Here is a 55793-nt window from a genome sequence, read left to right as displayed (position 1 = left end):
CGCCGGTCAGCGGGTCAAGGCCCGTGTACCACATGCAGGTGGAAAGGGTTCCCGGTGTGGGGATAAAATCCTGCACCTGCTGAGGATGATAGCCCTTGTCCCGGATAAATTCCGCCAGCTCAATGGCGTCTTCGAGTTTCGAACCGGGATGACTGGACATGAAATACGGCACCAGATACTGCTTCTTGCCCAGTTTTTTATTCATGGCCGTGAACTTGTCCACGAACCGTTCATAGACCTTGCGGTTGCTCTTGCCCATCATGCGGGTCACCCGGTCAGTGATATGCTCCGGTGCAATCTTGAGCTGACCGCTGATATGATGCTCGCAGAGTTCCTTCAAGAACTCATCCTTAGCCAACAACAGATAGTCAAACCGCACGCCGGAACGCACAAAGACCTTCTTGACACCAGGAAGGGCCCGCAGTTCGCGCAGGAGTTTGATATAATCGCTGTGGTCGGCCACCAGATTCTTGCAGGGAATCGGTGACAGGCAGGGCTTGCCCCGGCAGGTGCCGCGCTCTAACTGGCCATCACAGCTAGTACGGCGGAAATTCGCCGTAGGGCCGCCCACATCATGGATATAGCCCTTGAATCCCTTTTGCTGCGTCAGAATCTTCGCCTCACGCACTAGGGATTCGTGGCTGCGCCGCTGGATAATCCGTCCTTCATGGGAGATAATCGCACAGAAGTTGCAGCCACCAAAACAGCCGCGCTGACTCAAGAGACTGAACTGCACCTCCGCGATGGCAGGTACACCGCCATCCTTGTCGTAAATGGGATGCCAGGTGCGCATATAGGGCAGGTCGTAAATCTCATCCATCTGCTCCTCCGAGAGGGGCTTGGCCGGTGGATTCTGCACCACACACCATTCATCATTCTGCTGGGCAAGCTTTCGCCCACGGAAAGCATCCTGTTCCAAGTATTCGAGCTTAAAGGCCTCGGCAAATTTGCGCTTGTCCGAGCTTACTTCCTGATAGGACGGCAATGGCAGATAATCCCAAACGTAATCCATATTGGGTACCTTGTAGCAAGTCCCCTGCACATCCTGAATATTGCCAATCTCCACGCCCTGCTGCAAATCAGCAGCGACTTCGAGAAGCGCCCGCTCACCCATGCCGAAAATCAGCATGTCGGCACCACTATCTACCAACATGGAACGACGCACGGCATTCGACCAATAATCATAATGCGCCATGCGGCGCAGGCTGGCCTCAATGCCACCGATGATAATGGGCACATCGGGATAAAGCTCCCGCAAGCGGTTGCAATAGACAATGGTCGCCCGCTCCGGACGAAAGCCGGACTTGCCCCCCGGCGAATATGCATCCTGATGGCGCATCTTTTTCGCCGCGGTGAACTTGTTGAGCAGGGAATCCATATTCCCTGCAGAGACAAGAAACCCCAGCCGTGGTTTTCCCAGGCGGTCAAAATTCCTGGTAGAATGCCAGTCCGGCTGGGGAATAATCCCTACTTTATAGCCATGCTTTTCGAGTAATCGGCAAAGAATGGCGGGACCGAAGCTGGGATGATCCACATAGGCATCGCCGGACACAAAGACAAAGTCCAGCTGCTCCCAGCCCCGTTCTTCCATATCCTTTTTGCTGATTGGCAAAAATTCATTCATTATTTCTTGCTGTCCTTCTTATCTGCCTGAGAAGTCTGACCGGCCTTATCCGGTGTGAACGTCTTTTCCACAACCTGGCCTATATCACCAGCCTTGCCCATATCCTGGCCATTCACTTTCATCTCTACAGCCCCGGCATTACCTGCGGTGATAACCACTTTTTCCTTACCCTTCCAGGTTTCGGTCTTGCCCGGTTCAATCGTGCCTTCATAAACAGTCTTGCCATCGGCCACTACCTGCGTCCAGCACTTGTCCGTGAACTTAGCCACGAGCTCTACCCCATCCACTTTCTTGACGGCAGGCTGCTCTTTCGACTGTTCCTTCGCTGGCTGGCTCTTAGCTGCAGGAGCCTTAGCCGTCTGCTGCGTAACGGTCTTGGTCGCAGTTTTTGGCGCATTGCTGTCATCCATGGCGAAGAGATAGTAAATACCGCCGCCCACCAGCAGCACAATCAACGCAATCAACAATGTGTTCTGACGATTGCTCGGTGTGGATACCTGGTCGCGGTACTCGCTGCCCGTAGCCAGCTTGGCCTTTACCTCAGCCTTGTTGGCCTCTTCCGCTTCCGCCAGCTGCTGTTTTACTTCTTCGGCAGCAGCCACCTCTTCCGGATGGTTTTCTTCCATAAACTGGCGCACCACTGCGTCTGCATCAATCTTTAAGAAATTGGCATAGTTACGGATGAAGCCCTTGGCATAAACTGTCCCCGGCAGCTGTCCGTACTCACCCTTTTCAATCGCTTCTATATAGAGGGCACGAATACTGGTGCCCTTGGCAATGTCCTGAATTGTTAAATTTTGACGTTCACGCTCTGCGCGTAACTTATCACCGATCATGTCTGATTTTCCTCCCCATTTATCAAAAGCGCCCTTTACAAGCACTACCAAAAAACATTATACATAAATATACAGCTTAATACAAATTTTTTTTACACGAAAAACAGCCTTCCCTCCCAGGAAGGCTGCTCTTAACGGGCACAGCCAATATTTTTTTTGTTCTGGTCATTGTCCAGCAGATTTTGCAGGGTTATGCTGTCCAGCACTTCGGTGATACTGTCGCAGACCTTCTCCCAAATGCCCCGGGTCACACAGCCGCAGGCCTTGCTGCACTTCTGCTCGGCCGCATCCACCTCTGCCAGCAGGCAGTCCACCACCGCAATAGGTCCTTCCACTGTGGTAATGATGGAGCCGATGGTGATATCCGCAGGCTTCTTCGCCAGCAGATATCCGCCTTGCGCACCACGGATGCTCTGCACAATCCCCGCCCGCCGCAAAGGCACCATGAGCTGCTCCAGATAATTTTCCGAAAGCCCCTGACTCTGGGCTACACTCTTGAGCGAAACCGGCCCCTTGCCATAACGCTGCGCTAATTCATAAAGCGCCGTCACACTGTATCTGCCCTTGGTTGAGATTTTCATAAAGCCACCTCAAAAATCCGCGTAATTTGCTAAAATTTGTCTTATCAATATAGCAGAAAAAGTAACGGCTGTCAAAGAGCGTCTTTACATACGTATTATTACGTAGTATGATCTCCCCAAGAGGTGAACTAAATCATGCCCATGACGCCCCAAAAATGATAAAGCTGCTAAAACAAAACGGCTTTCACCTGATTAAGAGTAACAACGGCTCACATCAAAAATATTACAATCCTACCACTAATATTACGGTTTCTGTTCATTGCAAAGATTTGAAAAAGGGATTAGAGCAGGCACTACTCAAACAGTCGGGTTTAAAATAAGGAGGTATCACTATGAGTAAAAAGTTTTTTACCCTGCTATATTTGAACCTGAGGACACAGGTTTTTCCGTATACGTTCCCGACATTGCAGGGTGCATGACACAGGGTGACTCCCTCGCTGAAGCCCTTGACATGGTACAAGAAGCAATCGGCCTTATGCTGGAAGACATTGAAGAAAAAGATTATCCCGCCCCTTCCAGCCCCACAGATATTGCCACCACGGGCAAGCAGTTTGTGATGATGGTATCCTTCTATAAACTGGCTTACGATAAAAAGTACAATGCCAAGGCCATCAAAAAAAACACTTTCCATGAGTCTATCCCGGATTTTGTGTAAACCTCCCAAGTGATGTAAAATAGAGACATTACTTGGGAGGTATTTTTATGAGCAGGAAAACACTCCCCCCAGAAGAACAGGCCCGCCGGGAGAAGATTCGGGCATTGCTTCAGGAAAGCAACGTTACCAGCATGGAAGACATCCAGAACTTGTTCAAGGAAACCATTGCTGAATTCATGGAGAATAGTCTTGAATCTGAGTTGGATGAATCCTTGGGTTACAGCAAGTATGACTACAAGAACAAGGATACGGACAACAGCCGTAACGGACATAGCAAGAAGAACCTCCTTACCAGTTTTGGCAATGTGGAGATTTCCGTCCCCCGTGACCGCAAGGGGGAATTTGAGCCGCAGCTCGTCAAGAAGAATCAGACCAGCATCAGCCAAGACATTGAAGAAAAGATATTTTCTATGTACGCAAAAGGCATGAGCACCAGCGACATTGAAAGCCACATACAGGACATCTATGGCTTTTCTGTCTCAGACACGACCATCAGCCGCATAACGGACAAGATTCTTCCACTGGTCAGAGAATGGTAGCAGAGGCCCCTTGAAAACCTGTATGCGGTGGTATTTATGGACGCTATTCACTACCATGTACGCAGTGAAGGACAGATTGTCAAGAAAGCCGTTTATATTGCCATAGGCATTAACCTCGATGGCCGCAAGGAAGTATTGGGCATGTGGGTAGGCGAAAACGAGAGTGCAAAATTCTGGGCTAGCATTCTGAACAGCATAAGGAACCGTGGCGTGGAAGATATACTCATTGCCTGCACGGACCTTTTCCTCCGCCATAGAAGCAGTATTTCCAAAAACAGAGATACAGAACTGCATAATCCACCAGCTTCGTAACTCCAGCAAGTATGTGAGCTACAAGGATTTAAAGGAACTGATGGCTGACTTGAAAGAGGTTTACGCTGCTCCTGATGAGAATGCTGCCACAGCAGCACTGGAACGTTTCTCCGACCGATGGGACAAGAAATCCCCCAAGATTTCCCAGTCATGGCTCGATAACTGGGCCAACCTCAGCACCTATTTCAAATATCCGGCTGAGCTTAGGCGGCTTATCTATACCACTAATACCATAGAAGGGTTCAACCGCCAGCTACGCAAGGTGACAAAAGCCAAGTCTGTATTCCCGACAGATGACAGCCTGCTGAAAATGCTCTATCTTGCCATGATGGACATAACGAAGAAATGGACAGGCCGCCGCCAGGATTGGAGCATTATTCACGCACAGCTGGCCGTCTATTTTGAAGACAGGCTTCCGGAATAAAAAAACTGCACGTTCAAGGATTTCTTGACGTGCAGAGCGAAATATGTTTGGTATTAGCAACAAGGGCTTACGGCTCTTGCCTTAATAACAATTTTACATCACGATATGGAGTTTACACAGAATTTTGGACAGCCTCCTTTCCATACCTGCTTGGCTTAATAAATTGGCTATCGAAAAAACATTAACTTCTCCAATCTTTTGCAAAATGCACTGATGCGCGAGTTGAATGTATGAAAACCCCCATGAAGGAATATAGCTTAGTCCTTCATGTTTTTTTCTCTACTACTGCACCTGTGCTTCCAACACTTTGATATGTTCAGCCACATTCTCCTTGGTTACATAAAATCCAAAATTATTACTGCCGCCATGAAACAATCGTTCGATTATCATATCTCCTACTAGTGGACGATAATGGCTTAGTTCATAATAATAGTAATTGTTAGTTGTGATATCATTCAACCCGCTGAAATCATAATAGTCAGTTAACTGTGCTAACTGATATTTGAACTCATTAAATTCTTGCAAATTCGTATCACGGTAAGTAACCGCGTTAATAGGATTGATAAAAAACACTAACTCTATATTGTTTTCGTCACAAATAGCTTTCAACTGGCGTAGTTCTTCTATTGTTGCATGTATACGATTCCCCTCATAACGAGTAGGCTTTTGAGATGCTGTATCAGTCAAATGTTTTTGCACATCTGCTTCTATTTGCTCATCTCGTTCAGGATGCAGGGGACGGCCAGTACCATATATATCATAAATACTACCTTTGCTCTCTACCTGCTTATCAGGTTTCTTTGGTTTCCTCAACAAGTATGAAACATATGTCTTCATATTGCCATCATCCGTATAAGGAATACTCAGCCACTGCTCTTTATGAATCTCGGGATTAATCCTAAAAGAAAAATCATCTAAGCCAACCAGAATTTGCTTTACTACCACACCATGTTTTACAAATAATTGCACATCTGACAACCACTCTGCCGGCAAACCTTGCGTGTAAGTCATATTGTAAAACCTTAAGCCATTACTGACTTTTTCCAAATCAATATTCCCTACTCGAGACGATCCAAAGCAGAAGGCATTGTATTTCTGAGGTTGAGAAAGAATATAGCGCATCTTTACAAAGCGTTGGTTGGGATCTATTCTTTTCTGACTAAAATCTCTATTGAACAAACCAGATGTATCAAGGGTATAGTTCCACCCCATTGTAAACGCCAAGGCAACCAACAGCATTCCCATTAGGCGATAAACATATTTTTTCATCATAACTAACTCCCCACTTAAAATTGGAAATACAGAAACTCTGAATAGTTGTTTAGTTTCCATATCGCCCAAATCAGCATAATTACTGTCGTTAATAACCATTTATTGCTCGCTGTAAATTTCTTCATCAACACCAATGGATTAGGAATAACTGTCAATACAGCTACCACCGCCACAAATTGCGCTAAATGCTTATATTGCTTTATCTCTATACCAACCATACTCTGCACATCAGTCATGCTCCCCAACACTGACATAGCCTCGTTAACATTACCAGCCCTAAAAAACACCCAACAAATCACAACACACAAAAAGGTCATACCCCAATTAAGCATCTTGGGTAAGATTATGCCAGTCTTGCGCCAGGCATGATTAATCATCAGCAGTATACCATGCAGGCCCCCCCAGATGATAAAAGTCCAGCCCGCACCATGCCAAAAACCGATTATCAGCATGGACACAAAAAGGTTACGCATTTTCTTGAATTCACCATGGCGGTTGCCGCCCAGTGGAATATAGAGATAATTTTTCACCCACAAGCCCAAGGTCATGTGCCAGCGCCGCCAAAAGTCAATAATGCTCCGTGCCTGATAGGGTGAGTTAAAGTTCACCGGCATTTTCAGATTAAAAAGCAAAGCCAAACCAATAGCCATTTCACTGTAGCCGGAGAAGTCAAAATAGAGCTGCAAGGTATAGCCCAAAGCCCCTACCCACGCTTCCACACAGGTCAGCGAATCCGCATGGCTAAAAGCTTCGTTAGCATAAATAGCCAGTTTATCGGCTATAACCACCTTTTTGAACAGGCCAAAGGTAAAAACGGTCAGCCCCAATGCGATATTTTCGTAGTTGATGCGGAAGGTCTTGTCCGCCACGAACTGAGGTATCATTTCCTTATGGTTGATAATTGGGCCCGCAATCAGATGGGGAAAGATAGTAACAAACTCACAGTAAGTTACAAAAGACTGATTTTTAGCCTCGCCCCGGTAGGCATCCACCAAGTAAGCTGTCTGGGTAAAGGTAAAGAACGATATGCCCAAGGGCAGGACTATATGAGGCAGGTCAAAGAGATTGACTCCAGCCACAGCATTGACTGTACTTAGGAAAAAATCCGTGTACTTGAAATACCCTAGCAATAGGACATTGACAATAATGCCGAAGGCCAGCCATCCCTTATGCCTATTATTTGCCTCCAACTGCCGCCCCACCAAATAGTTGAAACAAATGGAGCCGAACAACAGTGGCACATACCGAATATCCCAATAACCATAGAAAAAGAACGAAGCTAGCACCAGCCACAGTGTGGCCCACTTCTTCTTCCCCTTATGCCCCAAAAAGAAAAAGCCCGCAAAGGTCAGGGGCAAAAATAAAAACATAAACTCATAGGAATTAAATAACAAATGGAGAACTCCCTTCATGATAGTTTTGTGGATAAAACCTTCACTATCATAGCACAGTTGTCCCCCCCCCGCAAGACAGAAAGACCAGTTGGTTTAACCCAACTGGCCCTTCGTCTTGCTACTGCCTTATTCGAATTGAAAAGAAAATTTTCTTCCTGGGGTAATGTATTTGAGCATAAAAAGTTCACACTCACTGACCCTTCCCACCACATTTACGCGCTTATCGGCGGGCTGGGACTTTTTGATGATTTCCAATTCACCCATATAGCGCAGGTAATCCTTGTTGTCGATGGTGATGGCGCCGCGCCGCCGTTCCTTATTGCGTTCCGGCTCTACGGTTCCCTGCAGGAGACCCCGGCTTTCCTGTGCGCGGATGGCATCACGGGCTTCATCCTCACGTGCTGTGAAGGTATGGTTCAACAGTTCCTGCTGAATTTTATCGCCCGTGAGCAGTTGGGCTTCTACCACCACTTCATTCCCGCGCAGTTTACCGACTGTTGCCAATTCCTCCGGCAGAGGCAGGCTATCACTGAGGAATACGGAATCGACACCGAGCGCTGCCAGATGGCGGGCCGCCCTATCCGTATGCCAGAGGCGATGCGCTTCCAACGTGGGCAAGCCCTCAAAGAGAGGGCCCCGCTGTTTTCCCTGACTCGGCACGAAAGCTCCCACCTTGATGCCGTATTGTTTCAGTAGGTCATTTTTCCGACAAAGGGCCGCCTCACTAAGCCCTGTCCCACGGCGGGGATAGAAATTATGCAAAGCATCCAGATGGGAAAAATCCACACCAGCTGCCTGCAGCTCGGACAAAATCTTTTCCGTAATGGTGCTGGCGTTTAACTGCAGGCGGATGCCCAGCTCATTATGACTGAATTCCGCAATCTGCGCCACCTCATAACCATAATCGAGCCGCAGGGTGGTAATGCCCAACTGCTGAAAAGTTGACATGTCAAATTTCGGCATATCGAGCATAGAAAGTGTCCGTGGCGAAACATCGGAGATTATCTCCATGTCCTGTTTTCTCGCCGCTGCCAGAATCATGGCCAGTTCCTTTTTCAAAACCGCCACATCGGTTTCCGGAATATGCAAGGAGGTAAAGACCCGGCGGATACCGCACCTAGCCGCCTGCTCAAGAAGCTGCAGATTTTCTGTCAGCGTATTGTCCAATCCGGGATAAAGGGAAATACCGTTTTCCATCCGCTTACCTCCTGCTCTTTAAGGCCTGGGCCAGATGACCGTCAGCTTCAGCCAGTGCCGTTTTTCCTTCCGCATAATCCGCCCCGGTGAGGTGAATAAAGATTGCCAGTTTCGCGTTGCCTTTCGCTTCTGCCAGGGCCGCTATGCTTTCTTCGCGGCTGCAGCCCGTGGCTTCCATAACGATGTTTTTCGCGCGCTCCTCCAGTTTCTTGTTGGAGGTTTTGACATCCACCATCAGATTGCCATAGACCTTGCCGAGTTTAATCATCGTACCTGTGGAGAGCATATTGAGCACAAGTTTTTGCGCCGTCCCGGCTTTCATGCGGGTAGAGCCCGTCACCACCTCAGCCCCCGTCACCGGCAGCAGGGCAATGTCTGCAAATTCGGCAATCGCGGCATTGGCTGAGCACGCCAGCGCAATCGTTGCCGCACCGAGCTTACGGGCATATTGCAGACCGCCAATCACATAGGGCGTGCGGCCGGAGGCGGCAATGCCCACCAGCACATCAGCGGCGGTAAAACCTCTTTCCGCCAAATCCTGACAGGCAAGTTCGCCATTATCCTCGGCGCCTTCCTGTGCCTTGAAGATGGCCGGCGTACCACCAGCGATAACCCCCTGCACGAGTTCAGCGGCTACGCCATAGGTCGGCGGGCATTCCGACGCGTCAAGAATCCCTAAGCGCCCGGACGTGCCAGCGCCCAAATAAAAGAGCCGCCCGCCCTTAGCCAGCCTGTCGGTGATGATGTCCACCGCCTGAGCGATTTCCGGCAGGATTTTTTCGACCGCCAAGGCGACCTTTTTATCTTCCTCGTTGATAATCCGCAGCATTTCTACCGTGGGCAGTTCATCGATATGAGCGCTTGCAGGATTGCGGCGCTCGGTACTTATTTTTTGCAAGTCCAACATGGAAAAATTACGACTCCTTTTCTTCTACCGGGTCATCAAAGCCCAGCAAATACGTGGCAATAAAGCCTGCGATATAGGCGACCACTACGCCCAGCAGGTAAATGGGGATATTGTTGGTTGTTCCCGCCAGCGGCAGGCCGGAAATCCCCATAGCCGACGCCCCGACCATAAAATGTGCCTGCACCGCGCCGCCAAAAGCACCGCCAATACAAGCCCCGATAAAGGGACGGCCCAACGGCAGGGTAACGCCGTAAATCAAGGGCTCGCCTACGCCCATCAGCCCTACCGGCAGAGCCGAGGCCACGGTTTTCTTCAGGAATTTATTCTTGCTCTTTACATAGACCGCAATAGCCGCACCGACCTGACCGGCACCAGCCATAGCCAGAATCGGCAGGAGAATCGTCACGCCAAACTGAGAAATCAAATCCGCATGAATCGGCGTCAGGGCCTGATGAATCCCCATCATGACCATCGGCAGCCACATGCCGCCCAGCACAAAGCCCACAGCGGCACCGCCGGAGCCTACGGCGCCCGTAGCCGCCGCACCAATCGCCGAGGAGATTGCGCCACCCAACGGCTGCAGGACAAAAATTGCTGCAACACCCGCGAGCAGGAAAGTCAGTAGCGGAGTCAGGAACAAATCAAAAACCGTGGGAACCAGTTTGTGCAAACGCTTTTCCAGCCATGCTGCCAGAAAAGCCACCAAAATCACGGCGATAACACCGCCGCGGCCGGGAACCAGCTTACTTCCGTCAAACACCACATTGGCCAGCCCCGGATGGCTGATTAGAGCTGCCAGTGCCCCGCCTAAAATCGGCGTGCCGCCAAAAACCTTGGCTGCATTATAGCCTACAAAGAGATTCATGCCCCAGAATACGGCATTGCCCGCCACAGCCAGTAGCTGCCAGGTCGGCGAGGCCGTTATCTCTGGCCAGATTTTGGCCGATACGCCGAGTATCCCCGTGAGCAAGCCGCAAGCGATAAAGGCGGGAATCAAGGGAATAAAGATTCCGGCAATCTTTTTGAGCAGCAGTTTGCCCGGCGTGGCATTTTTCTCCCGAATCTGTTGATGAAGTTCCTTGCCATCGCCAATCTTGGGCTTGCCCTTGGTATTTTCCAATAGTTCATTGACAACCGTAGTCACCTGCGTGGCCGTTCCGGGGCCTAAGATGATTTGCAGTTCTTCCTCGGTGTCGTGGATTCCCATAACCCCCGGCACCTGCTTGACTGCCTCCAGCAGCTTCTCGTCTTTTTTGTTTAACTGCACCCTAAGTCTTGTCATGCAGTTATAGGCCTGCAAGATATTTTCCCGGCCGCCTAATACGTCATAAAGTTGTTTCCCCAGTTCATCCATTTTCATTTCTTACACTCCCCTTAAAATCTATCCGGCCAGCACTTGCGCAGATAATCCCCCATGCGCTTTTCCTGACCGTTGTCGCTTGGCTGATAGTAATGGGCATTTTGTATTTCCTTGGGCAAGTAGGCCTGCTCGGTAAAATGCCCCGGATAGTCATGCGGATAGATATACTCCGTGCCATGCCCCAGTTTTGCCGCGCCTTTGTAATGCGCGTCCCGCAAATGAGCAGGCACTGCACCGCAATTCTTGCTGCACACATCCTGCAGGGCGGCATCAATCCCCATATAGGCGGCATTGCTTTTAGGCGCAGACGCAATATAGGTCACGGCCTGTCCTAAGATAATCCGCGCCTCCGGCATGCCCACAAACTGCACTGCATTGGCCGCATTCATGGCCACGACAAGCGCCATAGGGTCGGCATTGCCCACATCTTCAGACGCGCATATCACCACGCGGCGCGCGATGAATTTCACATCTTCTCCTGCCGCGAGCATGCGCGCCAAATAATGCAGCGCCGCATCCGGGTCGCTGCCCCGCATGCTCTTGATAAACGCCGACACCGTATCGTAATGGTTATCGCCGGTTTTATCGTAACGCTGTACCCTTTGGCCCAAAATCTCCTGCACCATATCCAGCGTAATCTCACCGCCGGTAAGCGGCAGCATGGACGCCGTTCCCTCCAGAATGTTTAACGCCATGCGGGCATCGCCGCCCGCCATCTGCGCCATAGCGAGGATTACTTCATCACTTATATTTATCGGCTGGCCGCCCAGTCCTCTTTCCTTATCCGTTAGTGCCTGCCGCAGAATTTTCACGAGCTGTCCATCCGTCAGTTGATAGAGCCGCACAATCCGCACCCGCGAAAGCAGGGCATGATTGACCTCAAAAAACGGATTTTCCGTTGTCGCGCCAATCAGAATCAACCGCCCATCCTCCACATAGGGCAGGAGCACATCCTGCTGACTCTTATTAAAGCGGTGGATTTCGTCGATAAATACAATCGTGCGCTTTTGGTAAAATTTCCGCGCATCGTCAGCTTCTTTGACTATCTGCCGGATATCGCCAATGCCAGCCGCCACCGCGTTGAGTTTCTTGAATTCACTGCCGGTCATGCTGGCAATCATCTGCGCAAGCGTAGTCTTACCTGTGCCGGGCGGGCCATAGAAAATCATGGAGGATATCTGGTCTTTTTCCATCATCTGCCGCAGGAAGCGACCGCCGCCCACAGCCTCCTGCTGTCCCACGAATTCATTGAAATTACGCGGCCGCATGCGCTGTGCCAGGGGCGCAAACCGCGTGGCACTGCCACTGCCGGTACTGCTTTGGTTTTGCGCGGCCGCCGCAAATAAATCCATTTCCTCAGCCATCGTTATTCTCCTTTGCCCGTGGAACCAAAGCCGCCCTGACGTTCTGCCCCGGCTCCGGCCTGGTCATTATCCGTCGTCAGATAGCCCAGGAAAATGCCCTGCGCGACCCGCTCGCCTTTATGGATAACAAACTCATCTTTGCCCATATTGACCAAAGCCACCATAATATGACCTTCGTTGCCGGGATTGTTGTAATAATCCGCATCAATAATGCCCACACTGTTGGCCAGCATCAGATGATGCTTCACCGCCATGCTGGAACGAATATTGAGGGTCAGCACCTCCCCCGCCTGCATATAGGCTTTCAGCCCCGTGGGCACCAGCACCATGCCGCCAGCAGGAATCACGCAATCCGCCGCTGCCTCGATATCATAACCGGCGCTGGCCCCCGTCTGCCGCTGGGGCAGGTGAACATCCTTATCCTGCCAGTCACTTATCACTTCAAAACCACGTAATTTCATAGGAACTCCTTATCATAGCAAAAGAGGAGCCATTTCCATCAAGACCATGGCCCCTCTGTAAAACATCTATTCCTATTATAACGCCGTTCTTCCCGTTTTACCACAGGCAAAACTTATCCTGCACTCACATAACTTCGCTCGTCTGCGGGGATATCTTCCCAGCGCAGAACATTCACTTCACAGCCATGCGCAATGCCCCAGGCTGCCGCAATTCCTGCGGCCTCCCCCATGCTCATGCAGGTGGGCTGGATGCGGAAGGATGCTTGGGCGGCGAAGCTGCCGCTGGCACAGCGTCCCACCACCAACAGGTTGGACATTTCGTTTGTCACCAACGCACGGTAGGGAATTTCGTAATACTCTCCCTTTTTCAGCTTATCAAAGAAATCCAATTTCACATCGTGAATGTCAATGGGATATGCCGTCCGGCAAACAGCATCATTAAAACGATGTGCTTTTAGGTAATCATTTGCTTCCATGTAGTACTTCCCGCGTATCCGCCATGACTCCCGCACACCAACCATACTTGCCTCACGGCTGATATATGCCTTTTCAAAGCCGGGAATGTTCTTGATAAAGAAGCCAGCCAGACGTCGCATCATCTTCCGGCCGAAAGTCACCGCCCTGCTGTAAGAAACGGCCTCTGTGGAACTAAAGCTCAGTGCCGGCATCTCCGGGCAGTTCATGGACAATACGGTGGGTTTGCCGGTAATCGTAAAGGCTTGGATGTACACAATATCATCCTCGGTCAGTTCGCCCCTGGCAACACCATCCTGAAAGAATTGTTCATTATTTTTCCACTTCCAAAATTGCAGAAATGGACGGCCTTTCTTCCGCAGAGCGTCTTCTGCCAATTTATCAAAAGGCCCCTTCTCTTTCACACCCTTTATGATGAATTGATGATAGAGCCTGTCCATATCAATACCGCCCATTTCAAACCGCAGGCTCATGGGCTGGTTGTGACCGGTCTTTTCTGAGCCCTTTTCCACGGGAACGCCTGCAAACCGTGAAAGCATCGCATCTCCAGTACCATCGATGAACACCCGGGCCTGTATTTTGGCCAGTCCTTCAATGGTCTGAACCACAGCGGCGATAATTCTGCCGCCATCGGTCAACACTCCCACCAGAACAGTGTTATAAAGAATATTGACACCTGCCTCCTCACACATTTCATCGTAGACATAAGAAAGATATTCTGGCACATATTGTCCCCTGCCGCCACCATAATAGGTATCCGTATCTACGCCAAGAAGCGGTGGCACTCCCTGTTTTTCCATGCGCTTGTTCAAATCTGTGATGTAGGGCGTATCACTGTCATCGCAGTAAGTAGGCATGCAGGGGAAAACACATCCTTGAGTGGCCAGCCCCCCGAGTGAAATACCACGCTCCACCAGAACCACTTTTGAGCCTCGGCGTGCAGCCGTAACAGCAGCTGCTGTCCCCGCAGCGCCGCCTCCCACCACACAAACATCCGCAGCAAACAAAACCGGAAGGCCTTCGCCGCTCATTCCCATTTGACCGGCTGCGGCTTCACCGCTATGAGCCTCTGTTCCCACCAGCATTCCCATTGTCCCCACACCCATAAGTTTCATGAAATCACGGCGGGAAATAGGAATAGAAAATGATTTTTCCATAAGTATACCTCCGTCATGTCTTGTAAAAATAAGGAACTGCTGCATAAATACGAAATCATACGCAACAGCTCCTGCCATTTTACCGTTATTTTACTTGTGCTGCCATTTCCTGCATCAGCCAGTCATGAATCGCTTTGTTATCGGCCTTGCCATCAGCGGTATTCTCGTCCAGATATATGGCCTTGAATTTACCATAAATTTCCCCTTCCGAACATAGATGCTAAGTCTGTATAACACTTTATATTTGCTTTAGTTCTATGCAAATTGCCGGAGTCCTGCAAATTGTTTTTTGAATCTTGTGTATTTTTACTTCATCTCCGCTGCTAAGAAAACAAAAATGCGTTGCCAATATTCCTCCCCGGCTTCTTTCATTGCATCCCCATGACCTGCGCCTACCACTACGAATTTTTCTTTTTTGGCGTTGCAGGCGGCAAACAATTCCTCCATCATCGCTGGTGGAACCAAAGTGTCGGCATCCCCATGAATAAACAGGACGGGAACTTTTATACGCGGCATCACCTGCAGCGGTGCGGCAGCAGACACTTTGGCGCCGGTCTTAAAACCGCTGACCACATCTACGCAGGGCATGATGGGAAACTCCGGCAGGCCAAAAATAACCCCTAACTGATTGGCAAACATCTCATAGGCGCTGGTATAACCGCAGTCCTCGATAACCGCTACCAGTCCTGGCATATCCTCTCTGGCTGCGGCCGGCAGAACCGTGGCGGCCCCCATGGACACGCCATGCAGCACGATTTCTGCCTCTGGGTCGTATGCTTTGATTTGCGCGGCCCAACGCGCCACTTCTTCGCTCTCTTTTACCCCCATGGTAATGTACTGGCCTTCGGTCGCTCCGGAGGCACAGAGGTCAGGCGTTAGCACCTGATAGCCCCTTGCCAGATAAGCCTCGGCATAATCTCTGGCATAACGCTGGTCCCGGCCATAACCATGCACGAGAATGGCCCAGCGCTTCCCCGGTTTTTCCGGAAAAAAGTGGGTTGCTGCCAGATTCCTGCCATCTGCGGAGACATTATGCCACGGTTCACTTTTGGCCTTGGGCAGCGCAGGCACTTCCCTGGTCTTGTCGTGAATGCTCACACAGGCGGCGGGTGGTGCCAAGGGGTCCGTATCATTGCCGCGCTTCAGCGCATAGTCCACAAAATAAGCCCCGATGGCATATCCCACAGCCAGAATAGTGATTGCCAAGCTCAGGAAAATAATCCTTTTCTTCTTGCTCATGTCAATGCAGTCCCCCAATATATTTCCTGCAAAAAGCCCCCTTGGTCATAACGAACAAGGGGGTGCTGTTTCTTATGGAATCAGCCTTCTTCTTTTTCACTCATAAAGTTGACGGCTTTGGCCGGCGTAATGGTGGAAATGGCGTGCTTATACACCATCTGCTGCTTACCCAGCACATCCAGCACCACGGTAAAATTGTCAAAGCCCTTTACATTGCCTTTAATCTGAAAGCCATTGACCAGATGAATGGTCACGCCGATATTTTCTTTTCGCACCTGATTGAGGAACGTATCCTGTAAATTGATTGCTTTTGCTGGCATAAAAACCCCTCCATGTAATCACGATATTTATTTAATTCGCCAATTCTGGGAAAAATCCTGCTAAATCGTGGCAAACGCTTTGCAAAAGATTCTCACTTGTCATTTCGTCCGCCATATACCAATGGATGTAAGGCATCTTGCGGAACCAGGTCAGTTGGCGTTTGGCAAAGTGACGAGTGCTTTTCTGAATCAAATCCACAGCTTCCTCACGGGTCATTTCGCCCGCAAGATACGCCGCCGTTTCCTTGTAGCCAATGCCCTGCATGGCCTGCATATCACGGGTTACACCGCCTGCCAGAAGCGTCTTTACTTCCGCTTCCAAACCGGCGGCAAACATCAGCTCCACCCGCTCATTGATGCGCTGATAGAGTCCCTGCCGCTCCCGGTTCAGGCCAATGACATAGACATCATAAGCCAAATCGCCCTCGCTATATTCCTTCTGCTGGGAAATCTGCTCACCGCCAAAGTGCGCCACTTCCAAAGCACGAATCACCCGGCGCAGGTTGTTAGCGTGAATCCGCTCTGCCGCCTCCGGGTCTGCTTTCTGCAGCAGGCCATGAATATAGTCGCGGCCTTTTTCCTCCGCCAGTGCTGTCAACTCCTGCCGATAGTCACTATGGTCAGCCGTTTCATTGAATTCATAGCCCTCCAGCAAGGCCTTGATGTACAGCCCTGTCCCTCCGGCAATGATGGGGATTTTTCCCTGTGCGTTCAGCGCATGGATAAGCTGCTGCCCCTCCCGCACAAAATCCGTCACATTGAAGCTTTCCCAAGGTTCCAGATTGTCCACCAGATGATGGACGATGCCCTGCCGCTCTTCCACGGATGGCTTGGCCGAACCGATATCAAAGCCCCGGTAAAAGAGCATGGAATCACCGGAAATAATTTCTGTGTCTATTTTTTTTGCCAGTTCTATGGATAAATCCGTTTTCCCCACCGCCGTGGGGCCTAAGATTACAATTAACTTTTCTTTGCCTGTCATGCCTGCATTTCCCAAGTGCCGCCGGGCTCTACGATATGTACCTCTGCCCGGGTCATGGCCTCAGTAATCTCCTTGTAATGGCGCACATCCTGATTGATGATGGGCCAGGTGTTGTAATGAACGGGAATGATGTGCCGCGCATTTAAGAGCTGCGCCGCCATGGCCGCATCCTCAAGTCCCATGGTATAATTATCGCCCACAGGCAGGATGGCATAATCCAAATCATCCTTCTTGCCGATAAGCTGCATATCCGAGAACAGCGCCGTATCCCCGGCAAAATAAATCTTCAAACCGCCCATATAGATGACATAACCACAGGCAATACCGCCCGGTACGCCGCTGCTATGCTGCGCCAATGTCATACGCACCTTGCCAAAGGGCAAAGTCAAAGAGCCGCCCAGATTCATGGGATGCTGCTTGAGTCCTGGCACTCGCTCATCACACAGGCCTAACACCTCTGGTATCCCCACCAGTCCGGCACCTGTGCGGTCAGCAATCTCCGGTGCATCCCCCAAATGATCGCCATGAGCATGGGTAATCAGGATGAAATCTGCCTCCACATCCTCAAGCTTCACCGTTGCCTTGGGATTTCCTGTCAGGAACGGGTCACAAAGTACCTTGTACTTGCCATCATCCAACAGAAAACAAGCATGACCATAATACGTAAATTGAACCATCCTTTGCCAGCTCCTTTCCAATACACATTGTCCCATAACCAACTCCATGTTATGCTATAATTATCATTATAACATAAATCGAGGTAAAAGTTATGACGTCAAACGATATTCCCGGGATAAAGCTGCCCCAGCTTCTTATCCAAAGCCCAGCCTTCTGCCAAAAGCCCTGGCTATTGATTACCGGTGGCCGTGCTCCTGCCGCTGCCTGGCTGCAGGAACTTCCGCCTGCTGCCAAAATCTTTGCCGCTGACCACGGCCTTGATACCTGCCATGCACAAAACATACGCCCGGATTACATCCTCGGCGACGGCGACAGCGCCGCCCCTGCCACCTGGGAATGGGGCAAAAGCCTCGGCGTACCCATGGAGGAATTTCCCCCCGCGAAGGATTTAACGGACACTCAGCTGGCTCTAGCAAAAATGAAAAGCGCTCCCGCCATTCTCATCACGGGAGCTTTCGGCGGCCGCTTCGACCACCTCTATAGTCTGATGTTTTCTTGCGCCCAGCAAAAAGTGCCTTGCATTATAAGCGATGAACAGGAAACCATCGCTTTCGTCAAAAAGGATGAGGAACTGACTTTTCATTTCCAAGAACAGCCCCAGGCCATTTCCCTGCTCCCCTTTACCACTGCCTGTACCGGCGTAACTATCAACAATGTCCGCTGGCCCCTTACAAACGCCACCTTAACCCAAACCTTCCCCAACGCCGTCAGCAACGAACTTCTGCCTGACCAGTCAAAACTGACCGTCAATATCAAACAGGGCATTTTAGGTATCTATTGTCATTGGCAGTAGGTAAACAATCCTTATAGGAACTAAGCCCGGTGACTGACGATACTTTTCCGTCGCGTTTGGCAAGCTTGTCTAAGCAGAGGAAAAGCATCGTCAATCACCGGGCGCCTTAGCATATAGATATTAACGCAATCCTCAAAACTTCCTTTGCCGCAGAGCTTCATAGAGCACAATCGCCGCCGACATCCCCACGTTCAGCGATTCCGCCTGCCCATACATAGGAATATAGGTCTTTTGTGCAGCCGCCAAGAGCTCTTGCGTTACGCCATTGCCCTCATTGCCAAGCACCACCGCTGTACCTTGGGTAAAGTCCTGCTGGAAATGCGGTTTGGCCGTTTCATCCAAAGCCGTAGCCAAAAGCTGCAAGCCATTTTCCTGCACAAAATCCGTCAATTCAGCCAGCGTAACACCGCTGTATACGGGCACATGGAAAATACTGCCCATAGTGGAGCGCACGGCCTTGTCACTGTATACGTCCACCGTGCCCTTCAGCAGAATGACACCGTCCGCCCCCACCGCATCTGCCGTGCGGATAATGGTACCGGCGTTTCCCGGGTCCTGCACCCCATCCATCACCACATAGAGCGGCTTATCCCTTTCTGTCCCAGCTGGCAGGGAGGGATTTTTCTGTGCCATCACCAGCATGATACCCTGCGGCGTTTCCGTACCTGCGGCCTTGGCAAAGATATTGTCCGGCACCTCATAGAGCGGACAATTTTGACCAGTCAATTTTTCCACCAGCTCGGCTCCTCGCTTCTGCTCCAAAATTTGACTAGTCAAAAGTCCGAATTCTATCTGCCAGCCGGCATCTGCTGCCATTTCGCAGAGCCTGATCCCCTCGGCCACAAACAGGCCCGTCTTTTCCCGCTGTTTGCGCTGCTTCAACGCCGCCGCCAGTTTGACCTTTTTGTTGGCAGGGCTGTCAATCCGTTCAATCATCCATACTGCTCCTTAACGTCTTTTCTTTACGGCTTTTATTGTATCACAGCCATAGGCGCAAAAAAAGCCCCAACAGCCTGCTCAAGCCTGTCAGGGCCACGCTCAAATCTTATTCAGATTCAGATATCCGCTTTCCATAAGCCATGGAGATTGCAGTATTCAAAAACGGTCAGAGGTTCATCCCCATCGGCAATCTTAAACACGGCTTCCGGTTTGTCCTCAGAGGTCAGTCGCCGCATCATGCCGCCGTTCTTCGTCTGTACATGAATCCACTCAATGAGGTGCTCCGGCGTCATCGGATGCGCCACCGAGCCCACCGTGACTTTGAGCACACCTGCGGCCTTATCGAACTCTGCCACTGGCACATGCTTCTCCTGTGCCGCATCGGTGGTGTTGGCCGTCAGTTCCTCCATGTCCTGACCACAGCACACCAATGTGCCCTTGCCTTCCTGAATCAGGCCCACAATGTTGCCACAACGGCTGCAACGATAAAATTTACTGGCCATGCTTTTCCCTCCTGTAGTTCCTAATACACATTATCCCACTTAATTCTTATCAATTCTATGCTAAGCCATGCAAATCCTGCCACCAAAAAAATAATATGCAAGTGATTACATTGTCCGCTTCAACATGATATGATAGAGACAAAACAACAGGAGGTGTTTTCTTGTCTGTATCCCCTTTTCAATGCCAAGGCTTTCGCCCCAGCATTGACGAACACTGTACTCATCTGATTCTCGGCTCCATGCCCAGCGTGGCTTCTCTGGAAGCCCAGCAGTATTATGCCCATCCCCAGAACCGCTTCTGGCCCATGATGGCCCGCATTTTGGAACAAGCGGCACCACCGGCTGACTATCCGGAGCGTCTGGCTATGCTCCGCCGCCATCATATTGCCCTTTGGGATTCCATTGCCGTCTGCGAGCGAAAGGGCAGCCTTGATGCCGATATAAAAAATGAACAGGGCAATGACTTCACTGCCCTGCTTGCCCATTATCCTCATATCCATACCATCTGTTTCAATGGCGGCAAATCCTATCAATGCTTCAAAAAATACAACAAGCACCTGCTGAGCCGCCCCGATATCCACTTCCATCAGCTGCCCTCCACCAGCCCGGCCAACGCCCGCTGGAATATGGAAAAACTGACGGCTGCCTGGAGAATTCCCTTTCATTCATAACAACTGCGAAAGGAGTCTTTCCTATGTTCAAAAAACTATTGATGCTTTTATGCGCCCTCTTCATCGCCGCCCCCTCCATGGCCAGTGCCGGCTTTGGTACGGGTATCGGCATCACCTTCCCGGCCTCCGGCTCCAGTACCAAGACCATCGGCAACACCTATGCCGCTCTGCAGCTGGAGCAGCTTACGGAAGAACTGACCCTGCAGGAACGTCATGGCCGCCTGCTGCTGGAACTGAAAGTCAGCAACAACGGCGATACACCTTACACCATCAACCACCGCAACGGACAAATCTACGACTTTCTTATCACCGACAAGAACGGCAAAAAAATGTGGCAATGGTCAGACGGCATGGCCTTCACACAGGCACTCTGCACCACCACCATTGCCCCGCATAGCTTTGAAGTCTACAAAGCCGAACTGGATAGCAAAGACTATCGCAAAATAAAAGACGATGCCGTCCTCGTCACCGCCTATATCTTAGATACCCCCTGCAAACTCTCCGCCAAACTCCCCACCATCATCGCCAGCAACAGCACCCCTGTGCTAATCCACGGCGGCGTGATATTCGGCAGCAGATAATCTGTCAGTCAATACACATACAGCAAAAAAGTCCTGACCATTCGGCCAGGACTTTTGATTGCTGTAATATGTAATTACACGAGCTCGATGATAACCATCGGAGCTGCGTCACCGCGGCGTACGCCGAGTTTCAGGATACGGGTGTAACCGCCCTGACGGTCTGCGTATTTTGCTGCGATTTCATCGAACAGCTTTCTTACTACATCTTCATCAGCAAGGGATGCGATTGCCTTGCGACGAGCGCTCAGGTCACCGCGCTTTGCCAGCGTGATGAGCTGCTCAGCGAACTTGCGGAGCTCTTTTGCCTTTGCTTCCGTCGTTTCAATGCGTCCATATCTGAAGAAGGAAGTAAGAATGCTAGTGAACAGCGCCTTGCGGGCTGCGGAGTTACGTCCTAATTTTCTGTAGCTCATTTATTTCCCTCTTTTCAATCGTTGTTTACTCTCAGCGCTAAACCGAGTTCCTCGAGCTTCTTCTTGACTTCTTCAAGAGATTTGCGGCCGAGGTTGCGGACCTTCATCATGTCATCTTCCGTCTTTTCAGCAAGGTCAGCGACCGTGTTGATGTTAGCACGCTTCAGACAGTTGAAGGAACGTACCGAGAGGTCGAGGTCTTCGATGGTCATTTCCAAAACTTTGGAAGTATCGTCCTCTACCTCTTCGGGGAAGGTTGCCTCCTCCTCTTCGATTTCTTCCGGCAGGCCATCCATGCTCTGGAACAGCTTGAGGTGCATCACGAGGATACCGGCTGCTTTGCTGACAGCTTCTTCCGGACGCAGGGAACCATCGGTCCATACTTCGAGAATCAGCTTGTCATAGTCGGTTTCGTTACCTACACGCGTGTCCTGCACGGTGTAGTTTACACGCTGTACCGGGGAGAAAATCGAATCGATGGGGATTACCCCAATCGTGTCATCCGGCTTTTTGTTCCGTTCTGCCGGAATGTAGCCACGGCCACGGGCAACGGTCATCTCAATTTTGAGTTTGCCCGTTTCGTCAACCGTTGCAATATGGAGGTCCGGATTGAGAATCTCAATGTCGGCATCACAGATGATGTCGGCAGCCGTAACTTCCTTTTCGCCTTCCACATCAATGCGGATAACCTTCGGCTCGTTGCCCTGCATCTTGAGGCAGAGCTGCTTCAGGTTCAGAACGATATTGGTCACGTCATCCCGGACACCCGGAATCGTGGAGAACTCATGGAGCACTCCATCAATACGGATGGAGGTAATTGCAGAACCTTCCAGGGAAGACAGGAGCATACGGCGGAGGCTGTTGCCAAACGTCGTGCCGTAGCCGCGTTCGAGCGGTTCGCAGACGAACTTGCCGTAGCGGTTGTCTTCGCTGATTTCCACAATTTCAATTTTCGGTTTCTCGATGTCTATCATCTGGAATGAACCTCCTCAATAACTAATCGAACACTATGCACACAGGCACAAATATTCATTATTTGGAGTACAACTCGACGATAGCCTGCTCGTTAACAGGAACATCGATTTCTTCACGGTTCGGGAAACGCGTTACCGTACCCGTGAGGTTAGCCTGGTCAGCCTGAAGCCATGCCGGAGCGGACAGGGCATTGCTGCTTTCCTTCAGTTCTTTGAAGAAAGCATTGGACTGGCTCTTTTCGCTAACTGCGATTACATCGTTAGCATGAACCATTGCGGACGGAATGTCTACGCGCTGGCCGTTAACGGTGAAGTGACCGTGACGAACGAGCTGGCGAGCCTGACGACGCGTGTTAGCGAGGCCAAGACGATATACAACGTTGTCCAGACGGCGCTCAAGAAGACCAAGGAGGTTTTCACCAGTTACACCCTGCATCTTCTTAGCTTTATCGTAGTATCCACGGAACTGCTTTTCCAGTACGCCGTAGATGAATTTTGCTTTCTGCTTTTCTTTCAGCTGCATGCCGTATTCGGAAACCTTACGGTTCGTGCGGCGCGGCTGACGCTTGGATTCTTTGGAACGACCGATAACAGCCGGTTCAATGCCGAGTGCACGGCATCTTTTCAGGGCTGGTACTCTATCAATTGCCATACTTCTAATTGCACCTCCTATTAAACTCTTCTACGCTTCGGCGGACGGCATCCGTTGTGCGGAATCGGAGTAACATCTTTGATCATGTTTACTTCGAGGCCAGTTGCCTGCAGGGAACGGATTGCGGCTTCACGGCCGGCACCAGGACCCTTAACGTATACTTCGACCTGCTTGAGGCCATGTTCCATAGCTGCTTTTGCAGCCGTTTCTGCTGCCATCTGTGCAGCGAACGGCGTGCTCTTACGGGAGCCACGGAAACCAAGGCCGCCTGCGCTGGCCCAGGAAAGTGCATTACCGCTCTTATCGGTAAGCGTTACAATCGTATTGTTAAACGTAGAACTGATATGGGCTACGCCATATTCGACGTTCTTACGAACTTTTTTCTTCGTGCGGACTGCTTTCTTAACTGCCACCAGTTAACCCTCCTTTATTTCTTCTTGCCTGCTACGGCCTTTTTCGGGCCTTTACGGGTACGGGCGTTGTTCTTGGTGTTCTGACCACGAACGGGCAGACCAAGACGGTGGCGACGACCACGGTAGCAGCCGATATCAACGAGTCTCTTGATGTTCATCTGACGTTCACGGCGAAGGTCACCTTCTACCATAACGTTATTATCGATGGCATCACGAAGTTTTACAACTTCATCCTCCGTGAGGTCACGCGTACGGGTATCCGGGTTGATACCAGTCTCCTTCAGCAGATCCTTGGAAGTCTTCAGACCAATACCGAAGATGTACGTTAATGCAATTTCAATTCTCTTGTCACGGGGTAAATCTACACCGGCAATACGTGCCATTAATAAAGCACCTCCTTATTTCTTAATTAACCTTGTCTCTGTTTATGCTTCGGATTTTCGCAGATGACCATAACACGGCCTTTGCGCTTAATGACTTTGCATTTTTCACAAATCCGCTTTACTGACGGTTTTACCTTCATTTTCGTTGTGCCCCCTTTTCCTTATTGTCAGTCTCATTTTGCTAGTATAGCATGTTTGCTCCCCCTTGCCTAGTGGCAAAGTGAATTTTTTTATAAAAAATTTGAAATGATAACAAACACAGCAAACTATAAGCAAAAGCGGAGATGACCTTATTTGAATCGGTAGGTTATACGGCCACGCGTTAAGTCATACGGCGTGAGTTCGATAGTGACTTTGTCTCCCGGAAGGATACGGATGAAGTTCATGCGAATCTTGCCGGATACATGCGCCAGTACAACATGACCATTCTCTAGCTCAACCTGGAACATTGCATTTGGCAGTGCCTCCAGGACTTTGCCTTCTACTTCAATAACATCTTGTTTCGACATGTTTTTCTCCTCTTGCAGATGTATAAATTGGTTGGGCCAAAGTCATCTAAGGAGCTTTTGCATTTCTTAGAAATGCCATGCCCAACAACAGGTTGTTAATCAAAATTCTTTAATCATTGTAATGGGCGGCAGTTCCTGCCGCCCTTACAACAATCTCTATCGCTGCGTGAATTTCACCAACGGTTTGACTCAGCCCTTCAGAACTGCAATGAGGTCTGCGGTAACTTTGTCAATCGCCTGTCTGCCATCCACTTCCGTGTAGAGGCCTGCTTTTTGATAGTAATCAATCAGCGGGCGGGTGCTGTCTTCGTATACGGAGAGACGACTCTTCATCGTTTCTTCCGTATCGTCAGCACGCTGGAAGAGTTCGCTGCCGCACTCATCGCAAGTTCCTTCCGTCTTGGACGGGTTGAACTTCACGTGGTAGGTAGCACCGCATTTTTTGCAAATGCGGCGGCCCACAGCGCGTTCGATAAGGTCAGCTGCCGGAACATTGATGTTCAGGACACGCGTCAGGCTTAAACCGAGGTCTTCCAAAATACCTTTGAGGGCATCTGCCTGGTCAACGGTACGGGGGAAACCATCGAGGATAAAACCTTTCTTGCAGTCATCTTTGGCAAGACGCTCACGGACAATGCCGATGGTAACTTCGTCAGGAACGAGCTTACCTGCGTCCATGCAGGCTTTCGCCTGCTTGCCAAGTTCGGTGCCTTCCTTCACAGCTGCACGGAACATATCGCCCGTGGAGATGTGAGGAACACCAAACGCTTTGACCAGTTCAGCCGCCTGCGTGCCTTTACCGGCACCCGGGGGGCCCATTAACAGGATATGCATGTTTTTGCCTCCTTTATTTCATGAACCCTTCGTAGTGGCGCATAACAATCATGGCTTCAATCTGCTTCATGGTCTGAAGGGCAACGCCCACGACAATCAGCAGGGCCGTACCGCCAAAGTATACACCCTGAATATTGGTAGCGGCTGCTACCATATTCGGCAGTACTGCGATGAAGGCCAGGAAAATCGAGCCAGCAAGCGTGATACGAGTCATGACATGATCTAAATAATCTGCCGTTGGCTGTCCCGGACGGATGCCCGGGATGAAACCACCGTATTTTTTCAGATTCTCTGCCATATCCGATATCTTTACAGTAACCGCAGTATAGAAGTAGGTAAAGAAGATTATCATGCCTACATATAATGTAGTCTGTAACGGTTTACCCCACTCCAGATAACTGGCAACGGTCTTTACCCAGGGAATCTCAATAAACTGGGCAATGGTTACTGGAAACATCAGCACGGATGACGCAAAGATAATTGGGATTACGCCCGCCTGATTGACTTTCAGGGGAATGTGGCTGGAATGACCACCGTAGGTGCCACGGGCACCAACCCGTTTCGTGTAGGAAATGGGAATGCGGCGGAAGCCATTTTCTACATGTACTACGAATACCACCATAGCGATTGCAATGAGAGCAAACATAAACACGGAGAAGTAGCTGATGGTTCCAGCCTGGACGTAATGATAAATGGTGCCGATGTTTTTCGGCAGAGCTGCTACGATACCGGCGAAGATGATAAGGGAAATACCGTTACCAACACCGTTAGCCGTAATCTGCTCACCGAGCCACATCAAGAACACCGTGCCCGCCGTCAGCGTGATTGCAATAATCAGGATGTTGACGGGACTTGGATTCAAAATAGCTGCCTTCAGGCCGATGGACATGCCAATCGCCTGGAGGAAAGCCAATACTACCGTGAGGTAGCGTGTAACCTGGGTGGTCTTTTTGTGTCCTTCCTGACCTTCCTTCGACCACTGCTCCAGTGTGGGGATTACCACATTCAGCAGCTGAATGATAATCGCCGCATTGATGTATGGAGTAATGGACATTGCGAAGATGGAGAACTTACTGAAAGCACCACCAGAAAAGAGATCTAACAGACCAAAGAGGTTGCCGTTTGCGAACAACTGCTCAATCGCTGTCGGGTCAACCCCCGGAACGGGGATATGCGTCCCCATCCGGAAGATGGCAAACATAATCAAAGTAAAGGTTATTTTCTGCCTAAGCTCCGGAATTTTCCATACGTTGCCAAGGGCTGAAAGCACCTTACTTCACCTCAATCTTCTCGATCTGGCCGCCTGCAGCGGTGATTTTCTCTTCAGCGGACTTCGTGAAGCCGTTAGCACGAACCGTCAGCTTCTTCGTGAGTTCGCCGTTGCCGAGAATACGGATGCCATCCTGAACGTTCTTCAGGATACCTGCTTCAACGAGAACAACGGGATCAACCGTCGTGCCATCTTCGAAGCGGTTCAGGGATTCAACATTCACTTCAGCGAAGGTCTTAGCCCAGATATTCTTGAAGCCGCGCTTCGGGAGACGACGGTACAGAGGCATCTGGCCACCTTCGAAACCCGTGCGAACGCCACCGCCGCTGCGGGAGTTCTGGCCTTTCATACCTTTACCGGAAGTCTTACCATTGCCGGAACCAAGACCGCGACCTACACGGTTGCGAACCTTGCGGGAACCAGCTGCTGGCTGTAATTCATGTAATTTCATCTGCGTGCACCTCCTGTTCTTATCTTATTCTGCGATTTTTTCTACGGTAATCAGATGCTCAACTTTGTGGAGCTGACCGCGGATAGCCGGGTTGTCCGGCAGTTCAACAACAGAGTTGATCTTGCGCAGGCCAAGAGAACGAACAGTCTTGCGCTGCGTTTCGGGACGGCCGATAAGGCTTCTTTTAAGAGTTACTTTAATTTTTGCCATTTTCGCGCCCTCCTTAACCTAAGATTTCCTGAACCGTCTTGCCACGGAGTTCAGCAACCGTTTCAGCACGCTTGAGGGCCTTGAGGCCTTCCATCGTAGCGCGTACCATGTTGTTCGGGTTGGAAGAACCCAGGGACTTGGTCAGAATGTCATGGATGCCGGCGAGTTCCAATACGGCACGAGCCGGGCCGCCAGCGATAACACCGGTACCTTTGGCAGCCGGCTTCAGCATAACTTTACCAGCACCGAAGATGCCGAGCATCTCATGAGGAATCGTACGGCCATCGAAGAGAGCAACCTCAACGAGGTTCTTCTTTGCATCTTCAACGCCTTTGCGGATAGCTTCGGGAACTTCAGCAGCTTTGCCGAGACCTACGCCAACTTTGCCCTTCTTGTTGCCAACAACAACGAGAGCACTGAACGAGAAGCGGCGGCCGCCCTTGACGACTTTCGCAACTCGATTTATGTATACAACTTTCTCCTCGAACTCTGGAGTTTCGTTGTCCATATTTCTAGCCATTCATTTACCTCCTTCAGTATTGATGATTTAGAACTTCAGACCTGCTTCACGAGCAGCTTCAGCCAGAGCAGCCACACGGCCATGGTATACATAACCGCCACGGTCGAAAACAACTTCGCTGATACCCTTTTCGAGAGCACGCTTAGCAACTTCAGCACCGATAGCCTTAGCTGCTTCGATGTTGCCGCCGTAGTTTTCAAAGCCCTTGTCCTGAGTGCTTGCGGAAACGAGCGTTACGCCCTTTTCATCATCAATGACCTGAGCATAAATGTTTGCCAGGCTGCGATATACGTTGAGGCGCGGACGAGCTGCCGTACCTGCGATATGGTTGCGGACACGCAGATGACGTTTCTGACGTGCCTTATTTTTATCTGCTTTAACCAGCACAGAGATTCACTCCTTTCTCGAATCAGTACCTTATTTCTTGCCCTTAGCGCCGGCTTTACCTTCTTTACGACGGATATGTTCGCCAGCGTATTTGATGCCCTTGCCTTTGTACGGTTCGGGTTCACGGAAGCTGCGGATTTCAGCGGCAATCTGGCCAACAACTTCTTTGTCGATACCAGAAACCGTGATAGCGTTAGCAGAGGGGCATTCGAATTTGATGCCCTTCGGCGGTTCAACAACTACCGGATGGGAGAAACCCAGGGACAGGTTCAGCGCGGTGCCCTTGAGCTGAGCACGGTAGCCGACACCATTGATTTCGAGGTTCTTGGAGAAACCTTCCGTTACGCCGATAACCATGTTGTTAATGAGCGTACGGGAAAGACCATGGAGAGATCTGTGGGTCTTATCGTCGGAGGGACGTTCTACTTTCAGAACGTTACCTTCAACGGTTATTTTCATTTCCGAGCTAATCTGGCGGGAAAGTTCACCTTTCGGGCCTTTAACACTTACCAAATTGTCATCGCCAACAGTGACGGTTACGCCAGCTGGGATTTCAATCGGTGCATTACCAATTCTTGACATCTGTACACCTCCTGACTACTTTTCGATTACCAAACGTATGCAACAACTTCGCCGCCAAGGCCAGCTTTACGAGCCTGCTTGTCGCTCATGATGCCCTTGGAAGTGGAGATGATGGCGATACCCAAGCCGCCGAGAACGCGGGGCAGTTCGCTCTTCTTAGCGTACTGACGCAGGCCAGGCTTGGAAATACGTTTGATACCGGAAATAACCTTCTCACGGTTCGGGCCGTATTTGAGGGAAACAGAGATAACGCCCTGCTTGCCATCTTCAGTGAAGGTGTAGTCCTTGATGAAACCCTCTTCCTTCAAAACTTCAGCGATAGCCGTTTTGATTTTGGAACCCGGGATTTCAACACTTTCGTGGTATACACTGTTTGCATTGCGCAAACGAGTCAGCATATCTGCAATAGGATCAGTCATTGCCATTGAATCGATATCCTCCTTTTACTTAAATCAATCTTACCAGCTGGCTTTGGTTACGCCAGGGATAGCGCCTTTGTAGCTCTGCTCACGGAAGCAGATACGGCACATATCGAACTTACGCATATAACCATGCGGACGGCCGCAAATTTTGCAACGGTTGTAACCGCGAGTGGAGAACTTCGGTTCTTTGCTCCACTTTTCTACCATAGCTTTCTTAGCCAAGTTTCCTTACCTCCTTATGCTTTGAACGGCATACCCATGAGTTTCAGGAGCTCTCTGGCTTCTTCATCCGTCTGTGCCGTCGTAACGATAACAATGTTCATACCACGGAGCTTGTCGATCTTATCGTATTCGATCTCCGGGAAGATGAGCTGCTCTTTCAGGCCGATAGCGTAGTTACCGCGACCATCAAAAGCCTTGTCGCTTACACCGCGGAAGTCACGTACGCGCGGCAGGGCAACGTTCATGAACTTATCGAGGAACTGGTACATGCGCTGACCGCGAAGGGTTACTTTGCAGCCGATGGGCATGCCTTCACGCAGTTTCCAGGCAGCGAGGGATTTCTTTGCACGGGTCAGGAGCGGCTTCTGGCCGGAGATGATCGTCAGATCAGCTACAGCAGAGTCCAGAGCCTTGGGGTTACCAACGGCTTCGCCTACGCCCATGTTGATGATAATCTTTTCAACTTTCGGAAGCTGCATTACGTTCTTGTAACCGAACTTTTCGGTCATAGCCTTGCAGACTTCGTTCTGATATTTTTCCTGTAATCTATCCACTTATGCTCCTCCTTTCCAAATTATTTCGTCTGGTCGATAACTTCGCCGCACTTCTTGCAGGCGCGAACCATCTTGCCATTGACTTCTTTATGAGCAACGCGGGTTGCTTTGGAGCATGCCGGGCAAACCAGCATAACTTTGCAAGCGTGCATGGGCATTTCCTTTACCAGGATACCGCCCTGGGGAGCCTTCTGGTTCGGCTTCGTGTGACGCTTAACTTTGTTAACGCCTTCCACAACAACCTTACCGTGCTTGGGCATAGCAGTGATAACCTTGCCCTGCTTGCCTTTATCTTTGCCGGACAATACAACGACCGTATCGCCCTTCTTAACGTTCATCTTAACGAATGCCAAAATCGCACCTCCTCACAATTAAAGTACTTCAGGAGCCAGGGAAACGATCTTCATGAAGTCTTTATCGCGAAGTTCTCTAGCTACCGGTCCGAAGATACGCGTACCTTTCGGAGTCTTGTCTTCTTTGATGATAACTGCGGCGTTTTCATCGAAACGGATATAGGAACCGTCTGCACGACGCAGGCCTTTCACGCTGCGAACGACAACTGCCTTAACGACATCGCCCTTCTTAACCGTGCCACCCGGAGCTGCGGATTTAACTGCAGCTACGATAACATCACCAATGTTGGCATACTTGCGGTAAGAACCACCGAGAACGCGGATGCACATAATTTCTTTTGCACCAGTGTTGTCGCCAACCTGCAGGATTGTTTGCTGTTGGATCATTGTTGGACCTCCTTCTTCTTAATTTTGGCTTATTTAGCGCGTTCGATGACTTCGACAACTCTCCAACGCTTGGTCTTGGACAGCGGGCGGGTTTCCATCAGGGATACCTTATCGCCTACGTGAGCATCGTTCTTCTCATCGTGAGCATGGAACTTTACAGTTCTCTTAACCGGCTTCTTGTAGAGCTTGTGCTGCTCGAGCTCTTCTACTGCTACAACAACCGTTTTATCCATTTTGTCGGAAATTACTTTGCCGACTTTAATCTTACGTACGTTTCTTTCGCTCATTAGGGAGCCTCCTTCCTTCTGCATATCAGTGTGCGATTAGGCCTTCAGTTCGGCTTCGCGCTGGATCGTCTTAATGCGGGCGATCGTCTTCTTTACTTCTTTGATACGCATCGGGTTCTCGAGCTGGCCAGTAGCGAGCTGGAAACGGAGGTTGAACAGTTCCTCTTTGAGCGAAGTAAGTTTCTGGTTAAGCTCATCAGCGCTCATTTCACGGATTTCATTAACCTTCATTTACTTCACCGCCCTCTGCTTTTACATCTTCTTTAACAACGAACTTCGTCTTGATCGGCAGCTTGTGGCCTGCAAGACGCATAGCTTCCTGAGCAACTTCACGGGATACGCCGTCCATTTCGAACAGTACGCGGCCCGGTTTAACTACTGCTACCCAGTACTCAGGCGAACCTTTACCGGAACCCATGCGGGTTTCAGCCGGTTTTGCCGTTACCGGCTTATCCGGGAAAATCTTGATCCAAACCTGACCGCCACGTTTGATGTAACGGGTCATAGCGATACGAGCAGCCTCGATCTGACGGTTCGTGATCCATGCAGGTTCCAGAGCAACCAGACCATATTCACCATGGCTTACGGTGTTGCCGCGATGAGCTTTACCCTTCATACGGCCACGGAACTGCTTACGGTATTTAACTCTCTTTGGTAATAACATTAAGCTTCGCTCCCTTCAGCTACAGCCTGACGCTGCTTTCTTTCCGGAAGAACTTCACCCTTGAAGATCCATACTTTTACGCCGATACGGCCATAAGTCGTATGTGCTTCTGCCGTACCATAGTCGATATCAGCGCGAAGCGTGTGCAGAGGAATGCTGCCTTCACGATAAGCTTCCTTACGAGCAATTTCGGCACCGCCAAGACGGCCGCTCAGAGCAACCTTGATACCCTTGGCGCCCAGACGCATCGTACGGCCAACAGCCTGCTTCATAGCACGGCGGAAAGCAATACGGCGTTCGAGCTGCTGAGCAATGTTCTCAGCAACGAGCGTTGCATCCATATCCGGCTGCTTGATTTCAGCGATATTGATGTCAACCTTCTTTTCCGTGTACTTCTTCAGACCTTCTTTGATCTGTTCGATACCGGAACCACCGCGACCGATTACCATACCCGGTTTAGCCGTGTGAATCGTGATCTTGAGGCGGTTCTTGCTACGCTCCGTCTCAACGCGAGAAACACCAGCTGCCTGAAGGCTCTGCTTCAGATAATCGCGGATTTTAATATCTTCATGCAGGTTATCTGCAAAATCTTTGTCTGCATACCACTTAGCATCCCAAGTCTTGACGATGCCAAGACGAATACCATGCGGATTTACTTTCTGACCCAATCCGTTTCCCTCCTTCTTAGTTCTTCTCGTCTACGACGATGGTTACATGGGACGTGCGCTTCAAAATCTTGAAGGCCTGCCCACGGGAACGCGGATGGATGCGTTTCATCGTTGGGCCGTCATCAGCGAAAGCCGTCTTGATGACGAGCTTGTCAACGTCCATATCATAATTGTTCTCAGCGTTTGCAACTGCAGAACGCAGAACTTTTTCAACTACTACAGCGCCAGCTTTCGGCGTGAATTTCAGAATCGCAAAAGCCTCTGCGACGTTCTTGCCACGGATGAGATCCAGGACAACACGAACTTTGCGCGGAGTGATGCGAACGAACTTAGCTACTGCTTTAGATTCCACAAGGATTCTCCTTTCGCAAAATTACTTGAGTCCGGTCTTGCGCTCTTCACCAGCATGACCTTTGAAGGTACGGGTGGGAGCGAACTCACCGAGTTTGTGGCCAACCATGTCTTCCGTTACATAAACGGGAACATGCTTGCGGCCATCATGAACAGCAATCGTATGACCTACGAAGTCCGGGAAAATCGTGGAGCTTCTGGACCAGGTCTTTACAACTTTTTTATCGTTAGCTTCGTTGAGAGCCGTGATTTTCTTCATGAGGCTTTCTGCAACGAAAGGTCCCTTTTTAATCGATCTTGACAAAGTGTATCCTCCTTCCGTCAGGCGGCGTTAAGCTGCCTGCCCGATTCTATCATTATTTCGTGCGGCCTCTGACGATGAGACGATCGGAAGCTTTCTTGCGACGAGTCTTGGCACCCATAGCGCATTTGCCCCACTTGGTAACAGGGTTCTTGCGGCCAACAGGGCTGCGGCCTTCACCACCACCATGCGGATGGTCGTTCGGGTTCATAGCAGTACCGCGGTTCTCCGGACGAACGCCCAGCCAACGGTTACGGCCAGCCTTACCAATCGTAATGTTTTCATGCTCCAGGTTGCCAACTTCACCGATGGTAGCACGGCAGTTGATATGCACCTTGCGAAGTTCGCCAGACGGCATACGGAGGAGTGCGTAATCGCCTTCCTTTGCCATGAGCTGAGCGGAAGTACCAGCACTGCGAACCAGCTGGGCACCCTTGCCAATCTTCAGCTCTACGTTATGAATGGTCGTACCAACGGGGATGTTCTTCAAAGGCAGGGCATTACCAACCTTGATATCGGAATCCGGGCCGGATACAACTTTATCGCCGACTTTCAGACCGTTCGGAGCGAGGATGTAACGCTTTTCACCATCAACGTAGTTGAGGAGAGCGATACGAGCGCTGCGGTTCGGGTCATATTCGATGGTAGCGACGCGAGCCGGGATACCATCCTTGTTGCGTTTGAAGTCGATTACACGATACAGACGCTTGTGGCCGCCGCCCTGATGGCGAACGGTCAGTTTGCCCTGCTGGTTGCGGCCGCCTTTTTTCACCAGGCGCTCAGTCAGGGATTTTTCAGGTTTGCTTGCCGTAATTTCGTCGAAGGAAGCGACGGTCATGAAACGGCGACCTGCAGAGTAAGGTTTAAAACTCTTTACTGCCACTTAAATTTCCTCCTTGCAAGGGTTTACGCTTCGAAAAGCTCAATGCTGCTGCCTGCAGCGAGTTTAACGATAGCTTTCTTATAATCAGCGCGCTTGCCAACGTTGCGGCCCATGCGCTTCGTTTTGCCAAGTACGTTAACCGTATTGACCTTTTCAACTTTTACGTTGAAGATTTCAGCAACTGCTTTAGCAATTTCAATCTTGTTGGCTGCTTTCGCAACAACGAAGACGTATTTGCCTTCAGCCATGAGCTGAGTCGTTCTTTCCGTAATCAGCGGACGGATCAGGATATCACGTGCTTCCATTATGCGAATACCTCCTCGATACGGGTAACGGCATCCTTCGTGATGAACAGCTTGTCATGATTCAGGATATCATGAACATTGAGGCCCATCATGCTGATTGCCTTAACACCCGGAATATTGCGTGCAGACTTTTCTACGTTTTCTGCTTCATCAGCAGTGATGAGGAGAGCCTTCTTCTCAACGGAGAAATCGCTCATCATCTTAACAACCTGCTTGGTCTTGGCAGCTTCGAATTCGAGGCTGTCGAGAACTACCAGTTCGCCATTCTTCACTTTGTCGGAAAGAGCGCACTTGATAGCCAGACGACGCTGCTTGCGGGGCATGCTGAAAGCATACTTGCGCGGATGCGGACCAAATACCGTACCGCCGCCTACCCACAGCGGGCTGCGCGTGGAACCAGCACGAGCACGGCCGGTGCCCTTCTGCTTCCAAGGCTTACGACCGCCACCGCGGACGAAGCTTCTCGTCTTCGTAGCATGCGTGCCGAGACGCTGTGCTGCGAGCTGCATAACAACGGCCTGATGGAGAAGACCTGCGTTCATCTCTACGCCGAAGATATTGTCATTGAGTTCGATATCGCCAACCTGCTTGTTGGTGATGTCATAAACTGCTACTGTAGCCATAATTTAGGTTTTCCTCCTTCCAATTAGTTTTTGCCCGGTTTAACGGTGTTCTTAATCACAACGAAGCTCTTCTTCGGGCCCGGAATAGCGCCCTTGATGAGAATCAGGTTGCGGTCTGCATCTACACGGACAACCGTGAGGCGCTGAACCGTAACACGTTCGCCACCCATACGGCCAGGCAGCTTCTTGCCTTTCAGCACGCGTCCGCCAGGACCGGAAATCATCGCACCAGTGGAACCCGGTTCACGATGGGATTTGGAACCATGGCCCATGGGACCACGAGCAAAGTTGTGACGTTTGATACCGCCGGCAAAACCTTTACCCTTGGAAGTACCAGTAACATCGACTAATTCGCCTTCGCTAAATATGTCAACGCCGATGGAATCACCGACTTTGTATTCAGAAGCATCCTGAAGACGCATTTCGCGGATAAACTTAACCGGCTTAACACCAGCTTTGTCGAAATGGCCCTTCATCGGTTTGTTTACCTTATGTTCTTTTACTTCACCGAAGCCAAGCTGAACAGCATTGTAACCGTCATTTTCAACCGTCTTGTTCTGGATAACGATGTTGTTGCCAGATTCTACAACAGTAACGGGGACAACCTTGCCCTCTTCCGTGAAGATCTGAGTCATGCCCAGTTTTCTACCTAAAATTGCTTTAGACATTCATTCCACCTCCTCGGATTATAATTTGATTTCGATGTCTACACCAGCCGGAAGGTCGAGACGCATCAGCGCATCTACCGTCTTGTTCGTCGGCTGCAGGATGTCGATAAGACGCTTATGAGTTCTCATTTCGAACTGTTCGCGGGAATCCTTATTGACATGCGGGGAACGCAAAATCGTGTAGATATTTTTCTCCGTCGGGAGTGGAATCGGACCGGAAACCATAGCACCAGTCTTCTTTGCAGTATCCACAATCTTTACTGCGCTCTGATCGAGGGCTTTGTGATCATAAGCCTTCAACCGGATTCTAATCTTTTGGTTCTTAGACAATTTGTTTTCCTCCTTATCGTCCGGACTCTTGGCCCAAACATTTCTCCGTAACAGTTCCCTCGGACAACGCCGAGCCATCTGCCACGTCATCGCGTTGGGGGGTACCATATTATTTCAAACCTTTAAATAAGAGCGACGCGAGCGCCGCTCTTATCTATAGGTTTAATAACTGTAAATTAGGCTTCTACGTCAGTTACGCGGCCTGCACCAACAGTGTGGCCACCTTCGCGGATAGCGAAACGCAGACCTTTTTCGATAGCGATCGGAGTGATGAGTTCAACATCCATCTCGATGTTATCGCCAGGCATAACCATTTCCGTGCCAGCCGGCAGGGTAACTACGCCCGTAACGTCAGTCGTACGGAAGTAGAACTGCGGACGATAGTTCGTGAAGAACGGGGTATGACGGCCGCCTTCTTCCTTAGTCAGAACGTAAACCTGACCTTTGAACTTCGTGTGCGGGTTGATGGAACCCGGCTTAGCCAGAACCTGACCGCGTTCGATTTCCTTACGGTCGATACCGCGGAGCAGAGCACCGATGTTATCGCCAGCAACAGCGCTGTCGAGCATCTTACGGAACATTTCGATACCAGTTACAACCGTGGATTTCGGTTCTTCCTGGAGACCAACGATTTCAACCGTGTCGTTCAGCTTCAGTTCGCCACGTTCTACACGGCCCGTAGCAACGGTACCACGACCAGTGATCGTGAATACGTCTTCGACCGGCATCAGGAACGGCTTGTCCGTGTCACGGGTCGGAGTCGGGATGTATTCGTCAACAGCATCCATCAGCTCATAGATCTTAGCCTGCATGTCAGCATCGCCTTCCAGAGCCTTCAGAGCGGAACCAGCAACAACAGGGATGTCATCGCCAGGGAATTCGTAGCTGGAGAGCAGCTCGCGAACTTCCATTTCAACCAGTTCGAGCAGTTCAGGATCGTCAACCTGGTCAACCTTGTTCAGGAATACAACGATTGCAGGAACGCCTACCTGACGAGCGAGCAGGATGTGCTCACGAGTCTGGGGCATCGGGCCATCAGCAGCGGAAACTACCAGGATAGCACCATCCATCTGAGCAGCGCCAGTGATCATGTTCTTTACATAGTCAGCGTGGCCCGGGCAGTCAACGTGTGCATAGTGACGTTTTTCAGTCTCATACTCAACGTGTGCCGTGTTGATGGTGATACCGCGTTCACGCTCTTCCGGAGCCTTATCGATATCAGCGTAATCTTCGAATTTTGCCATGCCTTTTTCAGCCAGGCACTTCGTGATTGCAGCCGTCAGCGTCGTCTTGCCATGGTCAACGTGACCAATGGTGCCGATGTTAACATGGGGTTTAGTTCTCTCAAACTTTTCTTTAGCCATTTGTGTTTTTTCCTCCCTTATTCGCCTTTGTTTTTAGCAATAACCTTTTCGGCTATATTCTTAGGAACTTCATCATAGTAAGCTACTTCCATGCTGTAGTTCCCTCGGCCCTGAGTTTTGGAACGGAGATCCGTGGAGTAACCGAACATTTCGGAAAGGGGCACGAACCCGTTGATTACCTGAGCACCGTTGCGTGCTTCCATACCATCGATACGGCCGCGACGGGAGTTCAGGTCGCCGATGACATCGCCCATGTATTCTTCAGGAACGGTGACTTCGACTTTAACATACGGTTCAAGAAGAACCGGATTTGCCTTCTCTGCACCGCTCTTGAATGCCATGGAACCGGCAACCTTGAACGCTGCTTCAGAGGAGTCAACTTCGTGGAACGAACCATCGTAAACGATAGCTTTGATGTCCACCATCGGATAACCGGCAACAACACCAGTTTCCATAGCCTGCTTTACGCCGGCTTCGATCGGGTTGATGAATTCCTTCGGAATTGCACCACCGACAACTTTATTTTCAAAGCTGAAGCCTTCACCCGGTTCCTGCGGAATGAGTTCAAGCCAGCAATGACCGTACTGACCATGACCACCGGACTGGCGTACGAACTTACCTTCGGACTTAACCGTCTTGCGAATCGTTTCACGATAAGCAACCTGCGGTTCGCCAACCTTGCAGTCCACTTTGAATTCGCGGAGCATACGGTCAACGATAATCTGGAGGTGAAGCTCACCCATACCGGAGATGATGCACTGACCAGTTTCCTGATCGGTACGTACACGGAAGGTCGGATCTTCTTCAGCCAGTTTCTGGAGAGCTACGCCCATCTTTTCCTGGTCGTTCTTCGTAGCCGGTTCAACAGCAACGGAGATAACGGGATCCGGGAATTCCATGGATTCGAGGATGATGGGATGTGCTTCATCGCACAGCGTGTCACCAGTCGTGGTGTCTTTAAGACCAACAGCAGCAGCGATATCACCGCTGTAAACCTTTTCGATTTCCTTACGATTGTTAGCGTGCATCTGCAGGATACGGCCGATACGCTCTTTCTTGCCCTTCGTGGAGTTGAACACGTAGGAACCAGCATCGAGCACACCGGAGTAAACGCGGAAGAATGCCAGCTTACCAACATAGGGGTCGGTCATAATCTTGAAGGCCAGGGCCGAGAACGGCTCAGAGTCGCTGGACGGACGACGGTCTTCTTCACCGGAATCCGGGTTGATGCCCTTGATAGGCGGAATGTCTACCGGAGCCGGCATGTAATCAACGATGGCATCGAGCAGGGGCTGAACGCCCTTGTTGCGATAGGAAGTACCGCAGGTTACCGGAACGAGCTTGCACTCAACGGTGCCCTTACGGATGACTTTCTTAATCTCTTCTTCAGTGATTTCTTCGCCACCGAGATATTTTTCCATAAACTCGTCATCGAGTTCGGAGAGAGCTTCGAGCAGCTTTTCGCGATACTCTTCAGCTTTTTCCTTCATGTCATCAGGAATAGCAACTTCGTCAGCAACTTTGCCGAGGTCGTCTTCATAAACGATGGCTTCGTTCTTAACGAGGTCGATGATGCCCTGGAAGGTATCTTCAGCACCGATCGGCAGCTGGATAGCTACTGCATTGGCCTGGAGACGTTCATGCATCATGTTGATAACATTATAGAAATCTGCGCCCGTGATGTCCATCTTGTTGACATAAGCCATACGAGGAACATTGTAACGCTCAGCCTGACGCCATACGGTTTCAGTCTGAGGCTCAACGCCACCGCGAGCAGTCAGAACTGCTACGGTACCATCGAGTACGCGCAGGGAACGTTCAACTTCTACCGTAAAGTCCACGTGACCCGGAGTATCAATGATGTTGATACGATGGTCTTTCCAATGACAGGTGGTAGCAGCAGACGTAATCGTGATGCCGCGTTCCTGCTCCTGAACCATCCAGTCCATGGTAGCAGCACCGTCGTGAACTTCACCGATCTTGTGGTTTACACCGGTGTAGAAGAGGATACGCTCAGTAGTAGTCGTCTTACCGGCATCGATGTGAGCCATGATACCGATATTACGAGTTTTTTCAAGGGAATACTCTCTTGCCACTTTTAATATCGCTCCTTATATAATAGAAAAGATTACCAACGATAATGAGCGAATGCCTTATTGGCTTCGGCCATCTTATGCGTATCTTCCTTCTTCTTGATTGCTGCGCCAGTGTTGTTGGCAGCATCCATGAGTTCACCGGAGAGACGCTCGTCCATAGTCTTTTCGCCACGGAGACGTGCATAATTCACGATCCAGCGAATACCGAGAGTCATACGACGATCCGGACGAACTTCAACCGGAACCTGGTAGTTAGCACCACCGACGCGGCGAGCGCGAACTTCGAGAACCGGCATAACGTTCTTCAGAGCCGTCTCAAAAACTTCCAGAGGATCCTTGCCCGTCTTAGCGCGGATCGTCTCAAATGCATCATATACGACGCGTTCAGCAACGCTCTTCTTACCGGAGAGCATTACCTTGTTGATGAATTTTGTAACCGTCTTGCTGTGGTACACCGGATCCGGCAGTACGTCACGCTTAGGTACGGCACCTTTTCTTGGCATTGTTTTACCTCCTTATCATAGTCTTCATTTGCGAAGCTGTATTATTTCTTCTTAGCACGTTTCGCACCATACTTGGAGCGGCCCTGAGCACGATCCTGCACACCTGCAGTATCGAGAGAACCACGGATGATGTGGTAACGAACACCCGGCAGGTCCTTAACACGACCGCCACGGATCAGAACAACACTATGCTCCTGAAGATTATGACCAATGCCCGGAATATATGCAGTAACTTCGATGCTGTTCGTCAAACGAACACGAGCTACTTTACGCAGAGCCGAGTTCGGCTTTTTCGGCGTAGACGTGTAAACACGAGTGCAAACGCCACGTTTCTGCGGGCAATTCTTAAGTGCTGGTGCTTTGGACTTCTCCTGCATGCTCTTTCTGCTCTTACGAACTAACTGGTTGATAGTAGGCATACATGCACCTCCTTCCTTCATATTGAGAATTTATTATTTATTAAAATCGCAAGCAGAGCTTACGATTTTTAACAAATAGGCGTATTACTTAATCGCTGCCGCCGCTGCCGCACCAACTTCGATGTTGCAAGCTGTCCCCAGCTCTTTCATCGAGCTCACGCGGCTGACCGGTACATTCTGTTCCGTGCAGAGCGTTTCCAAAGGTTCGACCACCTTGGCATCTGCATCATCAGCGATAAAGACTTCCGTTGCCGCTTCGCGTTTTACCGCTTTGGCAACCTGTTTGATACCAATGACCCGCTTGGCTGTTTTCAGTGCTTCCAGTGTCATTGTTTTCACTCCCCTGTATCACTAAAATCATGCCCTCGAATCAGGCACTTCTATATATTAGCACCCACTAAAATCCCTGTCAACACTTATTTTACAAAGTTTTTCGTGTACACGTTGCCTCGCGTATCAAAATGCAAAAATTTTTTCAAACTGCCTCTCATTCACGAAAAAACACGTTGCGAACTCCTCTTATTCCGAACAAATTACGCCTATAAATTGTCCAGAATAACCTTCACCTCTTAGCATAGAAATCATTTTGATTCCAAATTCACGAAAAAAGCCCAGGAGCAGATGATACCTTTCCGTAACGTTTGACAAACTTGTCTAAGTGAAGGAAAGATATCATCTGCTCCTGGGCGTCTTATTATATAGAATGAATCTTATCGTTCTAATGCCCTATGCGCAATATCTTTACGATAGAACGCATCCTTAAAGGAAATCTTCTCTACTCCGGCATAAGCCTTAGCTACTGCCGAACGTACATCACCAGCCTTGGCCACCACGCCTAGAACGCGGCCGCCATCCGTGACAATGTTACCGTCTTTATGTGCCGTACCTGCATGGAACACCAACGCACCTGCTGCCTTGGCCTCATCCAAGCCGGTAATCGCATCACCCTTGCGGTAAGACTTGGGATAGCCGCCTGCCGCCATAACCACGCAGACTGCAGCTTCTTTTGACCAGTCAATCTGTACTTCAGCCAAATTACCATCAGCGCAGGCCAGCATGATTTCTACCAAATCGCTGTTTAAGAGCGGCAGAACAACCTGCGTTTCCGGGTCACCGAAGCGCGCGTTGAATTCCACGACCTTCGGCCCGTCAGCCGTAATCATCAGGCCAGCATAGAGACAGCCTTTATAGGTCTTGCCTTCCTGCTCCATGGCTTTGATGGTCGGCACAAGAATTTTATCATAGGTTTCCTGCACCATTTTATCCGTCATGACAGGAGCCGGGGCATAAGTGCCCATGCCGCCAGTGTTGGGGCCTTTATCACCATCATAGGCGCGCTTATGGTCCTGCGAACTGATCATAGGACAGATGGTCTTGCCATCGGTGAAGCAGAGCAATGACGCTTCTTCGCCTTCCATAAATTCCTCGATGACCACGCGCGAGCCTGCATTGCCGAATTCCTTATCTTCCATAATATCCGCAACAGCCTGCAGCGCTTCATCTTCCGTCATGGCCACGATAACGCCCTTGCCCGCAGCTAGGCCGTCCGCCTTGATAACGATTGGCGCCCCTTCTTTACGAATGTACTCCCGAGCTGCCTCTGCCTCGGTGAACACTTCGTACTTAGCTGTAGGAATGCCGTATTTCTTCATCAAATCCTTGGAAAAGGATTTGGAGCCTTCAATCTGTGCCGCCGCCTGCGTGGGGCCAAACGCCTTGATACCTGCTGCCGTGACTGCATCCACTAAGCCATTGGTCAGGGGTACTTCCGGCCCAACTACCACCAGCTCAATCGCGTGCTTTTGCGCAAAATCCACAATCGACGCATTATCCGTAATGGCAATACCTTCCACGCACATCGCCACATCAGCCATGCCCGGATTGCCCGGCAATGCATAAATCTTATCTGCCTTGGGCGACTGAGCGAGCTTCCACGCTAACGTATGCTCCCGGCCGCCACTGCCGATTACTAAAATATTCATGGTTTCGCCCCTTATTTTTCCAGCTGTTTTGCCAGATAATCCTGAATCATCGTGTCGTAGGCCGCCGTATGAGCAAAGGCCTCCTGCGCCAGTTCCATGCGGGTGCGGTCATCGACACTGCCATTTTCCTTAATCTGGGCAATTACTTCATTATATTTAGCCGGATTGGTCACAATGGTCACAAACTTAAAGTTCTTGGCCGAAGCGCGTACCATAGCCGGGCCGCCAATATCAATGTTTTCAATGGCCTCTGCCAGCGTTACATCCGGCTTGGCAATGGTTTCCTTGAACGGATAGAGATTGACCGCCACGAGGTCAATGCCCTTGATGCCATGTTTTTCCATCTGCGCCACATGTTCGGCATTGTCCCGCACCGCGAGAATACCACCGTGAATATACGGATTCAGGGTCTTTACGCGGCCATCCATGATTTCGGGGAAGCCTGTCACATCGCTGACATAGGTCACAGGAATGCCCGCTTCCTTGATGGCTTTCATCGTCCCGCCTGTAGAGATGATTTCCACACCGGCTTCATGGAGCTGGCGGGCGAACTCAACCACGCCTTCTTTATTGGATACGCTAATCAGGGCACGCTTAATCTGCATTTATCTGTTCTCCTTTACGCGTCTTACGCTAAAATCGTCACCTTACGGCCTTCAACCTTTAACTTGCCTTCACAGTACAGGCGGATACATTCCGGATAAATCCGGTGTTCCTCTTTGAGCACGCGGGCACCCAAAGTTTCCTCCGTATCATCATCAAGCACCGGCACCGCCGCCTGCATGATGATGGGGCCGGAATCCGTACCTTCATCCACGAAATGCACCGTGCAGCCGCTGACTTTCACGCCATAGGCCAGTACATCCCGATGGGCATGGGCGCCGGGGAAACTCGGCAAAAGCGCCGGATGAATATTCATGATACGTCCGGCAAAATGCCCTACAAAATACGGGGTAAGTATCCGCATAAAGCCCGCCAGCACCACAAGCGTTACACCTGCGGCTTCAAGCTTTTCAATCAAGGCCTTTTCAAAGGGCTCACGGCCATCAAACTGCTTACGGTCAACACAGACCGCCTCAATGCCGGCTTTTCTTGCCCGGTCCAGCGCATAGGCTTCCTTATCCGTCAGCACGATAGCGATTTCGGCAGGAACCTGCCCTGCTTCAATCGCATCGATGATGGACTGCAAATCTGTGCCGCGGCCGGAACAAAGAACACCTAATTTTTCCTTAGCCAACGAACACACCGCCCTGCAATGTTACATCATGGCCGCCTTTGACGACCTTACCGATTTCATAAACCGTTTCGTCAGCCGCCTGCAAATGTGCTTTGACCGCTTCGGCTTCTTCCGCAGAGACAATCAGAATCATGCCGATGCCCATGTTGAAGGTACGGTACATTTCCGGCCAATCCACATTGCCCCACTGCTGCAGGAGACGGAAGATAGCCGGCATTTCCCATTTGCTCGTGTCAATTTCCACTGCCAAATCCTCGGGCAAAGCGCGAGGGATATTCTCGTAGAAGCCGCCGCCCGTGATATGCACCATGCCGTGAATATCGAATTTTTCAATCAGCGGCAGGCAGGATTTCGGGTACAGACGGGTCGGCGTCAGGAGTTCCTCACCGATGGTCTTGCCGAGTTCTTCCATATATTCATCGCCCTTGAAGCCCTTATGGTCAAAGACAATGCGGCGCACGAGGGAATAGCCGTTGGAATGTACGCCGGAGGACGGCAAACCGAGAATCACATCGCCTTCCTTGACCTTGGCGCTGGTGATGAGCTTGCTCTTTTCCACCACGCCTACGGCAAAGCCGGCAATATCGTATTCCCCTTCGGGATAAAAGCCATTCATTTCTGCCGTCTCGCCGCCAATCAGGGCACAGCCGGATTCCTTGCAGGCGCCTGCTACACCGGTTACGACATCGGCCACCTGTTCCGGCAGGAGCTTGCCCACCGCCAGATAGTCGAGGAAGAACAGTGGTTCTGCCCCCTGCACCAAAATATCGTTGACGCACATGGCCACGGCATCCTGACCAATGGTATCGTGCTTATCGAGCATAAAGGCCAGTTTGAGTTTCGTGCCTACGCCATCCGTGCCGGACACCAACACAGGCTCCTTGTACTTGCCGCTGTTTAAGGCGAACAAGCCGCCAAAGCCGCCCAAGTCACCGAGCACTTCCGGACGGTACGTTGCCCGCACACTGTTTTTGATGAGTTCTACCGAGCGGTTGCCCGCATCGATATCTACACCGGCATCTTTATAGGTAAGTTTTTCCGTCATTATCCTCTTGTTCCTCACTTTTTGCGCTGTTCAAACACATACTTGCTGTCACCGGCCGGCTTTTCGCCATCGGCGATGGGATAGGCACTATTGAAGCAGGCATAGCACATATCGTCAGCATTGACTTCCGACACGCAGGATTTCAGCCCTTCAAGCGAAATGAAATGCAGGGAATCCGCACCGATAAACTCGCGGATTTCCTCAACGCTCTTTGTGGCAGCAATCAATTCCTTGCGCACCGAAGTATCAATCCCATAGTAGCAGGGATAGCCAATCGGTGGGCTGCTGATGCACATATGCACCTCTTTGGCGCCGGCCTGCTTGAGCATATTGACAATCTTGCCGCTGGTTGTGCCGCGAACGATACTGTCATCGACCATGATAACGGATTTCCCCGCCACCACGGAACGGATGGCATTGAGTTTGAGCTTCACGCTGGTATCGCGCTTCTTCTGGGTCGGCTGAATAAAGGTACGGCCAATATAGCGGTTTTTAATCAGCCCTTCCACAAAAGGAATCCCCGACTCATAGGCATAGCCCGTAGCTGCCGTCGTACCGGAGTCCGGCACCGAAATGACGATATCGCCCTTGAACTTTGCCTCGCGCGCGAGTACCCGGCCCATCATAAAGCGGGCATCATGGACGCTCTGACCGTCAATGACCGAATCCGGACGGGCAAAGTAAATGTATTCAAAAATACAGGAAGCCTTCTTCTCGTGCATGGCGAACGGATAAGACTTCACGCCGCTGTCGTCAATGACCACCATTTCACCCGGCGCAATATCGCGAACGAACTCGGCACCAGCCACATCGAGGCCGCAGCTTTCCGACGACAGGATATAGCTGCCTTCCTCCGTCTTGCCCAGACAAAGCGGACGGAACCCCTGCGGGTCACGGGCACCAATCAGCTTATCCTCCGTCATAATGGCGAGACAATAGGCGCCGCGAATCTTCTTCAGGCTCTCGATAATCTTTTCTTCCACGGTTTCTGCCCGGCTGCGGGCAATGAGGTTCACAAAAACTTCCGAATCAATGGACGTCTGGAAAATCGTGCCCTGTTCTTCCAATTCATGGCGGATTTCTGCCGCGTTGGTCAGATTGCCGTTATGCGCCAGCGCAATCTTGCCGCCCGAATAATTCACCATCAACGGCTGGGTGTTGCACAAAAGACTTGAGCCCGTAGTGGAATAACGTACATGGCCGATGGCAATGCACTGATTTTCCATATGGGGCACCTGATGGCGGAATACCTCATTGACAAGGCCCATGCCACGGGTAACATCCATCCAGGCGCCATCGGTAATGGCAATGCCTGCACTTTCCTGACCGCGGTGCTGCAAGGCATAAAGCCCTAAGTAGGTCAACCCCGACACATCTTCCGTGCGGGAAAACACGCCGTAAACACCGCACTCCTCTTTCCATTTCGGTTCTACATTATAGCCATTTTCATACATGGTTATATCAATCTCTCACTTTTTTCTACTAAAAAACAGTCCGGTGCCGCGCAACTTAAAGCTGCGCAGCTACACGGGCTGCTTTCTTTTCCACTTCTTCAACCATTTTTTCACGATATGCCGCAAGCTTTGCTGCAAGTTCAGCATTGCCCACCGCAAAAATCTGCACCGCAAAAATCGCTGCATTCTTGGCACCATTGATTGCCATCGTTGCCACCGGCACACCGGAAGGCATCTGCACCGTGCTCAGGAGCGCATCCATACCATTGAGTGCCGTCGCATTGATGGGCACACCAATAACCGGCAGCGTCGTATAGCTTGCTACTACGCCTGCCAAATGCGCCGCTGCGCCAGCTGCCACAATAAATACAGAAATGCCCTTATCCTTTGCAGACAGAACAAAATCGCGAACCTTGGCAGGGGTGCGATGGGCAGAAGCTACCACGACTTCGGACTCGATGTCAAACTGCTTCAGAATATCTGCCGCCGGCTTCAAAATCGGCCAGTCCGAATCACTGCCCATAATGATTGCTGCTTTCATTAAAGTTTTGCTCTCCCTTCTCTTATGATAATTATCGTTTACATCGTTACCTCATCCGTCACGCTGCGCGTGCCACCTTCCCCAACGGGGAAGGCCTTAAGATTTCTAAATCTTAGTGGGTAAACGTTTTGCCTGTCAGAACTTCGTATGCTTCCTTATACTTGGCAATGGTCTTATCAATGATTTCCTGCGGAAGCTTATAATCGCTGTCCGGATTTGCCTTGAGCCAATCACGCACAAACTGCTTGTCATAGGACGGCTGGCTCTTGCCTGCTTCGTAGCCTTCCAGCGGCCAGAAGCGGGAGCTGTCCGGCGTCAGCACTTCATCACCCAAAACGATATTGCCTTCTTCATCCACGCCGAATTCAAACTTCGTATCGGCAATGATAATGCCCTTCGTCAATGCATACTCTGCGCACTTCTTGTAGATGGCAATGGTGTAGTCGCGAATCTTTTCCGCATATTCCATGCCATGGCCGGGGAATTCTTTTTCCAAAACCTTGGCGCCCTGTTCCAGGGAGACGTTCTCATCGTGGTCGCCAAGTTCAGCCTTAGTACTCGGCGTGAAAATCGGCTCAGGAAGTTTTTCCGATTCCTGCAGGCCTTCCGGCAGTTTGATGCCGCAGATGGTGCCGTTTTCCTTGTAGCTTTCCCAGCCGCTGCCCGTGATGTAGCCGCGTACAATGCATTCCATGGGAATCATGTGCAGCTTCTTGCACTTCATGCTATTGCCCTTGAACTCCTCCTGCTGGAAAAATTCCGGCATATCCGCATTGTCTACAGACAGCATGTGGTTAGGAATGATGTCCTTCGTGAAATCAAACCAGAACTTAGACATCTGGGTCAGGACTGCGCCCTTATCCGTAATCTTGTTCTTCAGAATGTGGTCAAAAGCCGAAATACGGTCTGTTGCCACCATGATGATGCTGCCATCAGCTTCATAGACTTCACGGACTTTACCAGATTTGAAAGGTTTGTAGGTTTTCATGGATTTTATCGTCTCCCATAAAAATATAAAGTTGTTGCGGAACTGTGAAAAGTTCCCTTCCGACTATTCCATAATAACGAGATTTTTTTGACATGTCAATGACTTTTAGGACACATGTCCTTGATTTTTATTTTGCATAAAAAAATAGCTTGACATGTCAAAAATTGACATGTCAAGCCACAGATTCTTAATCAACGGTTTATCGCCATATTGTCAGATTCCTGTTTCTCCTGCTGCGGGCCGCGCTCTTTGGCTACGGCGAGCATGAGTTTGAGTCGGTTGAGCTGGTTGACTTCACTGGAGCCGGCATCGCAGTCGATGGCTGTGATGTTAGCTCCCTTGTAGGCGTTGCGCAGTTCATGCATAACCCCCTTGCCCGTAATATGGTTAGGCAGGCAGCCGAAGGGCTGCAGGCAAACCACATTGGGCACACCGGAGTCGATGAGCTTGACCATTTCGCCGGTCAGGAACCAGCCTTCACCAGCCATATTGCCCAGACTTACATGACGGGAAGCCATGGCCGCCGTTTCGTAGATGGAATGAGGCGGCTGGAAATGTCTGCTTTCCTGCAGGGCCTTCTTCATGGGACGGCGGAAGAATTCCAAGATATTGATAAACATCTTGCCAAAGACTTCTTCCTTGTAAGAGCCTGCCAAGAGATTCCGCTTGGCAATAGCATCATAAGCCGAATAGAGGAAGAAATCCACAAAGTCCGGCATGACCACTTCGGCACCTTCGTCCATCAGGACTTTTTCGATATGGTTGTTGGCCACCGGATGATACTTCACAAGGATTTCGCCCACAATGCCCACCTTCGGTTTCCAAAGTTGTTCATCAATGGGCAGGTGGTCAAACTCCTTGACCATGGCCTTGATATTTTTCCGGAAACGGAAGTAATTGCCGCGGATGATTTCTTCCTTAGCCCGTTCCATCCACTTATCAAACAGGACTTTCGTAGAACCCTTGGTGATTTCGTAAGGCATCATGCGATTGCGCACGTTCATAAGTGTATCACCGTAGACGGCCGCCTTGATGGCATCTACGAGCATGCCACGCCCCATATGGAAGGAATCTGTTTCCTCCTTGAGGCCATGAACCGCAAACACCGGCACCTGCGGGAAGCCGGCATGCTTCAATGCCTGCCGCAAAACGCTCAGATAGTTGGTGGCCCGACAGGCACCACAAGTCTGGAACAGCATGATACTCGTATGGTCGGGGTCGCAGAGTCCGTCCTTCAATGCGGAAATCAGCTGGCCGATAACCACAATGGCCGGATAGCACATATCGTTATGCACATAGCGCAGTCCTGTATCAATGGCATGCTTGTCCGGCATCGGCGGAATCACAGCATTTAAGCCATGCTTGTTGAGCACGGTCTTGAAGAGTTCAAAGTGAATTGGCGCCATCTGCGGGGCCAGCACGGTATGGGTCTTTTTGCAGTCCTCCGTAAAGTGCGGACGCTCGATATCGGGCACCGCCTGATACGCAATCGGCTTTTTGCGGGCCAGCGCCGCCATCAGGGAGCGCAGACGAATCCGCGCCGCGCCAAGGTTCGATACTTCATCGAGTTTAATCATCGTGTAGATGCGCTGATGTTTTTCCAGAATATCCTTGACCTGCTCCGTCGTCAAAGCGTCGAGGCCACAACCGAAGGAGCTGAACTGAATCAGCGTGAGGTTCGGATGTTCAGCCACGAACTGCGCCGCATGGTACAGACGGGCATGATAGCTCCACTGGTTGACTACCTGCAGACGCTGTGCCTTAACCGGCAGATGATAGACGGCATCTTCAGAGAGAACCGGCAGTTTATAGGACTGAATCATCTCGGGAATGCCGTGGTTGATTTCCGGGTCCACATGATAGGGACGCCCCACGAGCATAATCGCCTGCTGTCCGGTACGCTCAATATGTTCCAGAATCTTTCTGCCATAATCGCGCACATCTTCACGGTAACGGGCAATTTCCACATAGGCTGCCTCCACCGCGCTGGCAATTTCCTGTTTGCTGATGTTTTCCCGCTTGCCGAGCTCCTCGAACAGGCGGGCCGTCAGCCGTTTTTTATCGTTTATGGGCACAAAGGGCTGGATGAATTCCACTTCCTGCTGGCGCAGAACATCCATATTCCCACGGATATTTTCCGCATAGGACGCCACAATCGGACAGTTGAAATGATTGTCCGAAGCATGCACCTCGTCCTCCATGTTATAGGGCGCGCAGGGATAGAAAATCTTCTTGATGCCCTTTTCCACCAAGTCCATGATATGACCATGCGTAATCTTGGCCGGATAGCAAAGGGAGTCAGAAGGCACTGTAGCCATGCCCTTATAGTACATCTTCGCACTGGACTTGCCCGACAGTTCCACCCGATAGCCTAAGAAGGTCAGGAAGGTGAACCAGAAGGGATAATCCTCGTACATATTAAGTACGCGCGGAATGCCAATCGTACCGCGGCTCGGATGTTCCAAAGGACGATAGTATTTGAATACGCGATTGTATTTATAGGTGTAGATATTCGGCGTTTCTTCTTCGGTCTGCTTCTGGCCGCCAACGCCGCGTTCACAGCGGTTGCCCGTGAAATACTTGCCGCCATCCGGGAATTTCTGCATGGTAATCAGACAGCTGTTGCCGCAGCCTTTGCAGCGGTAAGAGCTGGTTTCCACATGGAATTCCTGCAGTTTATCCAGTGGCAGGATTGACGAATGCTCCTGCCCGCTTTCCTGCGCCAGAATCGCAGCGCCATAAGCGCCCATGAGGCCGGCGATATCGGGACGGATAACTTCTCTGTCCAGCAGTTTTTCCATACAGCGCAGTACCGCGTCGTTGTAGAAGGTGCCGCCCTGCACGACAATATGGTCGCCGAGTTCCCGCACATCTTTTAACTGCATGACCTTGAACAGCGCATTCTTGATGACGGAAAAGGCAATGCCCGCAGAAATATCGGCGACTTCTGCTCCTTCCTTCTGGGCCTGCTTGACCTTGGAATTCATGAATACCGTACAGCGCGTGCCCAAATCCACAGGTGCCTTGGACTTCAAGGCCTTCTGCGCAAACTGCGCGGGCGTCATGGACAGACCTTCGGCAAAGTTCTGGATAAAGGAGCCGCAGCCTGCCGAGCAAGCCTCATTCAGCGTGATATTGCCGATATTGCCGTCTTTGACGAAGAAGCACTTCATATCCTGACCGCCAATATCGAGCACAAAGGTAACTTCCGGACAGAACTCCTGCGCGGCCCGCAGATGGGCAAAGGTCTCGACCTCGCCGCCATCAGCATGCAAAGCCGCCTTAACGATGGCTTCACCATAGCCCGTGGTCATAGTGCTGGCAATATAAGCACCTTCCGGCATAGCCTTATAGAGTTCCTGCATTTCCCGCACAACCGTAGAAAGTGGGGAACCCTGATTGCTGCCGTAAGACGTATAGAGAATTTCCTTATCCCGGCCAATCGCCGTTATTTTCGTAGTGGTGGAACCAGCATCAATGCCCACGTAAACCGGGCCTTGATAGCTTGCAATATCCCCGCGCTTTACTTTGTCCTTATCGTGACGAGCCTTGAAGGCTTCATACTCCGCATCACTTTCAAACAACGTAAAATCCGCCTGTCGGGTTTCGCTAGCGGCAGCTGTTCTCGCCTCAGCAATGCCCTTTTCCAGACGAGCCACATCCATTTCCTGCGCTTCATCGGACAGAGCAGCCCCCATGGCCACAAAGTAGTTGCCGTAATCCACGTCAACCACATGGTCATCATCGAGCTTCAAGGTTTCAATAAACCGCTTGCGCAGTTCCGGCAGAAAATGCAACGGACCGCCCAAAAAGGCCACATGGCCGTCAATTGGACGTCCCTGTGCCAAATTGCCAATCGTCTGATTGACCACCGCCTGAAAGATGGACAGAGCGATATCAGCCTTTTCTGCGCCGTCATTCATGAGCGCCTGAATATCCGTCTTGGCAAACACGCCGCAGCGGGATGCAATGGTGTAAATCTGCTTGCCTTTCTCCGCCAGTTCATTAAGGCCGGAGGCATCCGTAGAAAGCAACGAAGCCATATGGTCGATAAAGGAACCGGTGCCGCCGGCACAAACGCCGTTCATGCGCTGTTCCGGTGCTTCACCGAAGTAGGTTATCTTGGCATCCTCGCCACCGAGTTCCACCACGGTATCCGTCTGCGGTATGAGATTTTTCACTGCCGCTGCGCAGGCAATAACCTCCTGCACAAAGGGCAGTCCTATACGTTGCGCAATGCCCATACCTGCCGACCCAGTAAGCGCGAAGGTAAACTTCTTCTCTCCCACCAGAGATTTTAACTGCGTCAGATTCTCCTGCAAGGCATTACCTATTTCTGAAAAATGCCGGGCATAGTTCTTGTAGAGAATGTTCTTCTCATGATCAAGCACCACCAATTTAATGGTCGTGGAGCCCACATCTATACCCACATTCAAAAGGGACTTCATAGTTTCACCACCTGAGTTGATTCCATTAAACCTCTTTTTCAGGTTCCTTTCATATTATATAAAATTCAACCATTTGGTGCAAGCTAATTTGTTACGAAATGCACTTAATCAATACTCAACACTGTACAAATATAGCCCGCAGGCAGGGGCAGTCGCACTGGCCTGATGACGGTCAAGGCTCTCCATAATCTCCACAAAGCGTTCCACGCTGATGCGCCCCAAGCCTACGTTTGCCACCGTGCCAATGATATTGCGTACCATATGATAGAGAAAGCCATTGCCATAAATGGTAAATTCGAGCATATCGCCCGGCCGTTCCTCGACCTTGGCCTCATAGATGGTGCGCACCGGACTCATTGGCGCACCGCCTGCAGCCCGAAAGGCACTGAAATCATGCGTACCCTTGATTAAATCGAGCGTCGCCTTCATTTTTGACATGTCAAGTTTGCGCCGTTCATACCAGGCATAGCGGGCCGTCAACGGGTTGGGCGTTTTCCCCTGCTGGATGCGATAAATATAGGTCTTGGCCTTGGCACTATGGCGGGCACTGAAATCCTCATCCGCCTCCCAGGCCTCCTTGACCACGATATCATCCGGCAGCAAACTGTTGACCGCCATAGGCACCCTGTCGATGGGAATACTGCCATTGGTAAAGAAATTGACCACCTGTCCATAGGCATGAACCCCTGCATCGGTGCGCCCCGAAGCTGCCAGCTCAATGGTATCCCCAAAGATAATGGCCAGCTTCTTTTCCAGCACATTTTGCACCGCGACCACTGGCGGGCTCTGGCGCTGGAAACCATGATACGCCGTGCCATCATAGGCCACCTTCAGCGCAATGTTTCGCTTACGGGCCTTCATCTCTTCTTTGTGTTCACTCTTCATAAGGTGTAGCTAACTCCTAATCCCACGCTGACCAGAGAAAAAATGGCAATCGCCACATAATCCAGCCTGCCCAGCTTCATTTCCTTCATGCGGGTACGGCCTTCGCCCCCGCGGTAACAACGTGCTTCCATCGCCAGCGCCAAATCATCTGCCCGACGAAACGCCGACAAAAAGAGCGGCACCAAAATCGGCACCATATTTTTTAGCCGCGACAAGATACTGCCCGTGACAAAATCGGCCCCGCGCGACTGCTGCGCCTTCATGATTTTATCTGTCTCACTGATAAGCGTTGGAATAAACCGCAGAGCAATGGTCATCATCATCGCGAGCTCATGCGCCGGCAGCCCCAGACGCTTGAACGGTGACAATAGGCTCTCCAGCGCATCCGTCAATTTGAGCGGGCTTGTCGTAAAGGTCAGCAACGTGCTGAGTATGATTAAAAGCATCAGGCGCACGCTGATTAACGCCCCCTGCTCCAAGCCCTCCTGCGTGATGACAAACTGCCACACGCGGCATAATTCACGCCCCGGATGACTGAACAGATGCAGCACAAAGGTAAAGAGAATAATCCACCACAGAGGCTTTAGCGAACGCAGTACCATGCGCACCGGCACATGGGAAATCAAAATCAGCAAAGCAGTTACAGCCCCCATGCCAATATAAACAGGTGCACTGGTAAAGACAAAGACTTCAATGAGCAGAACCAGCAGCAGACATATCTTCACACGGGCATCCATTCTATGCAAAAAAGAATCGCCAGGAAAATACTGACCAATCATAATATTATTTAACATGGAATACCTCCCTGAGCGATTGCAGGCCTGCCTCCGGCGTCAACGCATGTTCGTTCACCGGCAGACCGACAGCACGAAGCCTTTGCATAATCTGCATCATCTGCGGCGGTTCCAAACCAGTCTCCTGCAAAAGCTGGGCATCGGCAAAAATTTCTGCCGGCGTTCCCACCGCACGCAGACGCCCGGCCTGCATAACCACCATTTTATCGGCCAGACGTGCAATGTCTTCCATGCTATGGGACACAAAGACAATGGTCAGCTTCCATTTGCGGTGCAGTTTCAGAATGGTAGCCATCAGTTCTTCCCGGCCCCGCGGGTCAAGTCCCGCTGCCGGTTCATCCAGCACAAGATACTTGGGATGCATGGCCAAGACACCGGCGATAGCTACCCGGCGCATCTGCCCGCCGCTTAACGCAAACGGAGACACGTCCTTATACGTTTCATAGGACAAGCCCACCAGTTCCATGGCTTCCTTAACCCGCTCTTTTGTCTCTTCTTCACTAAGGCCCTGATTCTGCGGTCCAAAGGCAATATCTTTTTCTATGGTTTCCTCAAAGAGCTGCGTCTCCGCATACTGAAACACCATGCCCACCTGCTGGCGGGCATGCCATGCTTTGACCTTGTCTTCCTTGTTCTTCCCATGCAGGTTTACGCCGTCCACCAGCACTTCACCAGCAGCAGGCTTGAGCAGGCCATTCAAATGCTGTACCAAAGTGGACTTTCCCGAGCCTGTGTGCCCGGCAATAGCCGTAAAACTTCCCTGCTCAATAACCAGGGAAACATCATCTAAGGCAATGCGTTCATAAGGAGTTTTGGGCATATAGATATAGGTAACATTTTTTAACTCAATGGACATAACGAGCCTCCAGCGCGGCAGTCAAATCATCAGCACTTAAAATATCATGGGGCAGTTGCAGCCCGCCTTGACGCAACTGCCAGGCCAGTTCCACAGCCAAAGGCACCGCCAGGCCCAGCTCATGCATGCGGGGCGCATCCGCAAAAATCTCCTGCGGTTTGCCGCTTTGCACCAGCTGACCTTTCTCCATGACCAGTACCCGGTCAGCCTTGGCCGCCTCATCCATAAAATGCGTGATAACGATAAGAGTCAGCCCGCGCTCTTGATGCAGGCGTTCCACTGTGGCCATCACTTCCTTGCGCCCCTGCGGGTCCAGCATCGCTGTAGCTTCATCCAGTATCAAGCAGTTGGTATTCATAGCTAACGCACCAGCGATAGCCACCCGCTGCTTCTGACCGCCAGACAGTAAATGCGGCGCAAACTTGCGGAAGTTCTCCATGCCCACAGCTTTTAACGACTCCGTTACCTGCTGACGAATTTTAGCCGGCTCCATGCCCAGATTCTCTGGGCCGAAGGCCACATCATCTTCCACCACACCGGCAATCAGCTGATTGTCCGGATTCTGAAACACCATGCCCACCTGCCGCCGAATCTGCCAAACATCCTGCGGATTGCGCGTGTCCAAATTTTGAATCTGGCAGCTGCCCTCCGTCGGCAGCAAAAGTCCATTCAAATGTCGGGCAAGTGTGGACTTACCAGAACCATTGGCTCCCAAAATTGCCACAAACTCTCCCTGCTCGATATTAAAACTCACATCCCGCAAAGCGCAAAATTCCTGCTCTGTGCCCTGACTGTATATATGTGTCAGATTGTTTACCTCTATAAATGCCATTAGACTTCCTCTTTCACTAGAATCACAACACAAAGCTTATTATACAACAAAACTCCCCTTCGTCATAGAACTGACTTAGGGGAGTTTACGTATTATACACTCAAAACTATACAGAAGTTAATTAAAATGCACTTTCGAACACTTTAGTTGAAAGATAAGCCCTCGATTTATTAGTATTGGTCCGCTGCATGCCTTACGGCACTTCCACTCCCAACCTATCTACCTTGTCTTCTTCAAGGAATCTTACTGGATTACTCCATGAGATACTTCATCTCGGGACAGGCTTCACGCTTAGATGCTTTCAGCGTTTATCCCTTCCGGACGCAGCTACCCAGCTATGCTTCTGGCGAAACAACTGGTACACCGGCGGTCCGTCCACTCCGGTCCTCTCGTACTAGGAGCAGCTTCCCTCATGTATCTTACGCCCGCGATGGATATGGACCGAACTGTCTCACGACGTTCTGAACCCA

At 50.7% G+C, this 55793-nt stretch carries 69 protein-coding genes, 1 rRNA gene and 1 pseudogene (1 of these 71 running past the window's edge); 6 read left to right on the top strand and 65 right to left on the bottom strand.

Annotation, left to right across the window (positions count from 1 at the left end; translation table 11 throughout):
- From T320_RS07270 to T320_RS07260, 3 genes are all read right to left on the bottom strand, one after another.
- Positions 1-1624, bottom strand: the 5' portion of a protein-coding gene (locus T320_RS07270) for a YgiQ family radical SAM protein (protein ID WP_037354434.1). 260 nt of this gene lie to the left of the window's left edge; the window shows 1624 of its 1884 coding nt (coding positions 1-1624); it begins with the start codon at positions 1622-1624; the stop codon falls past the left edge of the window.
- The gene (locus tag T320_RS07265) at positions 1624-2460 is read right to left on the bottom strand and encodes a helix-turn-helix domain-containing protein (protein ID WP_037354433.1); all 837 of its coding nucleotides are present in this window, start codon (positions 2458-2460) and stop codon (positions 1624-1626) included. The genes T320_RS07270 and T320_RS07265 overlap by 1 nt, the downstream gene beginning before the upstream one ends.
- Positions 2461-2591: 131 nt before the next feature.
- Positions 2592-3041 (bottom strand): RrF2 family transcriptional regulator, encoded by a 450-nt coding sequence (locus T320_RS07260; RefSeq protein WP_037354432.1) that lies wholly within the window; start codon positions 3039-3041, stop codon positions 2592-2594.
- A 107-nt stretch (positions 3042-3148) separates the two neighbouring features.
- Here T320_RS07260 and T320_RS07255 point away from each other — a divergent pair, with 107 nt between their 5' ends.
- The 3 genes and pseudogenes from T320_RS07255 to T320_RS07245 all read left to right on the top strand — a co-directional run bounded on the left by T320_RS07255 (position 3149) and on the right by T320_RS07245 (position 4971).
- Complete coding sequence (locus T320_RS07255) at positions 3149-3361, top strand: type II toxin-antitoxin system HicA family toxin (RefSeq protein WP_156032771.1); 213 nt, start codon at positions 3149-3151, stop codon at positions 3359-3361.
- A 38-nt stretch (positions 3362-3399) separates the two neighbouring features.
- A complete protein-coding gene (locus tag T320_RS07250; RefSeq protein WP_037354498.1) occupies positions 3400-3696 on the top strand; it encodes a type II toxin-antitoxin system HicB family antitoxin in 297 nt (98 codons plus the stop codon).
- A gap of 47 nt (positions 3697-3743) precedes the next feature.
- Positions 3744-4971: pseudogene (locus T320_RS07245) on the top strand (IS256 family transposase).
- Positions 4972-5253: 282 nt separating this feature from the next.
- Here the strand turns inward: T320_RS07245 and T320_RS07240 are convergent.
- The 12 genes from T320_RS07240 to T320_RS07185 form a co-directional block, all read right to left on the bottom strand.
- Positions 5254-6342 carry a hypothetical protein gene (locus tag T320_RS07240; RefSeq protein WP_197019394.1) on the bottom strand — a complete coding sequence of 363 codons (1089 nt, stop codon included), beginning with the start codon at positions 6340-6342 and terminating at the stop codon, positions 5254-5256.
- Positions 6258-7613 (bottom strand): MBOAT family O-acyltransferase, encoded by a 1356-nt coding sequence (locus T320_RS07235; protein WP_231465862.1) that lies wholly within the window; start codon positions 7611-7613, stop codon positions 6258-6260. The genes T320_RS07240 and T320_RS07235 overlap by 85 nt, the downstream gene beginning before the upstream one ends.
- A gap of 150 nt (positions 7614-7763) precedes the next feature.
- Positions 7764-8834, bottom strand: coding sequence for a DUF871 domain-containing protein (locus T320_RS07230; protein WP_037354425.1), 1071 nt, complete (start codon positions 8832-8834; stop codon positions 7764-7766).
- A 4-nt stretch (positions 8835-8838) separates the two neighbouring features.
- The gene (gene murQ, locus T320_RS07225; protein WP_037354423.1) at positions 8839-9741 is read right to left on the bottom strand and encodes an N-acetylmuramic acid 6-phosphate etherase; all 903 of its coding nucleotides are present in this window, start codon (positions 9739-9741) and stop codon (positions 8839-8841) included.
- Between the two features lie 7 nt (positions 9742-9748).
- Entirely contained in the window at positions 9749-11101 is a 1353-nt protein-coding gene (locus T320_RS07220) for a PTS transporter subunit EIIC (RefSeq protein WP_037354421.1), read from the bottom strand.
- Positions 11102-11115: 14 nt separating this feature from the next.
- Complete coding sequence (locus T320_RS07215) at positions 11116-12465, bottom strand: replication-associated recombination protein A (protein ID WP_231465861.1); 1350 nt, start codon at positions 12463-12465, stop codon at positions 11116-11118.
- Between the two features lie 2 nt (positions 12466-12467).
- The gene (dut, locus tag T320_RS07210; RefSeq protein WP_037354419.1) at positions 12468-12926 is read right to left on the bottom strand and encodes a dUTP diphosphatase; all 459 of its coding nucleotides are present in this window, start codon (positions 12924-12926) and stop codon (positions 12468-12470) included.
- Positions 12927-13039: 113 nt separating this feature from the next.
- The gene (locus tag T320_RS07205) at positions 13040-14557 is read right to left on the bottom strand and encodes an FAD-dependent oxidoreductase (protein WP_051608654.1); all 1518 of its coding nucleotides are present in this window, start codon (positions 14555-14557) and stop codon (positions 13040-13042) included.
- 306 nt (positions 14558-14863) lie between these two features.
- Positions 14864-15796, bottom strand: coding sequence for an alpha/beta hydrolase (locus T320_RS07200; RefSeq protein WP_037354493.1), 933 nt, complete (start codon positions 15794-15796; stop codon positions 14864-14866).
- Between the two features lie 80 nt (positions 15797-15876).
- Positions 15877-16116 carry an RNA chaperone Hfq gene (gene hfq / locus T320_RS07195; protein ID WP_037354417.1) on the bottom strand — a complete coding sequence of 80 codons (240 nt, stop codon included), beginning with the start codon at positions 16114-16116 and terminating at the stop codon, positions 15877-15879.
- A gap of 31 nt (positions 16117-16147) precedes the next feature.
- Positions 16148-17098, bottom strand: coding sequence for a tRNA (adenosine(37)-N6)-dimethylallyltransferase MiaA (gene miaA, locus T320_RS07190; protein WP_037354415.1), 951 nt, complete (start codon positions 17096-17098; stop codon positions 16148-16150).
- The gene (locus T320_RS07185; protein ID WP_037354413.1) at positions 17095-17775 is read right to left on the bottom strand and encodes a metal-dependent hydrolase; all 681 of its coding nucleotides are present in this window, start codon (positions 17773-17775) and stop codon (positions 17095-17097) included. Before T320_RS07185 ends, miaA begins: the two co-directional genes overlap by 4 nt.
- 92 nt (positions 17776-17867) lie before the next feature.
- Between T320_RS07185 and T320_RS07180 the strand changes: the two genes are divergently transcribed.
- Positions 17868-18569, top strand: coding sequence for a thiamine diphosphokinase (locus T320_RS07180; protein ID WP_037354410.1), 702 nt, complete (start codon positions 17868-17870; stop codon positions 18567-18569).
- A 132-nt stretch (positions 18570-18701) separates the two neighbouring features.
- Here the strand turns inward: T320_RS07180 and T320_RS07175 are convergent, their stop codons facing one another.
- Positions 18702-19505, bottom strand: coding sequence for a TrmH family RNA methyltransferase (locus tag T320_RS07175; protein ID WP_037354407.1), 804 nt, complete (start codon positions 19503-19505; stop codon positions 18702-18704).
- A gap of 119 nt (positions 19506-19624) precedes the next feature.
- Entirely contained in the window at positions 19625-20011 is a 387-nt protein-coding gene (locus T320_RS07170) for a desulfoferrodoxin family protein (RefSeq protein ID WP_037354406.1), read from the bottom strand.
- 161 nt (positions 20012-20172) lie between these two features.
- Between T320_RS07170 and T320_RS07165 the strand changes: the two genes are divergently transcribed.
- Positions 20173-20682, top strand: a complete 510-nt coding sequence (locus tag T320_RS07165; RefSeq protein WP_037354403.1) for a DNA-deoxyinosine glycosylase — start codon at positions 20173-20175, stop codon at positions 20680-20682.
- Between the two features lie 23 nt (positions 20683-20705).
- Positions 20706-21263 carry a BsuPI-related putative proteinase inhibitor gene (locus T320_RS07160; protein ID WP_081824788.1) on the top strand — a complete coding sequence of 186 codons (558 nt, stop codon included), beginning with the start codon at positions 20706-20708 and terminating at the stop codon, positions 21261-21263.
- A gap of 74 nt (positions 21264-21337) precedes the next feature.
- On the opposite strand, the gene rplQ is transcribed toward T320_RS07160, so the two are convergent.
- From rplQ to T320_RS06920, 48 genes are all read right to left on the bottom strand, one after another.
- A complete protein-coding gene (gene rplQ, locus T320_RS07155) occupies positions 21338-21676 on the bottom strand; it encodes a 50S ribosomal protein L17 (RefSeq protein ID WP_014423862.1) in 339 nt (112 codons plus the stop codon).
- A 14-nt stretch (positions 21677-21690) separates the two neighbouring features.
- Complete coding sequence (locus T320_RS07150) at positions 21691-22650, bottom strand: DNA-directed RNA polymerase subunit alpha (protein ID WP_026760291.1); 960 nt, start codon at positions 22648-22650, stop codon at positions 21691-21693.
- A gap of 58 nt (positions 22651-22708) precedes the next feature.
- The gene (gene rpsD, locus T320_RS07145) at positions 22709-23302 is read right to left on the bottom strand and encodes a 30S ribosomal protein S4 (RefSeq protein WP_026760290.1); all 594 of its coding nucleotides are present in this window, start codon (positions 23300-23302) and stop codon (positions 22709-22711) included.
- Between the two features lie 20 nt (positions 23303-23322).
- A complete protein-coding gene (gene rpsK, locus T320_RS07140) occupies positions 23323-23715 on the bottom strand; it encodes a 30S ribosomal protein S11 (protein WP_014423859.1) in 393 nt (130 codons plus the stop codon).
- A 14-nt stretch (positions 23716-23729) separates the two neighbouring features.
- Positions 23730-24098: a 30S ribosomal protein S13 gene (rpsM, locus tag T320_RS07135; protein ID WP_026760289.1), complete on the bottom strand. Its 369-nt coding sequence runs from the start codon at positions 24096-24098 to the stop codon at positions 23730-23732.
- A gap of 26 nt (positions 24099-24124) precedes the next feature.
- The gene (gene rpmJ, locus T320_RS07130; RefSeq protein ID WP_014423857.1) at positions 24125-24238 is read right to left on the bottom strand and encodes a 50S ribosomal protein L36; all 114 of its coding nucleotides are present in this window, start codon (positions 24236-24238) and stop codon (positions 24125-24127) included.
- Positions 24239-24388: 150 nt separating this feature from the next.
- Positions 24389-24607, bottom strand: a complete 219-nt coding sequence (gene infA, locus T320_RS07125; protein WP_009645081.1) for a translation initiation factor IF-1 — start codon at positions 24605-24607, stop codon at positions 24389-24391.
- 189 nt (positions 24608-24796) lie between these two features.
- On the bottom strand, positions 24797-25441 hold the full coding sequence (locus T320_RS07120) for an adenylate kinase (RefSeq protein ID WP_026760288.1): 645 nt from the start codon (positions 25439-25441) through the stop codon (positions 24797-24799).
- A gap of 13 nt (positions 25442-25454) precedes the next feature.
- Complete coding sequence (gene secY / locus T320_RS07115; RefSeq protein WP_014423855.1) at positions 25455-26711, bottom strand: preprotein translocase subunit SecY; 1257 nt, start codon at positions 26709-26711, stop codon at positions 25455-25457.
- Between the two features lies 1 nt (position 26712).
- Positions 26713-27162, bottom strand: a complete 450-nt coding sequence (rplO, locus tag T320_RS07110; RefSeq protein ID WP_014423854.1) for a 50S ribosomal protein L15 — start codon at positions 27160-27162, stop codon at positions 26713-26715.
- A 24-nt stretch (positions 27163-27186) separates the two neighbouring features.
- Complete coding sequence (gene rpmD, locus T320_RS07105; protein ID WP_026760287.1) at positions 27187-27372, bottom strand: 50S ribosomal protein L30; 186 nt, start codon at positions 27370-27372, stop codon at positions 27187-27189.
- A 13-nt stretch (positions 27373-27385) separates the two neighbouring features.
- Positions 27386-27892 (bottom strand): 30S ribosomal protein S5, encoded by a 507-nt coding sequence (gene rpsE / locus T320_RS07100; protein WP_026760286.1) that lies wholly within the window; start codon positions 27890-27892, stop codon positions 27386-27388.
- Positions 27893-27919: 27 nt separating this feature from the next.
- Entirely contained in the window at positions 27920-28279 is a 360-nt protein-coding gene (gene rplR / locus T320_RS07095) for a 50S ribosomal protein L18 (protein ID WP_014423851.1), read from the bottom strand.
- 30 nt (positions 28280-28309) lie between these two features.
- Positions 28310-28861, bottom strand: coding sequence for a 50S ribosomal protein L6 (gene rplF, locus T320_RS07090; protein WP_037354398.1), 552 nt, complete (start codon positions 28859-28861; stop codon positions 28310-28312).
- A gap of 26 nt (positions 28862-28887) precedes the next feature.
- Positions 28888-29286: a 30S ribosomal protein S8 gene (gene rpsH / locus T320_RS07085; protein ID WP_026760284.1), complete on the bottom strand. Its 399-nt coding sequence runs from the start codon at positions 29284-29286 to the stop codon at positions 28888-28890.
- 33 nt (positions 29287-29319) lie between these two features.
- Positions 29320-29505 (bottom strand): type Z 30S ribosomal protein S14, encoded by a 186-nt coding sequence (locus T320_RS07080; RefSeq protein WP_014423848.1) that lies wholly within the window; start codon positions 29503-29505, stop codon positions 29320-29322.
- Between the two features lie 14 nt (positions 29506-29519).
- Complete coding sequence (gene rplE, locus T320_RS07075) at positions 29520-30059, bottom strand: 50S ribosomal protein L5 (RefSeq protein WP_026760283.1); 540 nt, start codon at positions 30057-30059, stop codon at positions 29520-29522.
- Between the two features lie 20 nt (positions 30060-30079).
- Positions 30080-30397 (bottom strand): 50S ribosomal protein L24, encoded by a 318-nt coding sequence (gene rplX, locus T320_RS07070; RefSeq protein ID WP_173435952.1) that lies wholly within the window; start codon positions 30395-30397, stop codon positions 30080-30082.
- A 33-nt stretch (positions 30398-30430) separates the two neighbouring features.
- Positions 30431-30799 (bottom strand): 50S ribosomal protein L14, encoded by a 369-nt coding sequence (gene rplN, locus T320_RS07065; RefSeq protein ID WP_026760282.1) that lies wholly within the window; start codon positions 30797-30799, stop codon positions 30431-30433.
- A 29-nt stretch (positions 30800-30828) separates the two neighbouring features.
- A complete protein-coding gene (rpsQ, locus tag T320_RS07060) occupies positions 30829-31086 on the bottom strand; it encodes a 30S ribosomal protein S17 (RefSeq protein ID WP_014423844.1) in 258 nt (85 codons plus the stop codon).
- A gap of 36 nt (positions 31087-31122) precedes the next feature.
- A complete protein-coding gene (gene rpmC / locus T320_RS07055; protein ID WP_014423843.1) occupies positions 31123-31317 on the bottom strand; it encodes a 50S ribosomal protein L29 in 195 nt (64 codons plus the stop codon).
- Complete coding sequence (rplP, locus tag T320_RS07050; protein ID WP_014423842.1) at positions 31307-31750, bottom strand: 50S ribosomal protein L16; 444 nt, start codon at positions 31748-31750, stop codon at positions 31307-31309. Before rplP ends, rpmC begins: the two co-directional genes overlap by 11 nt.
- On the bottom strand, positions 31750-32418 hold the full coding sequence (gene rpsC / locus T320_RS07045; RefSeq protein WP_026760281.1) for a 30S ribosomal protein S3: 669 nt from the start codon (positions 32416-32418) through the stop codon (positions 31750-31752). The genes rplP and rpsC overlap by 1 nt, the downstream gene beginning before the upstream one ends.
- A 16-nt stretch (positions 32419-32434) precedes the next feature.
- On the bottom strand, positions 32435-32770 hold the full coding sequence (rplV, locus tag T320_RS07040; protein WP_014423840.1) for a 50S ribosomal protein L22: 336 nt from the start codon (positions 32768-32770) through the stop codon (positions 32435-32437).
- A gap of 21 nt (positions 32771-32791) precedes the next feature.
- Positions 32792-33073: a 30S ribosomal protein S19 gene (gene rpsS / locus T320_RS07035; RefSeq protein WP_014423839.1), complete on the bottom strand. Its 282-nt coding sequence runs from the start codon at positions 33071-33073 to the stop codon at positions 32792-32794.
- Positions 33074-33125: 52 nt separating this feature from the next.
- Positions 33126-33953 (bottom strand): 50S ribosomal protein L2, encoded by an 828-nt coding sequence (rplB, locus tag T320_RS07030; RefSeq protein WP_014423838.1) that lies wholly within the window; start codon positions 33951-33953, stop codon positions 33126-33128.
- Between the two features lie 23 nt (positions 33954-33976).
- Positions 33977-34258, bottom strand: a complete 282-nt coding sequence (gene rplW / locus T320_RS07025; RefSeq protein WP_026760280.1) for a 50S ribosomal protein L23 — start codon at positions 34256-34258, stop codon at positions 33977-33979.
- Positions 34258-34881, bottom strand: coding sequence for a 50S ribosomal protein L4 (rplD, locus tag T320_RS07020; RefSeq protein WP_014423836.1), 624 nt, complete (start codon positions 34879-34881; stop codon positions 34258-34260). The genes rplW and rplD overlap by 1 nt, the downstream gene beginning before the upstream one ends.
- Positions 34882-34904: 23 nt before the next feature.
- A complete protein-coding gene (rplC, locus tag T320_RS07015; protein ID WP_026760279.1) occupies positions 34905-35549 on the bottom strand; it encodes a 50S ribosomal protein L3 in 645 nt (214 codons plus the stop codon).
- Between the two features lie 18 nt (positions 35550-35567).
- Complete coding sequence (gene rpsJ / locus T320_RS07010) at positions 35568-35879, bottom strand: 30S ribosomal protein S10 (RefSeq protein ID WP_014423834.1); 312 nt, start codon at positions 35877-35879, stop codon at positions 35568-35570.
- A 176-nt stretch (positions 35880-36055) separates the two neighbouring features.
- Complete coding sequence (tuf, locus tag T320_RS07005; RefSeq protein WP_026767088.1) at positions 36056-37243, bottom strand: elongation factor Tu; 1188 nt, start codon at positions 37241-37243, stop codon at positions 36056-36058.
- Between the two features lie 17 nt (positions 37244-37260).
- Positions 37261-39339, bottom strand: coding sequence for an elongation factor G (gene fusA / locus T320_RS07000; RefSeq protein WP_037354388.1), 2079 nt, complete (start codon positions 39337-39339; stop codon positions 37261-37263).
- Between the two features lie 32 nt (positions 39340-39371).
- Positions 39372-39842, bottom strand: a complete 471-nt coding sequence (rpsG, locus tag T320_RS06995) for a 30S ribosomal protein S7 (RefSeq protein WP_014423831.1) — start codon at positions 39840-39842, stop codon at positions 39372-39374.
- A 41-nt stretch (positions 39843-39883) separates the two neighbouring features.
- Positions 39884-40261 carry a 30S ribosomal protein S12 gene (gene rpsL, locus T320_RS06990; RefSeq protein WP_014423830.1) on the bottom strand — a complete coding sequence of 126 codons (378 nt, stop codon included), beginning with the start codon at positions 40259-40261 and terminating at the stop codon, positions 39884-39886.
- An 84-nt stretch (positions 40262-40345) separates the two neighbouring features.
- Positions 40346-40591, bottom strand: coding sequence for a ribosomal L7Ae/L30e/S12e/Gadd45 family protein (locus T320_RS06985; RefSeq protein ID WP_026760276.1), 246 nt, complete (start codon positions 40589-40591; stop codon positions 40346-40348).
- A gap of 380 nt (positions 40592-40971) precedes the next feature.
- Entirely contained in the window at positions 40972-42243 is a 1272-nt protein-coding gene (gene purD, locus T320_RS06980) for a phosphoribosylamine--glycine ligase (protein WP_037354488.1), read from the bottom strand.
- Positions 42244-42254: 11 nt separating this feature from the next.
- Positions 42255-42848, bottom strand: coding sequence for a hypothetical protein (locus tag T320_RS06975; RefSeq protein ID WP_051608652.1), 594 nt, complete (start codon positions 42846-42848; stop codon positions 42255-42257).
- A 23-nt stretch (positions 42849-42871) separates the two neighbouring features.
- A complete protein-coding gene (purN, locus tag T320_RS06970; protein WP_037354386.1) occupies positions 42872-43480 on the bottom strand; it encodes a phosphoribosylglycinamide formyltransferase in 609 nt (202 codons plus the stop codon).
- Positions 43473-44525: a phosphoribosylformylglycinamidine cyclo-ligase gene (gene purM / locus T320_RS06965; protein ID WP_037354384.1), complete on the bottom strand. Its 1053-nt coding sequence runs from the start codon at positions 44523-44525 to the stop codon at positions 43473-43475. The genes purN and purM overlap by 8 nt, the downstream gene beginning before the upstream one ends.
- Before the next feature lie 14 nt (positions 44526-44539).
- Entirely contained in the window at positions 44540-45979 is a 1440-nt protein-coding gene (gene purF, locus T320_RS06960; protein ID WP_026760271.1) for an amidophosphoribosyltransferase, read from the bottom strand.
- A gap of 55 nt (positions 45980-46034) precedes the next feature.
- Complete coding sequence (purE, locus tag T320_RS06955; protein ID WP_037354381.1) at positions 46035-46520, bottom strand: 5-(carboxyamino)imidazole ribonucleotide mutase; 486 nt, start codon at positions 46518-46520, stop codon at positions 46035-46037.
- A gap of 112 nt (positions 46521-46632) precedes the next feature.
- Positions 46633-47508: a phosphoribosylaminoimidazolesuccinocarboxamide synthase gene (locus tag T320_RS06950; RefSeq protein WP_037354379.1), complete on the bottom strand. Its 876-nt coding sequence runs from the start codon at positions 47506-47508 to the stop codon at positions 46633-46635.
- 191 nt (positions 47509-47699) lie between these two features.
- On the bottom strand, positions 47700-51956 hold the full coding sequence (locus T320_RS06945; protein ID WP_037354376.1) for a 2-hydroxyacyl-CoA dehydratase: 4257 nt from the start codon (positions 51954-51956) through the stop codon (positions 47700-47702).
- Positions 51957-52064: 108 nt separating this feature from the next.
- On the bottom strand, positions 52065-52841 hold the full coding sequence (gene truA / locus T320_RS06940) for a tRNA pseudouridine(38-40) synthase TruA (RefSeq protein ID WP_037354375.1): 777 nt from the start codon (positions 52839-52841) through the stop codon (positions 52065-52067).
- Positions 52838-53635 carry an energy-coupling factor transporter transmembrane component T family protein gene (locus T320_RS06935; protein ID WP_037354372.1) on the bottom strand — a complete coding sequence of 266 codons (798 nt, stop codon included), beginning with the start codon at positions 53633-53635 and terminating at the stop codon, positions 52838-52840. Before T320_RS06935 ends, truA begins: the two co-directional genes overlap by 4 nt.
- Positions 53625-54491 (bottom strand): energy-coupling factor transporter ATPase, encoded by an 867-nt coding sequence (locus T320_RS06930; protein ID WP_037354369.1) that lies wholly within the window; start codon positions 54489-54491, stop codon positions 53625-53627. The genes T320_RS06935 and T320_RS06930 overlap by 11 nt, the downstream gene beginning before the upstream one ends.
- Positions 54481-55323 (bottom strand): energy-coupling factor transporter ATPase, encoded by an 843-nt coding sequence (locus T320_RS06925; protein ID WP_037354367.1) that lies wholly within the window; start codon positions 55321-55323, stop codon positions 54481-54483. Before T320_RS06925 ends, T320_RS06930 begins: the two co-directional genes overlap by 11 nt.
- A gap of 150 nt (positions 55324-55473) precedes the next feature.
- Positions 55474-55793 (bottom strand): 23S ribosomal RNA (locus tag T320_RS06920); the annotation flags it as partial.

This window comes from Selenomonas sp. FC4001 (assembly GCF_000701565.1).
Lineage (GTDB): Bacteria > Bacillota > Negativicutes > Selenomonadales > Selenomonadaceae > Selenomonas_A > Selenomonas_A ruminantium_B.
The sequence above is the reverse complement of the archived record's forward strand: the minus strand, read 5'-3'. Positions and strand labels throughout refer to the sequence as shown.

What these genes read in the sequence shown, in the direction of transcription:
- T320_RS07260 (WP_037354432.1), bottom strand. Translation starts at nt 3,041, where the DNA reads ATGAAAATCTCAACCAAGGGCAGATACAGTGTGACGGCGCTTTATGAA.
- rplP (WP_014423842.1), bottom strand. Translation starts at nt 31,750, where the DNA reads ATGTTATTACCAAAGAGAGTTAAATACCGTAAGCAGTTCCGTGGCCGT.
- T320_RS07185 (WP_037354413.1), bottom strand. Translation starts at nt 17,775, where the DNA reads ATGGTTCAATTTACGTATTATGGTCATGCTTGTTTTCTGTTGGATGAT.
- T320_RS07220 (WP_037354421.1), bottom strand. Translation starts at nt 11,101, where the DNA reads ATGAAAATGGATGAACTGGGGAAACAACTTTATGACGTATTAGGCGGC.
- rplQ (WP_014423862.1), bottom strand. Translation starts at nt 21,676, where the DNA reads ATGAGCTACAGAAAATTAGGACGTAACTCCGCAGCCCGCAAGGCGCTG.
- T320_RS06985 (WP_026760276.1), bottom strand. Translation starts at nt 40,591, where the DNA reads ATGACACTGGAAGCACTGAAAACAGCCAAGCGGGTCATTGGTATCAAA.
- rpsD (WP_026760290.1), bottom strand. Translation starts at nt 23,302, where the DNA reads ATGGCAATTGATAGAGTACCAGCCCTGAAAAGATGCCGTGCACTCGGC.
- T320_RS07160 (WP_081824788.1), top strand. Translation starts at nt 20,706, where the DNA reads ATGTTCAAAAAACTATTGATGCTTTTATGCGCCCTCTTCATCGCCGCC.
- rpsG (WP_014423831.1), bottom strand. Translation starts at nt 39,842, where the DNA reads ATGCCAAGAAAAGGTGCCGTACCTAAGCGTGACGTACTGCCGGATCCG.
- T320_RS07175 (WP_037354407.1), bottom strand. Translation starts at nt 19,505, where the DNA reads ATGATTGAACGGATTGACAGCCCTGCCAACAAAAAGGTCAAACTGGCG.
- rplN (WP_026760282.1), bottom strand. Translation starts at nt 30,799, where the DNA reads ATGATCCAACAGCAAACAATCCTGCAGGTTGGCGACAACACTGGTGCA.
- T320_RS06945 (WP_037354376.1), bottom strand. Translation starts at nt 51,956, where the DNA reads ATGAAGTCCCTTTTGAATGTGGGTATAGATGTGGGCTCCACGACCATT.
- rpsH (WP_026760284.1), bottom strand. Translation starts at nt 29,286, where the DNA reads ATGGCAATGACTGATCCTATTGCAGATATGCTGACTCGTTTGCGCAAT.
- truA (WP_037354375.1), bottom strand. Translation starts at nt 52,841, where the DNA reads ATGAAGAGTGAACACAAAGAAGAGATGAAGGCCCGTAAGCGAAACATT.
- rpsQ (WP_014423844.1), bottom strand. Translation starts at nt 31,086, where the DNA reads ATGAGCGAAAGAAACGTACGTAAGATTAAAGTCGGCAAAGTAATTTCC.
- rplO (WP_014423854.1), bottom strand. Translation starts at nt 27,162, where the DNA reads ATGAAATTACATGAATTACAGCCAGCAGCTGGTTCCCGCAAGGTTCGC.
- T320_RS07255 (WP_156032771.1), top strand. Translation starts at nt 3,149, where the DNA reads ATGATCTCCCCAAGAGGTGAACTAAATCATGCCCATGACGCCCCAAAA.
- T320_RS07265 (WP_037354433.1), bottom strand. Translation starts at nt 2,460, where the DNA reads ATGATCGGTGATAAGTTACGCGCAGAGCGTGAACGTCAAAATTTAACA.
- T320_RS06935 (WP_037354372.1), bottom strand. Translation starts at nt 53,635, where the DNA reads ATGTTAAATAATATTATGATTGGTCAGTATTTTCCTGGCGATTCTTTT.
- T320_RS06925 (WP_037354367.1), bottom strand. Translation starts at nt 55,323, where the DNA reads ATGGCATTTATAGAGGTAAACAATCTGACACATATATACAGTCAGGGC.
- T320_RS07120 (WP_026760288.1), bottom strand. Translation starts at nt 25,441, where the DNA reads ATGCATATCCTGTTAATGGGCCCCCCGGGTGCCGGTAAAGGCACGCAG.
- T320_RS07215 (WP_231465861.1), bottom strand. Translation starts at nt 12,465, where the DNA reads ATGGCTGAGGAAATGGATTTATTTGCGGCGGCCGCGCAAAACCAAAGC.
- rpsL (WP_014423830.1), bottom strand. Translation starts at nt 40,261, where the DNA reads ATGCCTACTATCAACCAGTTAGTTCGTAAGAGCAGAAAGAGCATGCAG.
- miaA (WP_037354415.1), bottom strand. Translation starts at nt 17,098, where the DNA reads ATGACAGGCAAAGAAAAGTTAATTGTAATCTTAGGCCCCACGGCGGTG.
- T320_RS07240 (WP_197019394.1), bottom strand. Translation starts at nt 6,342, where the DNA reads ATGGTTATTAACGACAGTAATTATGCTGATTTGGGCGATATGGAAACT.
- T320_RS07235 (WP_231465862.1), bottom strand. Translation starts at nt 7,613, where the DNA reads ATGTTTTTATTTTTGCCCCTGACCTTTGCGGGCTTTTTCTTTTTGGGG.
- dut (WP_037354419.1), bottom strand. Translation starts at nt 12,926, where the DNA reads ATGAAATTACGTGGTTTTGAAGTGATAAGTGACTGGCAGGATAAGGAT.
- T320_RS07170 (WP_037354406.1), bottom strand. Translation starts at nt 20,011, where the DNA reads ATGGCCAGTAAATTTTATCGTTGCAGCCGTTGTGGCAACATTGTGGGC.
- tuf (WP_026767088.1), bottom strand. Translation starts at nt 37,243, where the DNA reads ATGGCTAAAGAAAAGTTTGAGAGAACTAAACCCCATGTTAACATCGGC.
- rpsM (WP_026760289.1), bottom strand. Translation starts at nt 24,098, where the DNA reads ATGGCACGTATTGCCGGTGTAGATTTACCCCGTGACAAGAGAATTGAA.
- rpmC (WP_014423843.1), bottom strand. Translation starts at nt 31,317, where the DNA reads ATGAAGGTTAATGAAATCCGTGAAATGAGCGCTGATGAGCTTAACCAG.
- rpmD (WP_026760287.1), bottom strand. Translation starts at nt 27,372, where the DNA reads ATGGCAAAAATTAAAGTAACTCTTAAAAGAAGCCTTATCGGCCGTCCC.
- rplW (WP_026760280.1), bottom strand. Translation starts at nt 34,258, where the DNA reads ATGGAAGCACGTGATATCCTGATCCGTCCGCTGATTACGGAAAGAACG.
- T320_RS06930 (WP_037354369.1), bottom strand. Translation starts at nt 54,491, where the DNA reads ATGTCCATTGAGTTAAAAAATGTTACCTATATCTATATGCCCAAAACT.
- murQ (WP_037354423.1), bottom strand. Translation starts at nt 9,741, where the DNA reads ATGTTGGACTTGCAAAAAATAAGTACCGAGCGCCGCAATCCTGCAAGC.
- T320_RS07230 (WP_037354425.1), bottom strand. Translation starts at nt 8,834, where the DNA reads ATGGAAAACGGTATTTCCCTTTATCCCGGATTGGACAATACGCTGACA.
- purF (WP_026760271.1), bottom strand. Translation starts at nt 45,979, where the DNA reads ATGTATGAAAATGGCTATAATGTAGAACCGAAATGGAAAGAGGAGTGC.
- T320_RS06950 (WP_037354379.1), bottom strand. Translation starts at nt 47,508, where the DNA reads ATGAAAACCTACAAACCTTTCAAATCTGGTAAAGTCCGTGAAGTCTAT.
- rpmJ (WP_014423857.1), bottom strand. Translation starts at nt 24,238, where the DNA reads ATGAAGGTAAAACCGTCAGTAAAGCGGATTTGTGAAAAATGCAAAGTC.
- T320_RS06975 (WP_051608652.1), bottom strand. Translation starts at nt 42,848, where the DNA reads ATGCAGATTAAGCGTGCCCTGATTAGCGTATCCAATAAAGAAGGCGTG.
- purM (WP_037354384.1), bottom strand. Translation starts at nt 44,525, where the DNA reads ATGACGGAAAAACTTACCTATAAAGATGCCGGTGTAGATATCGATGCG.
- T320_RS07180 (WP_037354410.1), top strand. Translation starts at nt 17,868, where the DNA reads ATGACGTCAAACGATATTCCCGGGATAAAGCTGCCCCAGCTTCTTATC.
- hfq (WP_037354417.1), bottom strand. Translation starts at nt 16,116, where the DNA reads ATGCCAGCAAAAGCAATCAATTTACAGGATACGTTCCTCAATCAGGTG.
- purE (WP_037354381.1), bottom strand. Translation starts at nt 46,520, where the DNA reads ATGAAAGCAGCAATCATTATGGGCAGTGATTCGGACTGGCCGATTTTG.
- rplX (WP_173435952.1), bottom strand. Translation starts at nt 30,397, where the DNA reads ATGAACGTTAAGAAGGGCGATACGGTCGTTGTATTGTCCGGCAAAGAT.
- rplD (WP_014423836.1), bottom strand. Translation starts at nt 34,881, where the DNA reads ATGGCTACAGTAGCAGTTTATGACATCACCAACAAGCAGGTTGGCGAT.
- rplF (WP_037354398.1), bottom strand. Translation starts at nt 28,861, where the DNA reads ATGTCAAGAATTGGTAATGCACCGATTGAAATCCCAGCTGGCGTAACC.
- infA (WP_009645081.1), bottom strand. Translation starts at nt 24,607, where the DNA reads ATGTCGAAACAAGATGTTATTGAAGTAGAAGGCAAAGTCCTGGAGGCA.
- T320_RS07200 (WP_037354493.1), bottom strand. Translation starts at nt 15,796, where the DNA reads ATGAGCAAGAAGAAAAGGATTATTTTCCTGAGCTTGGCAATCACTATT.
- T320_RS07150 (WP_026760291.1), bottom strand. Translation starts at nt 22,650, where the DNA reads ATGATAGACATCGAGAAACCGAAAATTGAAATTGTGGAAATCAGCGAA.
- purD (WP_037354488.1), bottom strand. Translation starts at nt 42,243, where the DNA reads ATGAATATTTTAGTAATCGGCAGTGGCGGCCGGGAGCATACGTTAGCG.
- rpsE (WP_026760286.1), bottom strand. Translation starts at nt 27,892, where the DNA reads ATGGCTAGAAATATGGACAACGAAACTCCAGAGTTCGAGGAGAAAGTT.
- T320_RS07205 (WP_051608654.1), bottom strand. Translation starts at nt 14,557, where the DNA reads ATGGAAAAATCATTTTCTATTCCTATTTCCCGCCGTGATTTCATGAAA.
- rplC (WP_026760279.1), bottom strand. Translation starts at nt 35,549, where the DNA reads ATGTCTAAAGCAATTTTAGGTAGAAAACTGGGCATGACTCAGATCTTC.